The sequence below is a fragment of the Skermania sp. ID1734 genome, assembly GCF_007489285.1.
GTDB lineage: Bacteria > Actinomycetota > Actinomycetes > Mycobacteriales > Mycobacteriaceae > ID1734.
Window position 1 is genome coordinate 1 of record NZ_VLIY01000022.1, and the last position, 56,371, is coordinate 56,371.

The 56,371-nt window shown below is 65.2% G+C and carries 55 protein-coding genes, 1 tRNA gene, 1 rRNA gene and 1 pseudogene (1 of these 58 cut by a window edge); 17 read left to right on the forward strand and 41 right to left on the reverse strand.

Features of this window, described 5'->3' with window-relative positions:
• Both FOS14_RS21620 and murA read right to left on the reverse strand, forming a co-directional pair.
• A 16S ribosomal RNA gene (locus FOS14_RS21620) occupies positions 1-280 on the reverse strand; the annotation flags it as partial.
• A gap of 549 nt (positions 281-829) precedes the next feature.
• Positions 830-2,107: a UDP-N-acetylglucosamine 1-carboxyvinyltransferase gene (murA, locus tag FOS14_RS21625; protein WP_143772933.1), complete on the reverse strand. Its 1,278-nt coding sequence runs from the start codon at positions 2,105-2,107 to the stop codon at positions 830-832.
• A gap of 74 nt (positions 2,108-2,181) precedes the next feature.
• On the opposite strand from murA, the gene FOS14_RS21630 reads away from it, so the two are divergent.
• Positions 2,182-2,754 carry a cob(I)yrinic acid a,c-diamide adenosyltransferase gene (locus FOS14_RS21630; RefSeq protein WP_143772934.1) on the forward strand — a complete coding sequence of 191 codons (573 nt, stop codon included), beginning with the start codon at positions 2,182-2,184 and terminating at the stop codon, positions 2,752-2,754.
• Between the two features lie 15 nt (positions 2,755-2,769).
• Here the strand turns inward: FOS14_RS21630 and FOS14_RS21635 are convergent, their stop codons facing one another.
• The 23 genes and pseudogenes from FOS14_RS21635 to argS all read right to left on the reverse strand — a co-directional run bounded on the left by FOS14_RS21635 (position 2,770) and on the right by argS (position 26,276).
• On the reverse strand, positions 2,770-3,204 hold the full coding sequence (locus FOS14_RS21635; protein ID WP_143772935.1) for a DUF2550 domain-containing protein: 435 nt from the start codon (positions 3,202-3,204) through the stop codon (positions 2,770-2,772).
• Positions 3,205-3,290: 86 nt separating this feature from the next.
• On the reverse strand, positions 3,291-3,656 hold the full coding sequence (locus FOS14_RS21640) for a F0F1 ATP synthase subunit epsilon (protein ID WP_143772936.1): 366 nt from the start codon (positions 3,654-3,656) through the stop codon (positions 3,291-3,293).
• Between the two features lie 86 nt (positions 3,657-3,742).
• The gene (atpD, locus tag FOS14_RS21645; RefSeq protein WP_143772937.1) at positions 3,743-5,179 is read right to left on the reverse strand and encodes a F0F1 ATP synthase subunit beta; all 1,437 of its coding nucleotides are present in this window, start codon (positions 5,177-5,179) and stop codon (positions 3,743-3,745) included.
• A complete protein-coding gene (locus FOS14_RS21650; RefSeq protein ID WP_143772938.1) occupies positions 5,180-6,130 on the reverse strand; it encodes a F0F1 ATP synthase subunit gamma in 951 nt (316 codons plus the stop codon).
• Between the two features lie 13 nt (positions 6,131-6,143).
• Positions 6,144-7,793 carry a F0F1 ATP synthase subunit alpha gene (gene atpA / locus FOS14_RS21655; protein WP_143772939.1) on the reverse strand — a complete coding sequence of 550 codons (1,650 nt, stop codon included), beginning with the start codon at positions 7,791-7,793 and terminating at the stop codon, positions 6,144-6,146.
• Positions 7,794-7,862: 69 nt separating this feature from the next.
• Positions 7,863-9,196 (reverse strand): annotated as a pseudogene (locus FOS14_RS21660) (F0F1 ATP synthase subunit B/delta).
• Between the two features lie 4 nt (positions 9,197-9,200).
• Complete coding sequence (locus FOS14_RS21665; RefSeq protein ID WP_143772940.1) at positions 9,201-9,704, reverse strand: F0F1 ATP synthase subunit B; 504 nt, start codon at positions 9,702-9,704, stop codon at positions 9,201-9,203.
• Between the two features lie 13 nt (positions 9,705-9,717).
• The gene (locus tag FOS14_RS21670) at positions 9,718-9,963 is read right to left on the reverse strand and encodes a F0F1 ATP synthase subunit C (RefSeq protein ID WP_143772941.1); all 246 of its coding nucleotides are present in this window, start codon (positions 9,961-9,963) and stop codon (positions 9,718-9,720) included.
• A gap of 85 nt (positions 9,964-10,048) precedes the next feature.
• Entirely contained in the window at positions 10,049-10,819 is a 771-nt protein-coding gene (gene atpB, locus FOS14_RS21675; RefSeq protein WP_143772942.1) for a F0F1 ATP synthase subunit A, read from the reverse strand.
• Positions 10,816-11,259, reverse strand: a complete 444-nt coding sequence (locus FOS14_RS21680; RefSeq protein WP_255450512.1) for a hypothetical protein — start codon at positions 11,257-11,259, stop codon at positions 10,816-10,818. Before FOS14_RS21680 ends, atpB begins: the two co-directional genes overlap by 4 nt.
• 9 nt (positions 11,260-11,268) lie before the next feature.
• On the reverse strand, positions 11,269-11,505 hold the full coding sequence (locus FOS14_RS25575) for an AtpZ/AtpI family protein (protein WP_143772943.1): 237 nt from the start codon (positions 11,503-11,505) through the stop codon (positions 11,269-11,271).
• Positions 11,506-11,678: 173 nt separating this feature from the next.
• Positions 11,679-12,827 (reverse strand): glycosyltransferase family 4 protein, encoded by a 1,149-nt coding sequence (locus tag FOS14_RS21690; RefSeq protein ID WP_304944904.1) that lies wholly within the window; start codon positions 12,825-12,827, stop codon positions 11,679-11,681.
• A gap of 14 nt (positions 12,828-12,841) precedes the next feature.
• Entirely contained in the window at positions 12,842-14,137 is a 1,296-nt protein-coding gene (gene glyA, locus FOS14_RS21695) for a serine hydroxymethyltransferase (RefSeq protein WP_143772945.1), read from the reverse strand.
• Positions 14,134-14,799, reverse strand: a complete 666-nt coding sequence (locus FOS14_RS21700) for an L-threonylcarbamoyladenylate synthase (protein ID WP_143772946.1) — start codon at positions 14,797-14,799, stop codon at positions 14,134-14,136. The genes glyA and FOS14_RS21700 overlap by 4 nt, the downstream gene beginning before the upstream one ends.
• 67 nt (positions 14,800-14,866) lie before the next feature.
• The gene (gene prmC / locus FOS14_RS21705) at positions 14,867-15,727 is read right to left on the reverse strand and encodes a peptide chain release factor N(5)-glutamine methyltransferase (RefSeq protein ID WP_143772947.1); all 861 of its coding nucleotides are present in this window, start codon (positions 15,725-15,727) and stop codon (positions 14,867-14,869) included.
• A gap of 14 nt (positions 15,728-15,741) precedes the next feature.
• The gene (gene prfA / locus FOS14_RS21710; protein ID WP_143772948.1) at positions 15,742-16,812 is read right to left on the reverse strand and encodes a peptide chain release factor 1; all 1,071 of its coding nucleotides are present in this window, start codon (positions 16,810-16,812) and stop codon (positions 15,742-15,744) included.
• 72 nt (positions 16,813-16,884) lie between these two features.
• Positions 16,885-17,112 (reverse strand): 50S ribosomal protein L31, encoded by a 228-nt coding sequence (gene rpmE / locus FOS14_RS21715; protein WP_143772949.1) that lies wholly within the window; start codon positions 17,110-17,112, stop codon positions 16,885-16,887.
• A gap of 167 nt (positions 17,113-17,279) precedes the next feature.
• The gene (gene rho, locus FOS14_RS21720) at positions 17,280-19,433 is read right to left on the reverse strand and encodes a transcription termination factor Rho (RefSeq protein WP_370512277.1); all 2,154 of its coding nucleotides are present in this window, start codon (positions 19,431-19,433) and stop codon (positions 17,280-17,282) included.
• A gap of 303 nt (positions 19,434-19,736) precedes the next feature.
• A complete protein-coding gene (thrB, locus tag FOS14_RS21725) occupies positions 19,737-20,666 on the reverse strand; it encodes a homoserine kinase (RefSeq protein ID WP_143772950.1) in 930 nt (309 codons plus the stop codon).
• Positions 20,667-20,690: 24 nt separating this feature from the next.
• Positions 20,691-21,794 carry a threonine synthase gene (gene thrC, locus FOS14_RS21730; protein ID WP_143772951.1) on the reverse strand — a complete coding sequence of 368 codons (1,104 nt, stop codon included), beginning with the start codon at positions 21,792-21,794 and terminating at the stop codon, positions 20,691-20,693.
• Entirely contained in the window at positions 21,791-23,089 is a 1,299-nt protein-coding gene (locus tag FOS14_RS21735) for a homoserine dehydrogenase (protein WP_143773008.1), read from the reverse strand. Before FOS14_RS21735 ends, thrC begins: the two co-directional genes overlap by 4 nt.
• 95 nt (positions 23,090-23,184) lie before the next feature.
• The gene (gene lysA, locus FOS14_RS21740) at positions 23,185-24,627 is read right to left on the reverse strand and encodes a diaminopimelate decarboxylase (RefSeq protein ID WP_143772952.1); all 1,443 of its coding nucleotides are present in this window, start codon (positions 24,625-24,627) and stop codon (positions 23,185-23,187) included.
• The gene (argS, locus tag FOS14_RS21745) at positions 24,624-26,276 is read right to left on the reverse strand and encodes an arginine--tRNA ligase (RefSeq protein WP_143772953.1); all 1,653 of its coding nucleotides are present in this window, start codon (positions 26,274-26,276) and stop codon (positions 24,624-24,626) included. Before argS ends, lysA begins: the two co-directional genes overlap by 4 nt.
• 200 nt (positions 26,277-26,476) lie before the next feature.
• Between argS and FOS14_RS21750 the strand changes: the two genes are divergently transcribed.
• From FOS14_RS21750 to FOS14_RS21765, 4 genes are all read left to right on the forward strand, one after another.
• Positions 26,477-27,415, forward strand: coding sequence for a DUF3105 domain-containing protein (locus tag FOS14_RS21750; RefSeq protein WP_143772954.1), 939 nt, complete (start codon positions 26,477-26,479; stop codon positions 27,413-27,415).
• Complete coding sequence (locus FOS14_RS21755) at positions 27,415-28,119, forward strand: DUF305 domain-containing protein (RefSeq protein WP_143772955.1); 705 nt, start codon at positions 27,415-27,417, stop codon at positions 28,117-28,119. The genes FOS14_RS21750 and FOS14_RS21755 overlap by 1 nt, the downstream gene beginning before the upstream one ends.
• Before the next feature lie 141 nt (positions 28,120-28,260).
• Positions 28,261-28,333 (forward strand) — tRNA-Arg (locus FOS14_RS21760).
• A gap of 193 nt (positions 28,334-28,526) precedes the next feature.
• Positions 28,527-28,952: a hypothetical protein gene (locus FOS14_RS21765; protein ID WP_143772956.1), complete on the forward strand. Its 426-nt coding sequence runs from the start codon at positions 28,527-28,529 to the stop codon at positions 28,950-28,952.
• Between the two features lie 78 nt (positions 28,953-29,030).
• On the opposite strand, the gene FOS14_RS21770 is transcribed toward FOS14_RS21765, so the two are convergent.
• The 4 genes from FOS14_RS21770 to FOS14_RS21785 are packed head-to-tail and all read right to left on the reverse strand — an operon-like array spanning position 29,031 to position 33,449.
• Positions 29,031-29,780 carry a 3'(2'),5'-bisphosphate nucleotidase CysQ gene (locus FOS14_RS21770; protein WP_255450513.1) on the reverse strand — a complete coding sequence of 250 codons (750 nt, stop codon included), beginning with the start codon at positions 29,778-29,780 and terminating at the stop codon, positions 29,031-29,033.
• Positions 29,777-31,618, reverse strand: a complete 1,842-nt coding sequence (cysC, locus tag FOS14_RS21775) for an adenylyl-sulfate kinase (protein WP_143772957.1) — start codon at positions 31,616-31,618, stop codon at positions 29,777-29,779. The genes FOS14_RS21770 and cysC overlap by 4 nt, the downstream gene beginning before the upstream one ends.
• The gene (cysD, locus tag FOS14_RS21780) at positions 31,618-32,541 is read right to left on the reverse strand and encodes a sulfate adenylyltransferase subunit CysD (RefSeq protein WP_143772958.1); all 924 of its coding nucleotides are present in this window, start codon (positions 32,539-32,541) and stop codon (positions 31,618-31,620) included. Before cysD ends, cysC begins: the two co-directional genes overlap by 1 nt.
• Entirely contained in the window at positions 32,538-33,449 is a 912-nt protein-coding gene (locus FOS14_RS21785) for an IclR family transcriptional regulator (RefSeq protein ID WP_143772959.1), read from the reverse strand. Before FOS14_RS21785 ends, cysD begins: the two co-directional genes overlap by 4 nt.
• Before the next feature lie 114 nt (positions 33,450-33,563).
• On the opposite strand from FOS14_RS21785, the gene FOS14_RS21790 reads away from it, so the two are divergent.
• Positions 33,564-34,733 carry a hypothetical protein gene (locus FOS14_RS21790; protein ID WP_143772960.1) on the forward strand — a complete coding sequence of 390 codons (1,170 nt, stop codon included), beginning with the start codon at positions 33,564-33,566 and terminating at the stop codon, positions 34,731-34,733.
• On the forward strand, positions 34,730-35,887 hold the full coding sequence (locus FOS14_RS21795; protein ID WP_143772961.1) for a sulfotransferase: 1,158 nt from the start codon (positions 34,730-34,732) through the stop codon (positions 35,885-35,887). The genes FOS14_RS21790 and FOS14_RS21795 overlap by 4 nt, the downstream gene beginning before the upstream one ends.
• On the opposite strand, the gene FOS14_RS21800 is transcribed toward FOS14_RS21795, so the two are convergent.
• Positions 35,882-36,091: a hypothetical protein gene (locus FOS14_RS21800; RefSeq protein WP_143772962.1), complete on the reverse strand. Its 210-nt coding sequence runs from the start codon at positions 36,089-36,091 to the stop codon at positions 35,882-35,884. The two genes, FOS14_RS21795 and FOS14_RS21800, sit on opposite strands and share 6 nt — an antisense overlap.
• A 147-nt stretch (positions 36,092-36,238) precedes the next feature.
• The gene (locus FOS14_RS21805) at positions 36,239-37,051 is read right to left on the reverse strand and encodes a hypothetical protein (RefSeq protein WP_143772963.1); all 813 of its coding nucleotides are present in this window, start codon (positions 37,049-37,051) and stop codon (positions 36,239-36,241) included.
• A gap of 216 nt (positions 37,052-37,267) precedes the next feature.
• Here FOS14_RS21805 and FOS14_RS21810 point away from each other — a divergent pair, with 216 nt between their 5' ends.
• Entirely contained in the window at positions 37,268-38,059 is a 792-nt protein-coding gene (locus FOS14_RS21810; RefSeq protein WP_143772964.1) for an enoyl-CoA hydratase, read from the forward strand.
• Between the two features lie 33 nt (positions 38,060-38,092).
• Positions 38,093-38,647 carry a MarR family winged helix-turn-helix transcriptional regulator gene (locus tag FOS14_RS21815; protein ID WP_143772965.1) on the forward strand — a complete coding sequence of 185 codons (555 nt, stop codon included), beginning with the start codon at positions 38,093-38,095 and terminating at the stop codon, positions 38,645-38,647.
• On the opposite strand, the gene mmsB is transcribed toward FOS14_RS21815, so the two are convergent.
• From mmsB to FOS14_RS21845, 6 genes are all read right to left on the reverse strand, one after another.
• Positions 38,644-39,552, reverse strand: a complete 909-nt coding sequence (mmsB, locus tag FOS14_RS21820; protein ID WP_143772966.1) for a 3-hydroxyisobutyrate dehydrogenase — start codon at positions 39,550-39,552, stop codon at positions 38,644-38,646. The genes FOS14_RS21815 and mmsB overlap by 4 nt on opposite strands.
• Before the next feature lie 61 nt (positions 39,553-39,613).
• Positions 39,614-40,681, reverse strand: coding sequence for an enoyl-CoA hydratase/isomerase family protein (locus FOS14_RS21825; RefSeq protein WP_143772967.1), 1,068 nt, complete (start codon positions 40,679-40,681; stop codon positions 39,614-39,616).
• A 7-nt stretch (positions 40,682-40,688) separates the two neighbouring features.
• Positions 40,689-42,218 (reverse strand): CoA-acylating methylmalonate-semialdehyde dehydrogenase, encoded by a 1,530-nt coding sequence (locus tag FOS14_RS21830; protein WP_143772968.1) that lies wholly within the window; start codon positions 42,216-42,218, stop codon positions 40,689-40,691.
• A gap of 13 nt (positions 42,219-42,231) precedes the next feature.
• The gene (locus tag FOS14_RS21835) at positions 42,232-43,371 is read right to left on the reverse strand and encodes an isobutyryl-CoA dehydrogenase (RefSeq protein WP_143772969.1); all 1,140 of its coding nucleotides are present in this window, start codon (positions 43,369-43,371) and stop codon (positions 42,232-42,234) included.
• Between the two features lie 150 nt (positions 43,372-43,521).
• Positions 43,522-44,280, reverse strand: a complete 759-nt coding sequence (locus FOS14_RS21840) for an SWIM zinc finger family protein (protein WP_143772970.1) — start codon at positions 44,278-44,280, stop codon at positions 43,522-43,524.
• A gap of 70 nt (positions 44,281-44,350) precedes the next feature.
• Complete coding sequence (locus FOS14_RS21845; RefSeq protein ID WP_185981885.1) at positions 44,351-47,128, reverse strand: DEAD/DEAH box helicase; 2,778 nt, start codon at positions 47,126-47,128, stop codon at positions 44,351-44,353.
• A 181-nt stretch (positions 47,129-47,309) separates the two neighbouring features.
• Between FOS14_RS21845 and FOS14_RS21850 the strand changes: the two genes are divergently transcribed.
• Positions 47,310-47,624 carry a hypothetical protein gene (locus FOS14_RS21850; RefSeq protein WP_143772972.1) on the forward strand — a complete coding sequence of 105 codons (315 nt, stop codon included), beginning with the start codon at positions 47,310-47,312 and terminating at the stop codon, positions 47,622-47,624.
• Here the strand turns inward: FOS14_RS21850 and FOS14_RS21855 are convergent, their stop codons facing one another.
• The 3 genes from FOS14_RS21855 to FOS14_RS21865 form a co-directional block, all read right to left on the reverse strand.
• Positions 47,625-48,449, reverse strand: a complete 825-nt coding sequence (locus FOS14_RS21855; protein ID WP_143772973.1) for a shikimate 5-dehydrogenase — start codon at positions 48,447-48,449, stop codon at positions 47,625-47,627.
• A gap of 10 nt (positions 48,450-48,459) precedes the next feature.
• Positions 48,460-49,095: an HNH endonuclease family protein gene (locus tag FOS14_RS21860; protein WP_255450518.1), complete on the reverse strand. Its 636-nt coding sequence runs from the start codon at positions 49,093-49,095 to the stop codon at positions 48,460-48,462.
• Positions 49,096-49,213: 118 nt separating this feature from the next.
• Positions 49,214-49,726 carry an O-acetyl-ADP-ribose deacetylase gene (locus tag FOS14_RS21865; RefSeq protein ID WP_143772974.1) on the reverse strand — a complete coding sequence of 171 codons (513 nt, stop codon included), beginning with the start codon at positions 49,724-49,726 and terminating at the stop codon, positions 49,214-49,216.
• Between FOS14_RS21865 and FOS14_RS21870 the strand changes: the two genes are divergently transcribed.
• Positions 49,725-50,180: a thioesterase family protein gene (locus FOS14_RS21870; RefSeq protein ID WP_143772975.1), complete on the forward strand. Its 456-nt coding sequence runs from the start codon at positions 49,725-49,727 to the stop codon at positions 50,178-50,180. The two genes, FOS14_RS21865 and FOS14_RS21870, sit on opposite strands and share 2 nt — an antisense overlap.
• A 48-nt stretch (positions 50,181-50,228) precedes the next feature.
• Complete coding sequence (locus FOS14_RS21875) at positions 50,229-50,603, forward strand: DoxX family protein (RefSeq protein WP_143772976.1); 375 nt, start codon at positions 50,229-50,231, stop codon at positions 50,601-50,603.
• Here FOS14_RS21875 and FOS14_RS21880 read toward each other — a convergent pair.
• Positions 50,600-51,076 carry an Lrp/AsnC family transcriptional regulator gene (locus FOS14_RS21880; protein ID WP_143772977.1) on the reverse strand — a complete coding sequence of 159 codons (477 nt, stop codon included), beginning with the start codon at positions 51,074-51,076 and terminating at the stop codon, positions 50,600-50,602. The two genes, FOS14_RS21875 and FOS14_RS21880, sit on opposite strands and share 4 nt — an antisense overlap.
• 194 nt (positions 51,077-51,270) lie before the next feature.
• Here FOS14_RS21880 and pdhA point away from each other — a divergent pair, with 194 nt between their 5' ends.
• The 5 genes from pdhA to FOS14_RS21905 all read left to right on the forward strand — a co-directional run.
• Positions 51,271-52,395: a pyruvate dehydrogenase (acetyl-transferring) E1 component subunit alpha gene (gene pdhA / locus FOS14_RS21885; protein WP_143772978.1), complete on the forward strand. Its 1,125-nt coding sequence runs from the start codon at positions 51,271-51,273 to the stop codon at positions 52,393-52,395.
• 115 nt (positions 52,396-52,510) lie between these two features.
• Complete coding sequence (locus FOS14_RS21890; RefSeq protein WP_143772979.1) at positions 52,511-53,482, forward strand: alpha-ketoacid dehydrogenase subunit beta; 972 nt, start codon at positions 52,511-52,513, stop codon at positions 53,480-53,482.
• A complete protein-coding gene (locus FOS14_RS21895; protein ID WP_143773011.1) occupies positions 53,482-54,540 on the forward strand; it encodes a dihydrolipoamide acetyltransferase family protein in 1,059 nt (352 codons plus the stop codon). Before FOS14_RS21890 ends, FOS14_RS21895 begins: the two co-directional genes overlap by 1 nt.
• 119 nt (positions 54,541-54,659) lie before the next feature.
• Entirely contained in the window at positions 54,660-55,814 is a 1,155-nt protein-coding gene (locus FOS14_RS21900; RefSeq protein WP_143772980.1) for an MFS transporter, read from the forward strand.
• 109 nt (positions 55,815-55,923) lie between these two features.
• Positions 55,924-56,371, forward strand: partial view of a type IV toxin-antitoxin system AbiEi family antitoxin domain-containing protein gene (locus FOS14_RS21905; protein ID WP_143772981.1) — the 5' portion only. 434 nt of this gene lie beyond the right edge of the window; 448 of the gene's 882 nt are visible here — the first part of the coding sequence; its start codon is at positions 55,924-55,926; its stop codon lies off the right edge, out of view.

Consider the following 56,371-nt stretch of genomic DNA (forward strand, 5'->3'; position numbering starts at 1 on the left):
TACCCGTCGTCGCCTTGGTAGGCCATTACCCCACCAACAAGCTGATAGGCCGCGGGCCCATCCCACACCGATAAATCTTTCCACCACAGAACATGCATCCCATGGTCCTATCCGGTATTAGACCCAGTTTCCCAGGCTTATCCCGAAGTGCAGGGCAGATCACCCACGTGTTACTCACCCGTTCGCCACTCGTGTACCCCGAAAGGCCTTACCGTTCGACTTGCATGTGTTAAGCACGCCGCCAGCGTTCGTCCTGAGCCAGGATCAAACTCTCCGTTGAAAACTCACAACCACACCCCCACACCAAAGCAGGAGCGCAATCAGAACAAACGAGAGAAACAATCCACTCGAAAAAACGCTGACCAAAAAAAATTCAGCCAGCAAAAACCCGCCCCCCAAAGACAGGGAAAAAAAGGAGGGCAGGCACAAAAACAAATTTGGCACTGACATTCATCGACACACTATCGAGTTCTCAAACAACACACACCACCAACACCACCAGGCATCAACAGTGCAACCCCACCAGAGTAGCCGATCAGCCACACCCTGTAAAGGGTTGTGATCGAGGTCACTCCACAGTGGACCGCTCGAAGCGATCTACCTTCTGGGAAATTCCAGCGTACTACAGCGTCCTACCTCGTTTCCCAGCCACCTGGCTGGGTCGGTGTCCGCTCTCGCTGACCTGAAGAAAGTTACGCGATGATCGTTTGCGGAGTCAAATCGCCACTCCCGCCTCTGAAGTTTCACAATTCGCACTGGTAGAACGCTTGCCGCTGCCCCTCCGAGACCCGCCCAGCGCCACACTCGTGGATGTGACCTGGACCACACGTCAGGGTTGTGCAGGCTCCGAGGTAGCGCCGACCCTGACGATGTCGCCGCCGAGGTCGGTCAGGATCTCCACGAACCGTGGATAGCCGCGGTCGATGTGGAAAACGTCGTGCACCTCGGTGGTGCCGTCGGCGACCAGGCCGGCCAGCACCAGCCCTGCACCGGCCCGAATGTCCGATGACCACACCGGAGCACTCGACAACTGCGGAATACCGCGGATCACCGCGTGATGACCGTCGGTACGCGCGTCGGCGCCGAGCCGGATCATCTCCTCGACAAACCGGAACCGCGCTTCGAAGACGTTCTCGGTGATCATCGACGTGCCATCGGCAATGGAAGCCAGGCCGATAGCCAGCGGTTGCAGATCCGTCGGAAATCCGGGAAACGGAAGCGTCGAGAAGTTCACCGCGCGGGGACGGTCGGGCTGCACAATACGAAACCCGTTCGGGTCGTAGGTGACTCGCGCGCCGGCTGCGCGCAGCTTGTCCAGCACCAACGACAGATGCTTCGGATTGACGCCGGTCACCCGCACATCGCCAGTCGTCATGGCCGCGGCTATCCCCCACGTCGCAGCGACAATCCGGTCCCCGATCACCCGGTGCGTAATGGGGACCAACTTCTTCACACCCTCGATCGTCAACGTGCTCGTCCCGGCGCCCCGAATCTGCGCGCCCATCTGCACGAGCATGTTGCACAGGTCGACGATTTCCGGCTCGCGTGCCGCATTGTCGATAACGGTCTCGCCGTCGGCGAGCACCGCGGCCATCAGGATGTTCTCGGTGGCCCCAACCGACGGAAAGTCCAACCGGATGGTGGCACCCTCCAGCACGTCGGCCCGCGCGACCACGCACCCGTGCTCGATCTCGGTATGCGCTCCGAGCAGGCGCAGTCCGGATTGATGCATGTCCAGCGGCCGCGAGCCGATGGCATCACCGCCGGGCAACGCCACGACCGCCCGTCGGCACCGCGCCACCAGTGGTCCGAGCACGCACACCGACGCCCGAAACTGCCGGACCGCGCCGAAGTCAGCGTGATACTTGGGCTCGGCGGGTGTGGTGATCTGGGCAATGGAACCATCAAGTTCCACCTCGCAACCGAGACCGCGCAAGACATCGGCCATGAGCGGCACATCGAGAATGTCCGGGCAGTTGGTGATCGTTGTCGTGCCCTCGGCAAGCAAGGCCGCCGCCATCAACTTGAGCACGCTGTTCTTGGCACCACCTACCGCCACCTCACCCTCGAGGCGGTTGCCACCAGTGACCAGAAAGCGTTCGCTCACAGTGTGACAGCGTAGCCAGCATTCGAGGCAGGCAGGAATCGAAGGAGCACCGGACGTGACGGTACCGTTGCCGTATGGCTGTCCACCTCACCCGCATCTACACCCGCACCGGCGACGATGGGACGACGGGACTCAGCGATTTCAGCAGGGTATCGAAGAATGATCCGCGGTTGGCCGCCTACGCGGATTGCGATGAAGCCAACGCGGCAATTGGTGTGGCGATCGCTCTCGGACAGCCCTCGGCCGCCGTCGCGGCGGTGCTGCAGCACGTCCAGAACGACCTCTTCGACGCGGGAGCGGACCTCTCCACGCCGGTTGTGGACAATCCGAAAGTACCGCCGCTGCGTATCGATGCCGGCTATATCGAGCGGCTCGAGAGCTGGTGCGACGAGTTCAACGCGGACCTGCCACCGCTGAATTCGTTTGTTCTCCCCGGTGGTACGGCACTCGCCGCGCTGCTGCACACGGCGCGAACTGTCGCGCGACGCGCGGAACGCTCGGCCTGGGCCGCCGTTGCCGCGTATCCGGACACCACCAGCGCATTGCCGGCGAAATACCTCAACCGGTTGTCCGACCTGCTGTTCATCCTGAGCCGAGCGGCGAATCCAGACGGCGACGTGTTGTGGAAGCCGGGCGGGGAACCGTAGGTGTCTGGTACCGCGCTAGTCCATGCGGCCACGCATCGAACGATCCGACGGCCGTGATTCCACCCAGGACAGAAAAGCCGTGAGAGCGCCTCTGTCCAGCGCTATTTCGTAGCGTTGGCCGCGGTCGGTAACCGTAAGAACGACGATCTCGTCGGACATTATGTCGATCTCGCTGTCGCGGGGGGCGCGTCGCGACACCACCGCGATGCCCTGCCTGGCGATCCGTGAATCCGGGCCGAACCGCAGGCTGGACAGCTTGTAGAACACGAGCGTGTTCTCGCCGTAGCGAATGAGACCGTGCCGCCAACCATGTGCGCCAGCGGCGTCTCCCACCCGCATGATCGCGGCGGTGCCACCCCGACGCAGCACCACAAGGCGATACGCGAGCGCGGCGGTCACCGCCACGACAAGAACTGTCAATACCCCGACCAGAACGATGAGCAGCACCATTCCGGTTTCCAACGGCCGTCCAATCAGTTGCTAGACAGGTAGATTGTTCAAACGCGCTTTAACCCTCAGCCAGCTGCGTTATGGCGCTAAACATTCCGGCCGACGGCACGCAACCGGGCGCGACCGCGAGCACGCACGCGCTCATCGTCCGACTCGGCATCTTGCTCGGCTTGCTGTTCGTCGATTTCGTCGGACACCTGCGCGTCCTCGGCAAGAATCGTCACGCCCTCGTCGGTGACGGTGAGGAACCCGCCATCGACAGCGAAGGTGAGCGACTCGGAGTCCACCGGGTCGATGCGCACCGCGGCGTCGTCGACGAGCTGCGCCACCAATGGGATGTGGTGCGGCAAGATACCGATCTCACCGCTGGTGGTACGCGCAAACACGAATGTCGCCTTGCCCGACCAGATCCGGCGCTCCACGGCGACCAGCTCAACAGCCATGTCAGTCATTCGCCGGCGTCCTTTCGGCTAGCCGGCCGGCGCTGCAGCACGAAGCTGCAACGCCGGTCAGCATCGTCAGAGTCATCAACAACGACTTACACCTTGGCGCCGAGCGATTCCGCCTTCTTGGCGAGATCCTCGAGGCCACCGATCATGAAGAACGCCTGCTCGGGCAGGTGGTCGAACTCGCCCTTGGTGAGCTTGTCGAACGCCTCCACCGTCTCCTTGACCGGCACGTTCGAGCCCGGCTCACCAGTGAACTGCTCGGCCGCGAACATGTTCTGCGACAGGAAGCGCTCGATCCGGCGAGCCCGGCCGACGAGCTGCTTGTCCTCTTCGGAAAGCTCGTCAATACCGAGAATGGCGATGATGTCCTGCAGATCCTGGTAGCGCTGCAGGATACGGATCACTTCCTGCGAAACGCGGTAGTGATCCTCACCGACAACCGCGGGCTCGAGAATCGTCGACGACGAGGCCAACGGGTCCACGGCCGGGAAGATGCCCTTCGAGAACACCGTACGAGAAAGCTCGGTGGTGGCGTCGAGGTGCGCGAACGTGGTGGCCGGCGCCGGGTCGGTGTAGTCGTCGGCAGGCACGTAGATGGCCTGCATCGAGGTGATCGAGCGGCCCTTGGTCGAGGTGATCCGCTCCTGCAGCTCACCCATCTCGTCGGCCAGCGTCGGCTGGTAACCCACGGCCGATGGCATGCGGCCCAGCAGGGTCGACACCTCGGAACCGGCCTGGGTGAACCGGAAGATGTTGTCGATGAACAGCAGCACGTCCTGGTTCTGCTCGTCGCGGAAGAACTCCGCCATGGTGAGCGCGGACAGTGCGACGCGCATACGGGTGCCTGGCGGCTCGTCCATCTGACCGAACACCAGCGCGGTGTCCTTGAGCACGTTCGCCTCGGCGAGCTCGACCCACAGGTCGTTGCCCTCACGGGTGCGCTCGCCGACGCCGGCGAACACCGAAGTACCACCGAAGTTACGAGCAATACGGTTGATCATCTCCTGGATGAGCACCGTCTTGCCGACGCCGGCACCACCGAACAGGCCGATCTTGCCACCGCGCACGTACGGCGTGAGCAAGTCGACGACCTTGAGGCCGGTCTCGAGCATCTCGGTGCGACCTTCGAGCTGGTCGAACGCCGGCGGGTTGCGGTGGATCGACCACTTCTCGAAGTCGTCGCCGTAGCCCGGCTCATCGAGGCAGTGACCGAGCGCGTTGAACACGTGCCCCTTGACACCGTCGCCGACCGGCACCGAGATCGGCTTGCCGGTATCGATGACCTCCACCCCGCGGACCAGGCCGTCGGTCGGCTGCATGGAAATCGTGCGCACCAAGTTGTCGCCGAGGTGATGCGCCACCTCGAGCGTCAGGGTCTTGGCGAGCTGCTCGAAATCGATCTTGGCGTGCAGCGCGTTGAAGAGATCGGGGATTTCACCTCGCGGGAACTCCACGTCCACGACCGGGCCGGTCACGCGGACCACGCGGCCGGCCGTGCCAGCTTTGTTTTCGGTTGCGGCAGTCATCTAGTCGTCACTTCCTGTTGCGGCAAGCGCGTCAACGCCACCGACGATTTCACTGATTTCTTGAGTAATTTGCGCCTGGCGGGCCCGGTTGGCTTCCAGGGTGAGACCCTTGATGAGGTCATCGGCGTTGTCGGACGCCGACTTCATTGCGCGTCGGCGCGCCGCCGACTCCGATGCCGCAGCCTCGAGCAGCGCGGCGTAGACCCGGGTGGCCAAGTAGCGCGGCAGCAGCGCGCCGAAGAGCGTCTCGGCATCCGGCTCGAACTCGAACAGCGTCTTCTCTTCGTTGGTGTCCTCCGCGAATTCGACAGCCATCGGCGCAATGCGGTGCGCACCCGCTGTCTGCGACAGCATCGACTTGAACTCGGTGTAGACGATGTGCAGTTCGTCCACACCGGCAGGAGCCGAGTCCGCTGAGCGATCAGACGACGCAGTGTTGCCGTCGCCTTCGCCTTCGGTACCGGCCATGAACGCCTCGACCAACTCGTGCGCAATCTCCGAGGCCGCGGCGTACGTCGGCTGCTCCGAAATGCCCGTCCACGAGTTCGCCAGATCCCGGTCGCGGAAGGTGTAGTAGTTCAACGCCTTTCGGCCGACTGTGTAGACCACCGGCTCCTTGCCCTCGTCGCGCAGCAACGAGAAGAGCTCTTCGCCGACGCGGAACACATTGGCGTTGTATCCGCCGCACAGCCCGCGATCTGACGTGACGATCAGTACGCCGGCACGACGCGGATTCTCCCGCGGCACGAGCAGCGGGTGGTCGAGCGCAGATTCGTCGGCCAAGTTGGTCAGCATCGAAGTGATCTGCTCGGCATAGGGGCGAGCGGCCTCGACCCTCGCCTGTGCCTTGGAAATGCGCGACGTAGCGATCAGTTCCTGGGCCTTGGTGATCTTCTTGATCGACCCAGCCGAGCGGATCCGTCGCCGGAGTACGCGTAACTGTGCTGGCATGTGCGGTGGCTTCCTAGTTCTTCTTCGGAGCCGGCCGGCGAACCTTCACGGATTCGGTTTCGACCTCGTCCGGGTTGAGCGCCGCGGCACCAGCTTCCTCGACCATCACCGAGCTGCCGTCGGAGGCCGAGAAGCCCTTCTTGAACTCGGCAACGATCTCGTTGAGCTCCTCGATGGAGTCCTCCGAGAGCTTCTTGGTCTCGCGAATCTCGCTGAGGATCTTGTCGTACCGCGCGTGGACCGTCTCCAGGAACTCCTTTTCGAACCGGCTGACGTCGGCGACCGGCACCGTGTCGAGGTGGCCCTTGGTGCCCAGGAAGATCGCGACCACCTGGTCCTCGACCGGGTACGGGGTGTACTGCGGCTGCTTGAGCAGTTCGACGAGGCGGGCGCCGCGCTCGAGCTGCGCCTTCGACGACGCGTCGAGGTCCGAGGCGAAGGCCGCGAACGCCTCCAGTTCGCGGTACTGCGAAAGCTCCAGGCGGAGACTTCCAGCCACCTCCTTCATCGCCTTGATCTGGGCGGCACCACCGACACGGGAAACCGACACACCGACGTTGATGGCCGGACGAACACCCTGGTTGAACAGGTCGGTCTCCAGGAAGCACTGGCCGTCGGTGATCGAAATGACGTTGGTCGGGATGTAGGCGGAGATGTCGTTCGCCTTGGTCTCGATGATCGGCAGGCCCGTCATGGAGCCAGCGCCGAGCTCGTCGGACAGCTTCGCGCACCGCTCGAGCAGACGCGAGTGCAGATAAAAGACGTCACCCGGGTAAGCCTCGCGGCCCGGCGGGCGGCGCAGCAGCAGCGAAATGGCGCGGTAGGCCTCGGCCTGCTTGGTCAGGTCGTCGAAGACGATCAGCACGTGCTTACCGTCGTACATCCAGTGCTGGCCGATGGCCGAGCCGGTGTACGGCGCGAGCCACTTGAAGCCGGCCGAGTCCGAGGCCGGAGCCGCGACGATCGTGGTGTACTCGAGCGCACCGGCGTCATCGAGCGCCTGGCGCACGCTGGCGATGGTCGAACCCTTCTGGCCGATGGCGACGTAGACGCACCGGACCTGCTGATTCGGGTCGCCGGTCTCCCAGGCCTGCTTTTGATTCATGATCGTGTCGATGCAGACGGTGGTCTTGCCGGTCTTGCGGTCACCGATGATCAACTGACGCTGGCCGCGCCCGATTGGGGTCTGCGAGTCGATTGCCTTGATGCCGGTCTGCAGCGGCTCGCTCACGCCCTGACGCTGAACCACCGAGGGGGCCTGCAGTTCGAGGGCGCGACGGGTCTCCGCCTCGATCTCGCCCAGACCGTCGATCGGCTCACCGAGCGGGTTGATCACACGGCCGAGGAACTTGTCACCAACCGGCACCGAGAGCACCTCGCCAGTGCGCTTGACCTGCTGGCCCTCTTCGATCGTTTCGAAGTCACCGAGGATAACCGCACCGATGCTGGCCTCGTCCAGGTTCAGCGCGACGCCGAGCACGCCACCGGGGAACTCGAGCAGCTCCTGGGTCATCGCAGACGGCAGGCCCTCGACGTGCGCGATGCCGTCACCGGTGTCGGAGACGATGCCAACCTCCTCACGGGAGGTCTCTGGTGAGAACGTGGCGACGTACTTCTCAATCGCGCCCTGAATCTCGTCGGATGAGATTGTCAGTTCCGCCATGGCTTTCGGTTCCTTGCTTTCGAATCGGGTTAAGGGCTTTGGGGAGTCGGGTCACGCCCGGCGGTCGGCCTAGCGTTGAAGCTCGTGGGCGGCCTCGGCGAGCCGCGAAGCTACGGTGCCGTCAACGACTTCGTCGCCGATGGCGATGGACAGTCCGCCGATGACCGACGGGTCGACCTCTTGGTGGATTGAAATTTTGCGGCCGTAGATGCGGGACAGCACCTCGCGCAACCGGTCGAGTTGCTCGTTGGAGAGCTCGCTCGCTGCCGTCACCTGTGCGATGGACTCACCTCGGCGCGCGGCCGCCAAATCCGCCAACTCCGCGACCACCGTGTCCAGGTCCTCGCCCCTGGCCGAGCGGACCGACTGCTCGAGCAGCCGAGCCGTGTATTCGGTCGTCTTCCCACCGAGCACGTTGTTGAGCAACTCCACGCGGCCGTCGGCCGGCGCTGTTTCGTCGCTGAGCAGTGTCGACAGCCTCGGATTCGCTTCGAGGGTGCGACCGAACCGGAACAGCTCGTCCTCGACGTCGTCGATCTTTCCGTCGCGCTCAGCCGCGATTAGCGTCGCGAGCCGGGCCAGGCGCTGCAGCGCTTCGGCGAGATCGCGGGACACCGACCAGCGCTGCGCCACCGCGGCCTTGGCGATTTCCAGGCTTGGGTCGCCCACCTTGCCACGCAGCAGACTGGTGATAGCCGCTACCTTCGGCTCCGGATCGTCGCTACGGCCTGCGAGGTGCTTGCGCAGAACGACGTGGTTGAGCAGGAAGCGCTCGATCGCACCGAGGTCGTCGGCGATCTTGGCCAGTCCGGCGCCGTCCTGGTCCTTGACAATCTCGTCGAATCGTTCCTGGACTGCGTTCAACGAGACTCGACTTGCCGCATGCATCAGGCCGCTCCCTTTCCACCAGAGGTGCGGGTGTCCTTGTTGGCCATCGATTCGAGCTCTTCGAGGAATCGATCGACGCTGCTCGACTGAGCGGAAGAATTCGACAGCTCATCGCGGACAATCTTCTCGGCACGGGTGACCGCCGTGGCACCGAGATCGCTCTGCAGCGAGCGAATCAGCTGCGCGCGCTGGAGCGCGACCTGTTCTTGGCCGTGCTGCTTGATCCGGGCAACCTCGGCATCAGCCTGTTCCCGCAGCTGCTCGCTGATGCGCTGCGCGTCCGCCCGGGCGTCCTCGCGGATCTTCGCCGCCTCGAGACGCGCCTCCTTCACCGCTTCCTCGTGCGCGCGTTCGGCCCGCTCGAGCTTCTCCGCCGCCTTACGGCTTTCGCGAATCTCGTTGGCAACCCTGGCCTGCTGCTTGGCCATGAGCTCGCGAACAGGAGGTACGACCCAGCGGACCACCACGTAGACGATGACCGCGAAACCGACGAGCTGTCCGATGAATGTTCCCAACCGACTAACCCCTGCCTGAATCTGACGCCGATGTGGCCTGTTGCACGCCCAGGACGCGCCCGGCCAGCTGGTCCGCCAGCGGGCCGACGCTCTCGCGCAGCTCGCCACTGATCCGGTCGGCTTGCCTGGCGAGTTCCTCGCTCGCCTCGCGCTGGACGTTGTTCGACTCGTCGCGCGCCTGCGACCGCATCTCGTCGAGAATCCGCTGACCCTCGCCGCGAGCCTCGTCGCGAATCTTGGCGGCCTCGGTACGCGCCTCGGCCAGTTCGGCCCGATGCGTTTCCTCCGCATCAGAGAAGGCCCGAGCAGCCTTGTTGTTGTCGTCGATCGTCTTCGCCACCATGTCGGCCCGCTGCTGCAACGCGTCGCGGATCGGCGGCACGACGAACTTCCAGATCACGGCAAGCACGATGAGGAAGATGATCAGCACGGCAAAGAAGGTGCCGTTCGGGAGGAGGAAGTTATTGGTCTGTCCTCCACCCTCGGCGGCCAACACTGTGGTGTTCATTTCGTCGAGCTACTTACTTGACCGGCGTCGCGAAGACGAACAGCGCCATGAACGCGAGGTTGATGAAGTACGCCGCTTCGACCAGACCGACGGTGATGAAGAACGGCGTGAAAAGTCGTCCCTGCGCTTCCGGCTGGCGAGCAACGCCGGAGATCAGGGCGTTACCGGCCAGGCCATCACCGATTCCGGCGCCGATGGCACCGCCCGCCATGATCAATCCGCCGCCGATGAGTGCGCCAGCTGCAATCGTGGGATTCATACCTTGGTTTCCTTATCTCTCTGGGGAGCTATCTCTCTGAGGGAGTTCAGTGCTGGGGCCGCGGCCGGAGCCGAACCCCGTCCGGTCAGTGGTGTTCGTCCTCCAACTCCATCGACTGTCCGAAGTACAGGATGGTCAGCAGCGCGAAGATGAACGCCTGGATGAATCCGACGAAGAGGTCGAACAGCTTCCAGATGGCGTTCGGCGCCCACATGATGTAGGCCGGGAACATGGCGATGAGCGCCACCATGATGCCGCCGGCGAAGATGTTGCCGAAAAGCCGCAGCGACAGCGAGATTGGCTTGGCGATCTCTTCGATGAGGTTGATCGGCGCGAGGAGGGCGACGTGACCCTTCATCAACTGCTTCAGGTGCTTGAGCGGCCCACGACGGCGGGCGCCGGCAAAGTGGTAGAAGAAGAACACGAACAACGCCAAGGCAAGAACAAAGTTGATGTCCGAGGCCGGCGGTTTGATCAGCTCCGCCACACCGCTTCCGGTGGCGTACTGCACTGGCAACACCGACAGCCAGTTCGAGATCAGAATGAACACGAACAGTGTCACGGCGAGCGGCAGCACGAACGGCGCGATCTTCATACCGATCGCGGCCTCGATCTGATCGCGCATCTGCACGGTGATCGCTTCCCAGAACAACTGGACACCGTTCGGCACACCCTTACCCGTGACTCGAGACCGCAGGTAGAAGGCCAAGGCCAGGACAATCACGGCGGCGATCGCCGTGGCAATGATCGTATCGATGTTGAAGGTCATGCCGAGGGCGTGAACCTCGGTATGGTGACCGACTTCGATCTTCGCTTCCGCGAGAACGGCGTTGTTCGCGAGTACCTGCTGGATCATGACTGCTGACGAAGTCCCTTCAATACAGGCACAGTGGTGTTGAGCACCAAAATGACTTGAAATACGGCTAGACCGGCGAAAATGCCGATACCGTCTGGCCGCAGCAGGAAACCTATCACGAGGGCAATTGCGGTGATGATGAACAATCGGGAGGCCGACGAGACCGCCATCTTGCGCTTGCTCGGGTGAGTGTCGGCGGTAACCCTACCGACGGCCTGCTGCACCATTTTGATGTTCAGCAAGCCCAGGCCCATGCCGACGATGAAGAGCGCACCGCCGAGGATGTGGCCGAGCAATCCGCCGACGACGAGGCCGAGCACGCCGAAGATGGCAACCATGATGAGCGGCCGACGCAGGCTCAAGGGCACGTCCGGCATCAACGATTCGCCGCCGCCTCGCTCCCCTGGCCGCGATGCCGGGGTCGGCGCTGACGCTGCCATCGCCCTACCTCAATTCCTCATGAACTTTCGAAACTGTACGACCGACGAGCCCACCGCGCAGAGGATCCCTACCGCGAGACCGACCATTATGAACAATGGCGTGGTTCCCAGTACGGCGTCCAGCACCCACCCGACGATGAGTCCGAACACAACAGAACCCACCAGGGTGGCGCCCAACCCGATCAGTTGTCGGGGACTGGGTTGTCCCGGCCCTGGCGGGCGAGACGTTGGCGGAACGCTGGCCATGGTGGTAGACGACCCCTTCAGTGGAAGCCGCGAAAACCGTATCACAGCCTTTCGTAAGCCTTTACCCTGTCCACGACACAGTGTAGTAGACAACCCTCAGCAAAGTCCATTCAGCGTAAACCGAGCAAAGGGGACGGTGCGCCGAGATTGTGACCTGGGCACAAACAAGGACCTCACTGCTCGTGGCCGCGTAACGACGGCACGGCGGTGACAATCAGCGCAAAGACCAAACCACCAGCTACCAACAACACGACGACCCGGCGGTCGATGAGCGCCGTGCCCACCGCCCCGAACGCCAAGACGCCGACCCAGAGGTAGATCAGCAGGACAACACGCCGGTGCGAGTGTCCGATCTGCAGCAACCGGTGGTGCAGGTGCATCTTGTCGGGACTGAAGGGACTCACCCCCGCCCGGGTGCGCCGAACGATGGCCAACAACAGGTCGAGGATGGGAATGAACATCACTGCTCCGACAAGCAGCAGCGGTGACAGCAGGCCGAGGATGTCGCGGGTGCCGTAGGCATTGAGCGGAATGCGGCCCGAGGCACTGGTGGAAATAGTGGCCAACATCAACCCGATGAGCATCGAACCGGAATCACCCATGAAGATCCGGGCCGGCTGGAAATTGTGCGGCAGAAATCCCAAGCAGGCCCCGGCCAGCGCGGAGGCCAGCAGCGCGGGTGGATATGCGCTGACATCGCCGCCCTGTTCGTGCAGCAAACCCACCGAGAAGATGCATATGGCGATCGAAGCGATCAGGCCCAGCCCGGCCGCCAACCCGTCGAGGCCGTCGACGAAGTTCATGGCGTTGATCATCACGACCGTGACGGCCACAGTGACGAGCCCGGCCTGCAACTGGTCGAGCACCACGGTGTCCGCGTTGCCGATCGGCAGATAGATGACGTACCAACTGACGCCCATGACCACCAGCACGCCGGCGGACGTGACCTGACCGACGAACTTGGTGAGCGCGTCCAGGCCCCACCGGTCATCGACGATGCCGACCAGGACGATGATCACCCCAGAGACCAGCGCCGCCGGCACGTCGGTCGTGAACTCGAATCCTCGCGCGAGCGCAGGGAGCTGCTGGGCGAACAGCAGCGCGGCCAGAATGCCTAGGTACATGCCGACGCCGCCGAGGCGCGGGATGGGCGCGGTGTGCACATCGCGGTCGCGCGGGATCGCCACGGCGCCGAATCTGATAGCGGCCAGCCGCACAGCGCCAGTCGCCAGGAAGGTGACGACCGCGGCGGTGAACAAGATCAGCAACAACTCGCGAATCGGTACGCCCGCTCCCCGACTTGTCTGAGCAAGTGCCAACACCGACGCGGATCCAGTCACCTGGGATAGGCCCTACGGTGACCGAGGAGGGCGTGGACGTCTGCGGCGACCGCGGCGAGTTCGCGCGCCCCCGCGTCGGACGTCGGCTCCGCCCGCGCCGCGCGCGAAATCAGCGCACCGACCTGCGCCATGTCGTGCTCGTCGAAACCCTGCGTGGTGAGCGCCGCTGAGCCGACGCGGATTCCGGACGCCAACATGGGCGGTGCCGGGTCATAGGGAATCGCGTTCTTGTTCAGCGTGATCCGGGCGAGATCGCAGCGCCGCTCGGCGTCGGCACCCGTGATGCCGAGGCCGCGGATATCGATGAGCGCCAAATGGGTGTCGGTGCCGCCGGAAACCGCGCGCATCCCGGCCGACTCCAGTGCTTTCGCCAGGGCGGCGGCGTTCGCTGTCACCTGGGCGGCGTACGACTGGTACTCGGCCGTGCCCGCTTCTTTGAACGCGACCGCCTTCGCGGCGATCGAGTGCATGAGCGGACCGCCCTGGGTGAAGGGGAACACCGCCTTGTCGACAGCCTTCGCGTGTTCCGCCCGGCACAGCAACATTCCGCCTCGCGGTCCGCGCAGGACCTTGTGCGTGGTGGCGGACACAACGTCGGCGTACGGGATTGGCGACGGTATCGCCTTGCCCGCCACCAAACCGATGAAATGGGCGGCGTCGACCCACAAGATCGCGCCAACCTCGTCAGCGATCTGCCGGAACGCGGCGAAATCGATCAATCGCGGATAGGCAGTCGCACCGGCGACGATGATCCGCGGACGGTGCGCCAGCGCGAGATCGCGCACCTCGTCGTAGTCGATGAGTTCGGTGCGCTTGTCCACGTGATACGGGATCGGATTGAACCAGCGCCCAGAGAAGCTCACTTTCGAGCCGTGGGTGAGGTGGCCGCCGTGCGGCAGGCTCATCGCGAGAATGGGGTCGCCCGGCTCGGCGAAGGCAGCGTAAACCGCCAGGTTCGCACTCGCGCCCGAGTGTGGTTGGACATTGGCATGGTCGGCGCCGAAGAGTTCGCGGGCCCGCTCGATGGCCAAATTCTCCGCGCGATCGACCTCAGCACACCCGCCGTAGTAGCGGTGACCCGGATATCCCTCGGCGTACTTGTTGCTCAGGGTCGATCCCAGCGCGGCGAGTACCGCGGGACTGGTGAGGTTCTCGCTGGCGATCAGCTGCAGGCCGCCGCGCAACCGGTCGAGTTCGCCGAGCAAGACGTCGGCGATCTCCGGATCGGTGCGCTCGAGCTCGCCGAAGTCGGGGCCCCAGAACACCAGTACATCGCCGGTGGGGTCCGTCATTGCGCCGCTCCGATGGACAAACTCTCCACGCTCACGCCCAGCACCTCCGCAATGTCCTCGGTCGAGACCGCGCCGGAGCGAAGTATGCGCGGGCTCTCGGCGGTGAGGTCCACGATCGTCGACGCGATCGCGTGCTCGCTGGGACCGCCATCGAGGTAGACATTGACCGATTCGCCGAGCTGCTCGCGGGCCGCGGAGACGGTATCCGCTGGTGGCTGGCCCGATACATTCGCGCTCGACACCGCAAGCGGACCCACTTCGCGCAGTAGTTCCAGCGCCACTGGATGCAACGGCATGCGCAACATCACCGTCCCGCGGGTATTACCCAGATCCCACGCCAGCGACGGCGCCTGCTGCACGACGAGGCTCAGGCCGCCCGGCCAGAACGCCCGAATAAGTTCTCGCGCCTGTGGTTTCACCGAGAACACGAGGCCGTCGATGGTGTTCCAGGAACCGACCAGAACCGGCACCGGCATGTCCCGGCCGCGTCGTTTGGCTTGTAAGAGCGCGCTTACCGCGTCCCCGTCGAAGGCGTCGGCGGCAATTCCGTACAACGTGTCAGTAGGTATGACGACGAGCCGGCCAGCCTTCAGGGAGCCGGCCGCGGCGGACATACCGGCGGCGCGCGAGCTGAGGTCAGCGCAGTCGTAGACGGTACTCACACGATCTATCCTCGCACTGCGTCGAACCGAACCTTCGCCAGGTGTTCACCAGCGCGTCTGAGAGTTCTCACGGGCGACGTCCGACAACAAAGCGCGGCTTGCCGGCGAGGTCGATGTGTTCGCGGACATCGACAAAGCCGCAGCGGACGAACCCTTCGGCCACGAGCGCACCGTTGCTGTCGTCGTGCTCCACACCGGCCGCTCCCCCGGGCCGCAGCAACCGCGCGACGGTCGATGTCATTGGTGCGATTACATCGAGGCCGCGGGGTCCCGCAAAAACGGCCCAGTGCGGATCGTGATCTGCCACCTCCGGTTCCAGCGCCGCGTTCGTGGGAACGTACGGCGGATTCGACACCACGACATCGACGGACGAGTCAAGGTCCGTCAGCAACGCGGCATCGGTGACATCTCCCGCGTGCAGCACCGTCGGCGTGTCGCCCATGGCAGCGCGCATGCCGATGTTGCGCTGGGCCCATTCGCACGCCGCGGGGTCGATTTCGACCGCATGCACTGTCGCGTCCGGGCGGGCGTGCGCGATCGCCAGGGCCAGCGCACCCGAACCCGTACACAGATCCACCACCACGGGAGCATGGCGACCTTCCAGAAACGCCAGCGCCCAGGCCAGCAGCAACTCGGTTTCCGGGCGCGGCACAAAGACGCCGGGACCGACCTCTACGTCGATTGCTCCCATCGCAGCCACACCGGTGATGTGTTGCAGCGGAATTCTTTTGGCGCGCCGGGCCACCATGTCTCGGTAGCTCGCCAATACGTCCGGCTCGATGAGCGGAACGAGCGCAAGCCGCGTCCGCTCGATGCCGAGCAGGTGTGCGGCCAGCATCTCCGCATCATTTCGGGCATGCGTGATCCCGGCCGCAGCAAGCACGGCGGATGCTTCGTTTATCGCGGGACGCAGTGGAATCCGACTCATGTCAGCGGCGTTTCTCACTCCGCCGCGAGGCGTGCCTCTCGGTCCGCCTTGCCCAGGGCATCGAGCAGCGCATCGAGGTCGCCATCGAGCACTGCATCCAGATTGTGCGCTTTGAAGCCGATTCGGTGATCGGTGATCCGGTTCTCCGGAAAGTTGTAGGTGCGGATTCGTTCCGAACGATCCACCGTGCGCACCTGGCTGGCGCGACCGGCCGCCGCTTCGGCGTCGGCCTGTTCTTCGGCCAGCGCTTGCAGTCGCGCCGCGAGAACCTGCAGCGCGCGCGTCTTGTTCTGCAGTTGTGAACGCTCGTTTTGGCAGGTCACCACGATGCCCGAGGGCAGGTGCGTGATGCGCACTGCCGAGTCGGTGGTGTTGACGCCCTGTCCGCCCTTACCGGACGAGCGATACACATCGATACGCAGGTCCGACTCGTCGATCTGGACGGCCTCGACCTCGTCGGGTTCGGGGTAGATCAGCACTCCGGCCGCCGAGGTGTGCACTCGGCCCTGCGATTCGGTGACCGGTACGCGCTGCACCCGGTGTACACCGCCCTCGAATTTCAGACGCGACCACACGCCGTCACGGGCGGCGTCGCGACTCTTGATCGACAGCGTCGCTTCCTTGTAGCCGCCCAGGTCGGAGATCGTGGCATCGAGGATCTCGACTCGCCAGCCGTGCCGCTCGGCGTAGCGGACGTACATGCGCGCAAGGTCCGCCGCGAACAGCGCCGATTCTTCGCCGCCCTCGCCGGATTTCACTTCCAGAACGACGTCGTCGCCGTCGTGCGGGTCGCGCGGGGCCAGCAGATCGGTGAGCGTCTGGTCGAGTTCGGCGACCCGACTCTCTAATTCAGGCACCTCGTCGGCAAACGACGGGTCATCCGCAGCGAGTTCGCGCGCGGCCTCCAGGTCTTCGCGCGCTACCTGAAGTTTGGCGTAGGTCGCCATGACGGGCGCCAGCTCGGCAAACCGCTTTCCGACTCGCCGAGCGGCGGCGGGGTCGTTGTGCAGGGCGGGGTCGGAGAGCTGGATCTCCAGACCGGCATGTTCGGCGAGGACGTCATCAAGCGCCGAAGGCTGAGTCATGATCCATCTTTCTTGGGCACGAAAAAAGGCGACGCCCGGCCTGCGCAGGCAGGACGGGCGTCGGCGCGGAAGCTACTTTGCGTCGGACTTCTTGGCACGCTTGCCGTAGCGCGCCTCGAACCGCGCAACCCGGCCACCGGTGTCGAGAATCTTCTGCTTGCCCGTGTAGAACGGGTGGCACTGCGAGCAAACCTCGACGGTGATCCGTCCCGACTCCTTGGTGCTGCGGGTTTCGAACGTGTTGCCGCAACCGCATACCACGGTGGTGGGCACGTAGTTCGGGTGAATTCCTGCCTTCATGGTGTCCTCTCACGTTGGTCGCCGGGTCGCCTTCGCCTATCGAAGACGTGAACCGGAACCGGACTTCGGCCGTTCAGTATGCCAGAGCTGGCCCTGACGCTGCGAATCGCCGCCAATGCGGTGACGCATCAGCCAAAACGCGTCACCGCCTGCGGTTATTCCGGAGCTCAGTCGTCGAGGGTTCCCGGCGCGTTCTTGGAGACCTGCATCAAGAACTCGACGTTGTTGCGGCTCTTCTTCAACCGGTCGATCACCAGGTCGATCGCCTGGTGGGAATCCAGTCCGGAGAGCACCCTGCGCAGCTTGTGCAGCACCGCGGCCTCATCCGGACTCATCAAGAGCTCGTCCTTGCGGGTGCCCGACGGGTTGATGTCGACGGCCGGGAAGACCCGCCGCTCGGCAATCTTGCGGTCGAGCTTCAGCTCGGCGTTACCCGTACCCTTGAACTCCTCGAAGATGACGGTGTCACCGGTCGATCCGGTCTCGACCATCGCCGTGGCAATGATCGTCAGCGAACCGCCGTTTTCGATGTTGCGCGCGGCGCCGAGGAAGCGCTTGGGCGGGTACAGGGCCGTGGAATCGACACCACCGGACAGAATTCGGCCCGATGCCGGCGAGGAGTTGTTGTACGCGCGGCCCAGGCGGGTGATCGAGTCGAGCAGCACCACGACGTCCTTGCCCATCTCCACCAGCCGCTTGGCCCGCTCGATCGCAAGTTCGGCCACCGAGGTGTGGTCTGACGGTGGGCGGTCGAACGTCGAAGCGATGACCTCGCCGCGCACCGACCGCTGCATGTCGGTGACCTCTTCCGGACGCTCGTCCACCAGCACCACCATCAGGTAGCACTCCGGGTTGTTCGTCGCTATCGCGTTGGCGATGTCCTGCAGAATCGTCGTCTTACCTGCCTTGGGCGGCGACACGATCAACGCGCGCTGGCCCTTACCGATCGGCATGATCAGGTCGATGACGCGGGTGGTCAGCTTGTTCTGCGCGGTCTCGAGCCGCAGCCGCTGGTTCGGATACAGCGGTGTCAGCTTGTTGAACTCCGGCCGCCGCTTTGCCGCCTCGACGTCGCCGCCGTTGACGGTGTCCAGCCGCACCAATGGGTCGAACTTCTGCCGCTGGTTGCTCTGCTCGCCCTCGCGCGGTGCGCGGACCGCGCCGGTGATCGCGTCGCCGCGGCGCAGGCCGTTCTTGCGCACCATGTTCATCGACACGTAGACGTCGTTCGGGCCCGCGAGGTAGCCGGAGGTACGCACGAAGGCGTAGTTGTCGAGGACATCGAGGATGCCCGCGACCGGCTGGAGCACGTCGTCTTCGCGGATCTCGGGCTCGGCACCGCCGCCTTCGGCGCCGCGGTCGCGGCCACGGCGACGCTCCCGGAAGCGGCGACCACGCCGGCCCCGCCCGCTCTCGTCGTCGTCGCTACGGTTGTCGCCGCCCCGGTTGTCGCCGCCCCGGTTGTCGGGCCCGCGATTGTCCGAGCGCTGGCCCTGGCTGGTGCGCTCGCCATCAGCAGTGCGCGTGTCGCCGCCCCGGTTGTTGTTGTCACCGCGGTTGTTCTCACCGCCGCGGTTGTTCTCACCGCGGTTGTTGTCGCCACCCCGGTTGCTGTCGCCGCGGCCGTCGGCGTTGCGGCCGCCCTGCTGGCGCTCCCGCCGCGGCCGCTCGCTCTGTTGATCCTGGCGCGCCTGCTCGCCCTGGTCTGCCCCGCGCTCGGCTGCCGGTTGTTCACCGCGGTCTGCTTTGCGCTCAGTCGTCTTCGGTTCGGCGGTCTTGGCGTCAGCCGAACCGTCGCGCCCGTCGGTGCCAGCTTGCTCGGTCGCGCCCTGGGGCCGGGCGGAACGGCGACGGGTGCGCGCGCCGCCCTGATCCGGCGTGCGCTCATCACCAGAGTTGCCTACCGCGTCGCCGCGTCCGGCGGACTTGTCGTTCTGCTCGGCCGGCGGGGCGGACTGTGTCTGCGCTGCTGCGGCCGGAGCCGACGAGCCGCCGGTCTGCTTGTCCTTGATCGCGGCGATCAGATCACCCTTGCGCAGTCCCGAGGTTCCCTTGATTCCCAGTTCGGAGGCGAGGGCACGCAATTGTGGCAGCAGCATGGAAGACAGTCCCGATCCGCGCACATCTGCCGGCGCCGACGCGGCCCGCGCGTCTGGCGCTGTGGTCATTGAGTTCTGGCTCACTGAATTCTCTTCTGAACTCGAAAAGTTCTGTTGTGGGCTCGTCCGGTCGACCACGACGTTCGAGGTCACATGGTCGGGCTTGGCGAGCAGGTCCGTATCGATCACGGATTTCCTTTCCCTTCCCCCGTGCGCTGTCATTGCGATCGGAGGCTCGTCCCGAAGCCCAGCTCGTCTACTGGGCCCGGTGTATGCCGTACGTACCCGGCGTCAGCGGAATCAAGACTTTCCACCCCGCTTCATGTCTCAATCTTGCTCCGAGCACATCCAACGCGAAGGTTTGGTGCGAGTGAATCATTCCCGACGGCTGATGCTGCCTGTCACGCGTCCAAACTTCTGGATTGATTGCCCGGGTGAAGCACCGACGACTGACGCGCACGATGTACGGACAAGGCTCAGGATAGCGGGCGAGGACACCTGCGGCAAGGATTTGCGACACGCGCGTTATTCCGCGGTCACTCCGGCAGCAATTCCCAAGTCGAGCACCCGCAGTCCGTCCGCCTCGGCCTCCAGGCGCAATTCGCTCGGCAACGACTCGGTGGTCAGCGCCAGCACAGTTGGACCTGCTCCGGACACGGTCGCTGCGATACCGACCGCCCGCAGCTTGCCGATCCAGCGCGTGGTCAGCGGCAATGCGGGGGCGCGGTGCGGCTGATGCAGCAGGTCGGCGGTCGCCGGAAGCAGCAGGTCCGGGCGTTGGGTGAGCGCAACCACGGCCAGCGCGGCCCGGCTGACGTTGAACGACGCGTCGCGGTGCGAAACCAATTCGGGCAGCAGACCACGCGTGTGTGCCGTCGAGGATCGCTCGTCGGGCACCAGCACCACCGCACGAATATCGGGATGCACGTCTAGGCGCGCCGCACGATAGATCCGCTCGCCCGAGTGGGCGCCGTCCTCCGTCCAAGACACAACGGCACCGCCCAGCACACTTGCCGATGCGTTGTCGGGATGGCCCTCGAATTCTGAGGCAAGCTGCACCAACTGGTCATCGCGCAAGGCAAGGGTGGGGTCGAGCTTGGCCGCCAACGCATTGGCGGCGGCCAATCCCCCGACGGCGGCCGACGCCGACGAACCCAACCCCCGAGAGTGCGGAATGACGTTGCGGCACACAACCTTCAAGCCGTTCGCCCACACCCCGGCAGACTCGAGACCGCGCTCCACCGCACGCACCACCAGATGCGACGGCCCCCACGGCACATCGTCGGCACCTTCTCCTTCGACATGGATGTCGAGCCCAGAGTCGGTGGTGGTCACGGAAATCTCGTCGAACAGATCGAGCGCGATGCCCAGCGAATCGAAACCCGGACCCAGGTTCGCGCTGGAAGCGGGGACGCGGGCGGTGACCGTGAGACCGGTCGGCAGGGTCTGTGTCATAAGCGCTGGCCCGGAAGTGTGCACTTAGGCCAGCTCGAGCGCGGACGCGACCGCCACCGGGTCGACCGGAATCGGTTCGACGTGCGGCATACCCGACAGTGCCGTGTCGGGATCCTTCAGTCCGTTTCCGGTCACCGTGCACACGACCGTCAAGCCGGCATCGAGCCAGCCCTCGGCGCGTGCCGCGAGCAGGCCGGCAACACTGGCCGCCGACGCGGGCTCGACGAACACCCCTTCGTGCGCCGCGATCAGCCGGTACGCCTCTAGGATCTTCTCGTCGGTCGCTGCCCGGAAGGCGCCGCCGGATTCCTCCTTTGCGGCGACCGCGCCGTGCCAGGACGCTGGCGAGCCGATACGGATTGCCGTGGCGATGGTTTCCGGGTCCTTCACCGGCGCGCCATGAACCAACGGCGCAGCGCCCGCGGCCTGAACCCCGAGCATGCGCGGCTTGACCGAGGTGATGCCGTCATCGAAGTACTCGCGGTATCCGCGCCAATAGGCGGTGATGTTTCCGGCGTTGCCGACGGGCAGCGCGTGCACGTCGGGCGCCTTGCCGAGTGCGTCGCAGATCTCGAAGGCCGCGGTCTTCTGGCCCTCGATCCGGGCCGGGTTCACCGAATTCACCAATCCGATCGTGGGAAACTCGGCAGTTGTCTTGCGCGCCAGCTCCAAACAGTCATCGAAGTTGCCCTCGACCTGAATGATCTTGGCTCCGTGCATGACTGCCTGCGCCAGCTTGCCCATTGCGATCTTGCCCTGCGGAATCAGCACGGCACAGGTCATTTTCGCCTTTGCCGCATACGCCGCGGCCGACGCGGACGTGTTTCCGGTCGAGGCACACAACACCGCTTGCTGGCCGCGAGCGCGTGCATCGGTGATGGCCATGGTCATGCCGCGGTCCTTGAACGAACCGGTCGGGTTGAGTCCTTCAACCTTCAAATGCACGTCACAGCCGGTGATTTCGGACAGATATGCCGCCGGCAACAGCGGCGTGCCGCCTTCGCGCAGGGTGACGGGTTCCCAATCCGGTCCGATGGCCAACCGGTCCCGATAAGCCTCGATCAACCCCGGCCACGGTGTGTGCACCGGCTTTGCGGACCGCTGCGCCGGTACTGGCTGCGTACTCATTCCTTGGTGCCTTCCAATCTCAGAACACTCGTGACCGACACGCCGTACTCGGAATCCGCCAGTGCGGCAACAGTTTCAGCCAGCGCAGCTTCGGTGGCCAGGTGGGTCACCACCACCAGCCGCGCCCCCTCACCGGCGCCTTCCTGTCGAACGGTCGAAATACTGACATCCCGCTTGGCGAACTCGGCCGCCACGCCGGCCAGCACGCCCGGACGGTCCGGTACCTGCATGTTGACGTGGTAGCGGGTCGGGGTGTCCCCCATTGGCGCTATCGGCAGCGACGCGTAGGTGGATTCTCCCGGCCCGCGGCCACCGTAGTACTTGTTGCGCGCCGCCATGACCAGATCGCCCATCACGGCCGACGCCGTGGGCGCGCCGCCGGCGCCCTGACCGTAGAACATCAGCCGGCCCGCGTTGTCCGCTTCGACCACGACTGCGTTGAAAGCGCCGTTCACCGCCGCCAGCGGATGGTCGCGCGGGACGAGCGCGGGGTAGACGCGGATCGAGATCCGTTCCCGCGGGCTGCCGTCGTCGGCGACGTCTTCCACCCGCTCACAGATGGCCAGCAGCTTCACGGTGCAGTTGACGGCCGCAGCCGTGGCAAGATCCTCGGCCGTGACCTTGGAGATGCCTTCCCGGTAGACATCGGCCGCGGTGACCCGCGTGTGGAAGGCCAGCGACGCGAGAATGGCGGCCTTCGCCGCGGCGTCATAGCCCTCGACGTCCGCGGTGGGATCTGCCTCCGCGTAGCCGAGACGGGTTGCCTCCGCGAGCATCTCCGAATAATCGGCGCCGGTCTCATCCATCGCGGACAAGATGAAGTTGGTGGTGCCGTTGACGATTCCGGCGACCCGGTTGACCCGGTCCCCCGCCAGCGACTGCATCAGCGGGCGCACCACCGGGATCGCGCCGGCGACCGCGGCCTCGAAGTACAGATCGGCACGGTTGCGCTCGGCTGCCTCGGCGAGCTCACCGGTGTAGTCGGCCAGCAGCGCCTTGTTCGCGGTGACCACGGACTTTCCGGCGTTGAGCGCGGCCAGGATCAACGACCTCGGCGGCTCGATGCCGCCGATCACCTCGACGACGATGTCCACGTCGTCGCGCGCGACCAGAGCATGCGCGTCGGTGGTCAGCAGGTCCTCGGGCACACCACGGTCGACGTCGGTTCGGCGCACGGCAATTCCGCGCAGCACCACCGGAGCACCGACCCGCGCCCGCAGGTCCGCCGCGTGCTCGCGCAGGACCCGCACCACCTCCGTGCCGACATTGCCCAGTCCTAGAACGGCAACGCCGATCGGCGCATCACCATACGGTTCAAAGGTCCTGCGCGGCCGTGTCCTTCCAGCTCTTTCGGAGCTTTCGACAGCTGCTGCCGCTGCGGGTGTCTCGCTCACTCCGTCACCTCCAAGCCGAGCAGATCCTCGACAGTCTCTCTGCGAAGTATCAACCTGGCGTTTCCATCCCGGACTGCAACCACCGCCGGCCGTGGCAGCAGGTTGTACCGGCTCGACATCGAATAGCAGTACGCCCCCGTCGCCGCGACCGCGAGCAGGTCTCCGGGGCCGACATCGGCCGGAATCCACAGATCCCGGACGACCACATCGCCACTCTCACAATGCTTGCCGACCACCCGCGCTACGACCGGTTCGGCGGTGCTGTCCCGGGAGACCAAGCGGGAATCGTAATCGGCCTGGTACAGCGAGGTGCGAATATTGTCGCTCATGCCGCCGTCGATGCTCACGTAGCGCCGGTGGGCACCCGACCCGAGGTCGACATCCTTGATCGTGCCGACCTCATACAGCGTCACAGTGCCGGGCCCGGCAATGGCACGGCCCGGCTCCACCGCCAGGATCGGCACCGGTAGACCGGCCAACGCCGACTCGGTCGCGACAATATCGCGCAGTTTGTGCGCCAGCTCCGCCATCGGCGGCGGGTCGTCGCTCGGCACATACGAAATGCCGAGCCCGCCACCGAGGTCCACGATTCGAACCTGCGAAGCCTTCGCCACGCCGAATTCTCCGACGATGTCGCGCAGCAGCCCGATCACCCGGCGCGCGGCCAGCTCGAAGCCGTCGACTTCGAAGATCTGTGAGCCGATGTGGCTGTGCAGGCCCACCAAGCGCAGGTTCGGCGACGCAAACACGCGGCGGACAGCTTGCATCGCAACGCTTTCACCAGCGCCGCCGGCCGAGGCCGTCAGGGAGAATCCGAACTTCTGATCCTCGTGCGCTGTGGAAATGAACTCGTGCGTGTGGGCCTCGACGCCGACGGTGACCCGCACCAGGACCTTTTGGACAACGCCGGCGCGGGCGGCGATCTCGTCGAGCCGGTCGATTTCGGTCATCGAATCCAGCACGACGTGACCGACCCCGGCGGCGACCGCGGCCTCCAGCTCGGGGACCGACTTGTTGTTGCCGTGCACCGCGATACGTTCGGGCGGAAAACCCGCATGCAGCGCGATCGCCAACTCACCGCCGGAACAGACGTCGAGGTGCAGCCCCTCGTCTGCCACCCAGCGCGCGATCTCCGTGCACAGGAAGGCCTTGGACGCGTAGTGAATTCGCGCCCCGGGACCGAATGCCTTCACGATCTCCCGGCAGCGAAACCGGAAATCGTCCTCGTCGACGACGAACAGCGGAGTCCCGTACGTGCGGGCAAGCTCGGTGACCGAGACGCCAGCCAGCCGAACCACGCCGTCACTGCCGCGAACAGCGTTGCGCGGGTAAACATGTGGCGGCAGCGCCGTCATCTCCCCGGGTTCGCGAGGCCGCTCGGGCAGGTTCGGTGCGTGCGGGACCTCCGCGTGCCGCGGTCCGGCAGGGTGGGCGCTCACATCTGCTCCGGAGCCGAAACGCCGAGCAGGCCAAGGCCGTTGGCAAGAACCTGACGCGTCGCGTCACACAGCGCCAAGCGCGCAGTGTGCAAGTCGGTGGGTTCTTCGTCCCCTTGGGGCAGCACCCGATTGGCGCCGTAGAACCGGTGATACGCGCCCGCCAGCTCCTCCAGATACCGCGCAATACGGTGTGGCTCACGCAGACTCGCCGCGCTCGCGACCACCCGCGGGTACTCACCGATGGTCCGGATCAACTCGCCCTCGTGCTCGGTGACGAGCAGCGACAGGTCCGGGTTCTGCGACGTCACCCCGAGATCGGCCGCGTTGCGGGCCAACGAGGACAGCCGAGCGTGCGCGTATTGCACGTAGTAGACCGGGTTTTCGTTGCTCTGACTGGCCCACAACTGCAGGTCGATGTCGATGCTCGAGTTCACCGAACTGCGCACCAGAACGTAGCGCGCCGCGTCTACGCCGATCGCCTCGACCAGGTCCTCCAACGTGATGACCGTGCCGGCGCGCTTGCTCATCCGGACCGGGGCGCCGTCGCGAACCAGGTTCACCATCTGCCCGATCAGGACCTCGACGGTGTCCGGATTGTCGCCGAACGCGGCTGCGGCAGCCTTCAACCGTCCGATATAACCGTGATGGTCCGCGCCCAGCATGTAGATGCACAGATCGAAGCCGCGCGCACGCTTGTCCTGGAAGTAGGCGATATCGCCCGCGATATAGGCGGAATTGCCGTCGCTCTTGATGACGACGCGGTCCTGATCGTCACCGTAAGCGGTGCTCTTGATCCACCAGGCGCCGTCGGATTGGTACAGGTTGCCCGACGCCTTGAGTTGCTCCACGGCGCGGTCCACCGCGCCGGAGGTGAAAAGCGAGCTTTCGTTGAAGTAGACGTCGAAATCGGTGCCGAAGTTGTGCAGCGACTCCTTGATGTGGGCGAACATCAACTCGACGCCGGCCGCGCGGAACGTCTCGAGACGCTCCTGCTCGGGTGCGTCGAGAACCGCCGGGTGCGCCGCGATCACGTCGGCGGCAATTTCGTGGATGTATGCCCCGGCGTAGCCGTCCTCCGGCGTGGGTTCGTCGAGCGCGGCGGCCACCAACGACCGCGCGAACCGATCGATCTGCGCGCCATGGTCATTGAAGTAGTACTCGCGCGTCACGTCGGCACCCTGGGTCGACAGGATCCGTCCGAGCGCATCACCGACCGCGGCCCAGCGGGTGCCGCCGAGGTGGATTGGGCCCGTCGGGTTGGCCGAAACGAACTCGAGATTGATCTTGGTCTTGGCGAGCGTGTTGTTGGTTCCGTACCGCTCGCCCTCGGTCAGTACCTTGTCCAGGATCGCGCCCTGCGCCGAGGCAGCCAGCCTGATGTTGATGAATCCCGGCCCGGCGACCTCTGCAGATTCGATTCCTTCCGTGGCCGCAAGCGCGGCGGCCAGCCACGCCGCCAGCTCGCGCGGATTGACGCCGGCCGGCTTGGCGATCTGCATGGCGACGTTCGACGCGTAATCCCCGTGCCCGGGGTTGCGCGGACGCTCGACCTTGAGTTCCGCAGGCAGCACGGCGGCGTCGAGGCCGTGCTCGGCGAGCACCTTCGCGGCGCTGGCGCGCAACACTTCGGCAAGGTCAGCTGGAGTCACGGGTGTTTATCCTATGGGCTGCGCTTTACGGCCCGCACCGCGCATTATGTCCGCGACGCCCGCCGAGCTGCCCATGGTCAATAAAGCGTTCTCTCAGGAAGTGCGCAGTACAGTGGGGGTCGCTCTCGGGCGGGCAGGCATCGAGCGCTGCGCACGCCCAAGCGCGACAAACGTCCACGAAGCGAAAGAGCAGACCTGTAATGCCCAGCGGTTCTCTAGGCAAACGCGACAAATCCGCCACGGGGGCCAAGTCGGCCAAGGCGATTCGCGCCGCCAGCAAGAAGCGGCGTCCAACCGGCAAGGGCCTCAAGGGCCGGCAGATCCCGTGGCTCACCATCGCGGCCGCTGTGGTGATCGTCGCGCTCATCGCCGTCCTGGCCTACAACATGGTTCCGAAGTTCCAGACCAAGGCCGAGCAGCAGAAATACACCCCTAGTGAGACGGACAAGGATCCGTCCAGCCAGATTTCCGGCATTGTCACCAAGACCTATCCCGCCGGCCTGCACGTCAGCCCAGCCCAGCGGGTTGCCTATGACCAGTCGCCACCGTTCGGCGGTCCGCACGACGCCAACTGGGCGACCTGTATGGGCAACGTCTACCCGAAGGCGATCCGTACCGAGAACGCCGTGCACTCCCTCGAGCACGGAGCGATCTGGATCACCTACAACCCCGACAAGCTCGATGCCGCCGGCGTCAGCGAACTGGCGTCGAAGGTCAAGGGGCAGCAGTACATGCTGATGTCGCCGTATCCGGGACTCAGCACACCGATCTCCCTGCAAGCGTGGGGCCATCAACTCAAGCTCAGCGATCCCAACGACAAGCGCATCGACGAATTCATCACAGCGCTGCGGCTGAACAAGTACACCTATCCCGAGGTGGGCGCGAGCTGCACGACTATTCCGGGGCAGGGATCCTTCGACCCCGACAACCCGCCGCCCTTCGACCCAACCCCGCCCGGTCCCAACGCCGTTCAGATGGACGGCAAGGGCCTGCAGGTCGACCCCAACGAGGTCAGCGGCGCGGGCATGCCGCCAGGACTGCCGGGCGCACCTGCTCCCGCGCCAGCCCCGGCACCGGCGCCCGCACCCGCGCCAGCTCCGGCCCCGGCGCCCGCTCCCGCTCCGGCCCCTGCGCAGTGATGACCGACGAAACGGCGACGCAGCAGTCCCAGACGGCAGATTCAGCGCCGGCGGCCAGGCGGAGTCAGCGCGGCGCACTGCTCGTGCTCGGCGTTATCGCCGTCGCGCTGGTCGGCTTTGCGGTCGGGTTTTTTGTGCGACCGGCCACTCAGGACAGCACCCCCCAGCCTGGCGCAGTGGACATCGGCTTTTCCCAAGACATGACCGTGCACCACAACCAAGCCATCGAAATGGCGTCGTTGGCCCTGACCAACACCACCGACGGCGCGGTGCGCAACCTTGCCTACGACATCCTGACCAGTCAGCAGAACCAGGTCGGCCAGATGCAGGGCTGGCTGGCCATGTGGGGCGAACCGAGCCTGCCGACCGGCGGGTACATGGGCTGGATGACGGGCGATTCCGGCCACGGTGGCATGACGATGGCGCACTCCGGTCCGGTCTCGACCATGCCTGGCATGGCCAGCCAAGCCGAGATCGCGCAGCTACGCCAGGCTCGCGGTCAGCAGCTCGACGTGCTCTTCTTGCAGCTGATGCTTCGGCATCACGAGGGCGGCCTGCCGATGATGCAGTACGCCGCGCAGCATGCCGATGTGGAAGTGGTTCGCCAGCTGGCGCAGACGATGGTGAACACCCAGCAGAACGAGGCGAAGACCATGACAGAAATGCTCGCCGCGCGCGGCGCGCAGCCACTGCCGATGAACTGACCGCAAACGCCGCGAAGGCCCCTGTGCGTGAGTTTTCACCGCCCGCGGTGAAAACTCACGCACAGCCACAGCCCGACTTTGGTCAGCCACCACGGATGAGTTAGGGTTACACCGCCCAATTGGCGAGCTGATCTCCAGCCCGCCCCCGTAGCTCAGGGGATAGAGCGTTCGCCTCCGGAGCGAAAGGCCGCAGGTTCGAATCCTGCCGGGGGCACAGAGTTTTCGCAGGTAAGCGCATCCTTCATCGATACCCCGCAGATGTCCGTAACACTGCGCACGCATCGTCGCTAGGTCGGACTTGCCACCTAAGCGGACACAGCGTGATCTAGGCAACACCGCGTTCAACAGTTTGCCGCTCGGGTATCCGTCTGGAACAGGACAAACACACCCAGCATCAGAGGGACGCGATGCTCTACACCTTGAAATGGCCCGACGGCCAGTCCGTTGCGGATTCGATCGTGGAAAGCATGTCCGACGGCGACGAACAACTGCGGACGCTCGCCGCGCTCGGCCTCGAGGCCACCGAAGCTTGGCAGGTCGAGTGCGCTCGCAAGGAAAGCCTGCACCGACTCAGTAGAGCGTCGCTGCACAACTGCGAGGAACTGAGCGCCGCGTTCTTCAGCTTCGCCAATTCGGTACGCACCACCATCGACGGGCTCGACGCCATTGTGGAGAGCGGACGCTTGGACTCGGTGGCGGTCGCTCATCTCAGAGACGACCTGCTGCGCGCCCTCGGCCACTCGCTGTCTCAGGCGAAGGCGTCCACGCTCGAGTTCGAGCGCGAGGCGTCCGCGATCGAACAAGAGGTGCGCAGCCGCTGCGAGTTCGACTGACATCAGCGCCGCTCGCTCAGTTGTGGCGCCGCGCGCCAAACGCCTGCAGCAACTCAGCAATTCCGCGCGCGGCGGCGCTCAGGCGACCACGCGCAGAATGGTCTCGGCAACGCGCGGATCGCAGATGATCAAATCTGGCAGATACGGATGATCGGCGTTGTAGCGCAGTGGTGAACCGTCGATCCGCGAGCAATGCAACCCGGCACTGAGCGCCACCCCGACCGGCGCCGCCGAGTCCCACTCCCACTGGCCGCCCGCGTGCACATAGGCATCGGCGTCCCCGCGCAGCACCGCCATGGCCTTCGCCCCGGCGGATCCCATCGGAATGATCTGCGCTCCCAATCTTTTTCGCAGCTTCTTGACGAATGCGGGCGGCCGACTGTCACTGACAACGACCCGCAGCGGCGCGGCGGGAACGCTACGCGCAGGTCGGGAATCCGCGCTCGAATACACCTCCCCGCGCGCCGGTTGCGCGACCGCGGCCGCGCCGATCCCCACGCCCGACGTCCACAACGCCACGTGCACCGCCCAGTCGGTCCGGCCGGACATCCCGTACTCCCGGGTGCCGTCGAGCGGGTCGATGATCCACACGCGTTCGCTGCGCAGCCGCGACTTGTCGTCGACAGCCTCCTCGGACAGCACCGCATCGCCGGGACGTTCGGCACCCAGCCGGTCGAGCAGCAGATCGTTGGATCGGCGGTCACCTTCGCGGCCGAGTTCCTTACCGGTCGGACCGTTCGGCGCATCGCGGAGTCCGAGCAGCAACTGACCGGCGTCCCGGGCCAAGCTGGCGGCCAATTCGACGTCGGACAGCTGCGACCCGTTCACAGGCCGAGCCGATCGATGATCTTCGCGGCCTGTCGCGCCGGATCTCCATCGGCGGGATGCAGGACCACCTCGGCATGCAAGGGCTCCTCGTAGGGGTCGTCGATGCCCGTGAAGCCAGTGATCTCACCCGCTCGCGCCTTGGCGTACATGCCTTTCGGATCCCGGCGCTCGCATTCGGCCAGTGGCGTCGCGACGAACACCTCGACGAATGGCAGGCCGGCGGCCTCGTGCAGATCCCGCACCCGCGACCGATCGGTCCGGAAGGGACTGATCAGCGACGCGATAGCGATGACCCCCGCATCGGCGAGCAGCTTCGCCACTTCCCCAGTCCGCCTGACATTTTCGGCACGATCAGCCTCGCTGAAGCCGAGATCGGCGTTCAGGCCGTGTCGCAGATTGTCGCCGTCGAGCCGGTACGCGGGATGCCCGGCCGCAACCAGTCGCCGCTCCAATTCTACCGCGACACTGGACTTTCCGCTTGCCGACAGCCCGGTCAGCCACACGGTCATGCCGCGTGTTCCGCGTTGCTCTCGACTGATCGCGGATTGATGCCATACCACCCGCGACGCGGTCAGCGCCGGACCGGTGATGACGCCGGCAGCGACCGTGTTGTTGGTCGACTCGTCGACGAGAATGAAGCTGCCGGTGGTGCGATTGCGGCGGTAGGCGTCGAACAGCAACGGTTGCTGACAGCTCAGCTGCACCCGGCCGATCTCGTTGAGCTGCAACGACTGTGCTGATTGGTCGCGGTGCAGTGTGTTGACGTCCAGGCGGTAGTCGAGCTCGGTCACAGTAGCGCGCGTCGACGACGCCTGCTGCTGCAGCAGATACCGGTTTCCCGCTCGCAAGGTGGCAGTCTCGGAAAACCAGCACACCATGGCATCAACAGCGGCCGCCACGAGCGGTCGGTTGTTCGGTCGACACAGCATGTCGCCACGGCTGATGTCCAATTCGTCGCTGAGTTCGATCGTCACCGCGGCGCCGTTCGGCGCGGCGTCGAGTGGGACGCCGCCCGGCCCCCAGATCGCTCGAATGCTCGTGGTGAATCCGGACGGTAGGGCGACTACCTCGTCACCCGATGCGAACACCCCGCCCGCGACGGTGCCGGCGTAACCGCGGAAGTCGTGTAGTTCAGGGCTGCGGAGTTGCGGGCGGATGACGAACTGAACCGGGAAACGGGCGTCGATCAAGTTGCGGTCGGACGCCACATGGACGTTTTCGAGGTGGTGCAGCAGCGACTGTCCCTCATACCAAGCCATATTCGTGGTGCGGTCGACGATGTTGTCGCCGAGCAGGGCGGAAATGGGAATGAAGGTCAGGTCGGCGACTTCGAGTTTGGCCGCGAATCGCCGAAAGTCCTCGTGGATTTCGTTGAACCGTTCCTGCGACCAGCCGACCAGATCCATCTTGTTGACGCAGACGACGATGTGCCGGATGCCGAGCAGGCTGGCGATGAACGCGTGCCTGCGCGTCTGCTCGACGATGCCTTTGCGGGCGTCGACGAGGATGAGCGCCAGGTCGGCCGTGGACGCACCTGTCACCATGTTGCGGGTGTACTGCTCGTGACCGGGCGTGTCCGCGAAAATGAACTTGCGGTGCGGCGTAGCGAAATAGCGGTGTGCGACGTCGATGGTGATGCCCTGCTCGCGTTCGGCGCGTAAGCCGTCGGTCAGCAGGGCCAGATTCGCGTAGTCGTCGCCGCGCTCACGACTGGTCCGCTCGACCGCAGCCAGTTGATCCTCGAAGATCGCCTTGCTGTCATAGAGCAATCGGCCGATCAGCGTCGACTTGCCGTCATCGACGCTGCCCGCGGTGGCTACCCGAAGCAACTGCGTCATCAGAAGTAGCCTTCCTTCTTGCGGTCCTCCATGCCGGATTCGGAGATTCGATCATCCGCGCGCGTCGCACCCCGTTCCGTCAAGCGGGTGGCCGCCACCTCCGCTGCCACTGCCGCCGCGGTAGTCGCGGTGCTCTCGACGCACCCGGTGCAAGTGGCGTCCCCGACGGTTCGGAACCGGACAGTCGCCTCGAACGGCACCTCGCCGGGCAACAATTGCAGAAACCGGGTGCGCGCCAACAGCATCGAATCGCGGGCGACGACCTGGCGTGGGTGCGCGTAATAGAGATGGGGTAGTTCGACGTCTTCGGCATCGATGTACTGCCAGATGTCCAGTTCGGTCCAGTTGGACAACGGGAACACCCGAATGTGTTCGCCCTGTCGATGCCGGCCGTTGTAGAGATTCCATAGCTCTGGGCGTTGCGCGCGCGGATTCCACTGACCGAACGAGTCGCGGAAACTGAAGATGCGCTCCTTGGCGCGCGCCTTCTCCTCGTCGCGGCGGGCGCCGCCGAACACCGCATCGAAGCGGTTCTCGTCGATCGCGCGCAGCAACGCGGTCGTCTGCAATCGGTTTCGCGTACCACGCGGACCGGTGTCCTCGACGACGCGGCCGGCGTCGATGTCGTCTTGCACGCTCGCCACCACCAAGCGCAGGTTGAGCCGCTGCACGGTGCGGTCGCGGAAATCGATGACCTCGTCGAAGTTGTGGCCGGTATCGACGTGCATGACCGCGAAGGGCACCATGGCCGGCCAAAAGGCCTTTGCGGCGATGTGCAGCATCACCGCAGAGTCTTTTCCGCCGGAGAACAGCAGCACCGGTCGCTCGAACTGAGCGGCGACTTCACGGAAGATATGCACGGCCTCGGCTTCGAGGAGGTCGAGATGGGACAACTCATAAGCGGGTGCAGTTGGGGAATTCACCGGCGGAGCCTCCTTGGTTCGCGTCCACCCATCTCGGCGGTAACAGCATCGGCCACCATCCGTAGCGCCTTGCCGCGAAGTTCGATCTCTGCCAATGTCTTCGCGCCTCCCACGTGCAAGGTCAGCACCATCGCCTGCCGACCGTCCGGAGAAAATACCGGCGCGGCAATCAAATTCACGTCCCCCGGCTCCTCCCCTGAGATGCGCACGCGCTCGCCGACGTTCGAGACCATCTCCCCCAACAACTCCCGCAGTTCGCGCGGCAGGTTGTGCGCGACAACCCCGGCCATCGCGGCGTGCAGGCGCCGGCCCACCGCGGTCAGCGACTCGACCAGATAGCCGGTCTCGCGACAGTACTCGACGACCCGGCGCAACCGCTGGTCGTCGAAGCGCACCGGCAACGTCGGCTCGCGGCGCAGCCAGGCGTCGAAGTCGTCATCCGTCGACCAGAGCACGTACATCAGGCCGATCGGCGGCGCAAAGGGATAGACCTGCCCCACCATCGCGTTGGCTGCGTCCTGACCCTCGGGACAGGTGACGTCGAGAACGGTGATCCGCTCTCCCACCACCGCCGATGCCGCGCAGACCGCGTCGAAGCGGTCGGACAATTCGGCTAGATGACGGCGCGCGATGGCCCCGACGGCATGACCCTCCTGGGCCGCGCGCCCGGCCGCGATCAGCGCCGGGCCCAGGCCGTAGGTCTTGTCGACCGGATGGCGACCGAGGTATCCCCCGTCGACGAGCGCATTGAGGATCCCAAGACAGGTCGGCTTGCTCAGGTCGAGTTCGCGGGCGAGTTCCGACAGCCCGAAGCGCTGGTCCTTGCGTAACACCAGATAGTCCAGCACCTGCACCACGCGCTCCGTGGGCGGCGAACGGCGCGCCTGCACCGAAGAAGGTTCAGTCATTGACCACCGCCTAGAACACGTTCTATTCTGCGAAGAAGGTTACCGCATAGGTTCATATTTGTACCAGCGCAAACCTCCGGCCGGGCCAGATCGAGCGAAAGCGGTGCGTAACACGTGGACACCCGAACCGAAGTCACCGATTCTCTGCAGTCTGCGATCGCGGAGGCAGAGCGACTCATCGCTGCCGCGCCGCACGTGCGCACGGCGCAGGACCTCGCCGAGGGCTACCGCTACCTGGCCGGCGGAATCATGGCCACCGTCCATGCCGCATGGGCCGGTGAGCGCGACCATCCGACGTTCATCCAGGGCACCGGGCCGTACATGAAGATGGGCCTGGACAATCCCGACACTCTCTACTTCGGCACGCGTATCGACGACAAACACGAATACGTCGTGTACGGCAAACGCGGCGGCACCATTGATCTCAGCTTCCAGGTGCTCAGCGGCAATTACACCGACACGGGCGTGCCGGAGAGTGTCGTGGCGTTCGACGACCGGGGGATCGACGTGGCCGCCGACGGCAGCTTCCGGATCACCTTCGGGCCCAACAGTTCTACGGATTTCCAGCTGGCGCCTGGTTCGAGCCAACTAGTGGTGCGCGAAGTCTACGGCGACTGGTCAGCGCCGCGCGGCACGATTCGCATCGAACGTACCGACACGCTGGGCACCGCGCCGCCACCGGACACCGTGGAGTCGGCGCAGCGTCGATTCGACCGTGCCGCACGAGGTTTGGTCTCGCGGGTGCACACCTGGTTGAAGTTTCCGGAGTGGTTCTACCTCAATCTGCCGGCCAACACGATGACGGGGCCGCGGCACACTCCCGGTGGGCTGGCAACGCAATATTCGTCGGCCGGGCATTACGAGCTGAACGATGATCAGGCGATGATTCTGACCGTCCCGCGGATCGACGTGCCGTACTTGGGTTTTCAGCTCGGCAGCATGTGGTACACGTCGCTGGACTACGTCAACCACCAGACCTCGCTCAATGCACACCAGGCGCAGGTGGATCCCGACGGAAAGATCCGCCTGATCATCAGCGAGCGCAATCCCGGCGTCACCAATTGGCTCGAAACCACCGGGCACCGCCGCGGGTTCTTGCAGTTCCGCTGGCAACGGACCAGCCGCCCGCTCACGCCCGAAGACGGACCGGAAGTGGCCGTCGTCGGCATCGACGAGGTACCTCAGCACTTGCCTTTCTACGAGTCGAACGTGATCAGCCCAGCAGACTTTCGCGCCCGCATCGCCGCCCGCCAAGCGGCCTTCGCAGATCGGCTGCTCGGATGAACGAGACTCCCACGGTCGGTAGCGTCGAGAGCCTGCACGCCTCCGCCACCAAAATCACCGGTCTGCGCGACTTCGGCGGCGACGACTACCTGGCCGGACTCCGCCTGCTCGTCGAATCCATGAACTCCGAGGCCGAGCTGACTCCCCTGGGCGCGAAGGTGTTTCGAGCGTTCTTGCGTGGCGCGCTAGTCGCTCGACTGCTCAGCGAAGCGGGATTCGCGGCGCATCCGGGCCACGCCGAGGTCGCGATCGAGCGGCCCATCTTTGTGACCGGCTTGCCCCGCACTGGGACCACGGCGCTACACCGCCTGCTCACTGCCGACCCGAACAATCAGGGTCTCGAGATGTGGCTCACCGAGTTTCCCCAACCTCGACCGCCGCGGGATACCTGGGTGCAGAACCCGGCCTATACGCGGATAGACGAGGGAATTCGTCAGCACCAGATCGACAATCCGGAATTCATGGGCGTGCACTTCATGTCGGCGTCCGAGGTCGAGGAGTGCTGGCAGTTGCTGCGCCAGTCGGCGATGTCGGTCTCGTACGAGACACTCGCCTATATTCCGACGTACTCGAAGTGGCTTGCGGCCCAAGACTGGACCGGCGCCTACGCCCGGCACCGGCGCAACCTGCAGTTGATCGGCATGCCCGATCAAGAGCGTCGGTGGGTGCTGAAAAACCCGAGCCATCTCTTCGCGCTCGACGCCTTGATGCACGTGTATCCCGATGCACTGGTGATTCAGACGCACCGTAATGCGCGCACGGCGATGGCCTCGGCGTGCAGCCTCGCGGAGCACGCCACCCGCGGCTGGTCATCGAAGTTCTGCGGAGACGTCATCGGCCAGACGCAGGCCGATCTGTGGCAGCGCGGCCTGTCCGCGTTTACCGACGCCCGGAAGCGCTATCCGGCAGCGCAGTTCCTCGATGTCGACTACGGCGACTTCGTGGCGGATCCAATGGGTACCGTCGAAGGCATCTACCTGTACTTCGACATTCCGATGACTACGTCGGCACACGACGCGATGGCGAGCATGCACTCCGAAAGCACCTCCGGACAACGTAAGCCGGTGCACCGGTACACACTCGCGGACTTCGGCTTGACCGAGGCCGACATCGATGCCCGGTTCGGCTCTCTGGTTTCAACCCGGCCATCATGAACCCATGACGGCCAGCGCCTCGTCGGGGTCGACACCGTTGAGCCGGTAGCAGTGCTCGAAGGCGTCTCGGCGCTGGCTGCGCGGCCATTCGTTGAGCACCTGCGGCCCGTAGTGGCGGGTGTTGCGTAGCTGCCATACGTCACCGATATGGCGGACGGTGAATCCGCGCCGCGGCACGAAAGCCAATACAGGTGGTTGCGACATCCTGAGCCTCCTCGATTCGCTCGTTGATCGCGACTCTGGCACAGGGCACCGACAAGTTTTCCGCGGCGGCTTTGGGTCGGCGGGCGTGCTGCCGGGCGTCACCTAGTCGAATTCGACGTCCGAAGCGCCGAATTGGGTCGAATTCGACTAGGTCGTCGTGCCGACCCAACCGCCGCGTCGCAATCCGACGTCAACGCGTGCGATCAACTCGTGCGGATGGCGAGTGACCAGTTCTTTCGTCGCTGTGATGACGTCCCAACCCGACCGCGCGAGACGGTTCTCGCGCCGCACATCTCGGGCATACTGCGCTCGCTCGCGGTGATGGTCACCCTGATACTCGACGGCGACTCGATATGCAGGCCAAGCCATGTCGACCTTCGCCAAAATTTCACCGTTGGGACCATGGAACATGTACTGCGTAGCGGGCCGCGGAAAACCTGCGCGAACGAGCAGCAGCCGGGTTTTCGTCTCCCACGGCGAATCGGCTCCGGCGTCAGCGAACTCGACCACTGTGTGGACTTGCGCGCTTCCACGCGCCCGAGGTCGCAAACACTCGAGAATGCGTTTCGGGTCGCAGAGAGCTAGGTTGCACAGGCCGTCAACTGCAGCAATCGCGTCATCGAGTTCTAGCGTGCGGGCCAAGTCGTATGCGGTCCGGGCGTGCGTGGTCAATTCGTAGCCAAAAACATCGACATACTCGTCCGGACGCAGAAAGTCGTAGCGAAATCGCACGCCCGCTCGCCGGCGAGCGACGGCAGGCAAGATGACCTCTGGAATAGCGTTGTCGGGTATGTAGCGGTACCCATGCAACGCAGCGGCCGACCAACCGCTGAGGACGCCCGTCGGATGTGCGACGCCGAGCGCTTTGCTTTGCATGGCGAAATCAATCTGCTGATCGGCACGGACATATATCCCCGGCAGCACTCTGCGGTAGTCGCGTGCAATTGCTCGCTCACTCATCAGAGTGAGTAGTTTTGCGCGCCGGATCGGCCCAACCGGAAGCTTCACGAAAGTCCCCCACTTTCGAGCTAGTCGAATTCGACGCCCCCGCATCGAACTGTGTCGAAAAAGACTAGGCCATGAACTGGCACTTCCGATATTCGGTCTACAAATAATCTACGGCGACGGATTAAGGTAGGGAGACGAAGATTTCACGCTGACCAGGAGCACGATGCCATGACCGCCACCAATGAGCAGACCTACCAAACCATCGCCGTCGAGCGCCGCGATCGCGTGGCGGTCCTGCGCCTGAACCGCCCGGAGGCCTTGAACGCACTCAACAGCCAACTCATGGCGGAGGTTATCGAGGCGACGAAGGCATTCGACCGCGACCCCGAGGTCGGCGCGATCGTCGTGACCGGGTCCGAAAAGGCCTTTGCCGCGGGCGCGGACATCAAGGAAATGTCCTCGAAGGCCTACATGGACGCCTACCTCGATGACTGGTTCGCCGCCTGGGATTCCTTTGCCCAACTTCGCAAACCGACGATTGCCGCGGTGTCCGGGTATGCGCTGGGTGGCGGCTGCGAGCTGGCCATGATGTGCGACATCCTCATCGCCGCCGATAACGCCAAGTTCGGCCAGCCGGAGATCAAGCTCGGGGTCATCCCGGGCATCGGCGGATCGCAGCGCCTGACGCGCGCCGTCGGCAAGGCCAAGGCGATGGATCTCTGCCTCACCGGCCGGATGATGGACGCCGAGGAAGCCGAACGCGCCGGCCTGGTGGCGCGCATTGTGCCGGCTGCCGAATTGATGGACGTCGCACTTGATGTCGCGACCCAAATCGCCGGCATGTCGCTGCCGATCGTCATGATGGCCAAGGAAGCGGTGAGCCGCTCTTTCGAGACGACATTGACCGAGGGAGTTCGCTTCGAGCGCAGGCTCTTTCATTCCACATTCGCCACCGAGGACCAGAAGGAAGGCATGGCCGCGTTCATCGAGAAGCGCAAGCCGACCTTCAGCAACCGGTGATTGGCGAGCTACTTCTCGTGGGATGATCAGACCATGACGACGCCGTCGGAGAAGCGCAAACCCGCTGCGCTACCACTGGATCCGATCGCCGAGGCGCATCGGCAGTGGGTAACGCACGGGTGGGGCGATGTCGCCGACGGCATGGCGGCGGTCACCTCGATCATGCGTGCGCAACAGATCATGCTCGCGCGGGTCGACGAGGTGCTCAAACCGACGGGACTGACCTTCGCCCGCTACGAGTTGCTGGCGCTGTTGAACTTCACTCGCACCGGTGCGCTGCCGATGGCGAAAGCGAGTGCGCGCCTACAGGTTCACCCGACAAGCGTGACCAATGCGGTGGACCGCTTGGAGACGGCCGGTCTGGTCAAGCGGGTTCCGCATCCGAGCGACCGCCGCGCCACGCTCATCGAAATCACCGACGACGGCAGGCAACTGGTGCAGTCGGCCACCGAGAAGCTGAATGAGCACGTGTTCGCGAGCCCCGGTATCGATGCGGGCCAAATCCGCAGCCTCATCCAGGTGCTCGCCGAACTGCGTCATGCCGCAGGAGACTTCGAGCATCCCGCCGCCGAAGCCCCCTGGCGCTAACTCTTGGAACGCTCGCGGATGTCGTTGATGATCGCCGAAAAGTCCAGCCCGCCACCGCTGTCCTCGCGGAAGCGGTGATAAATCTCCTTGGCGAGCAGGCCTAGCTGGCCGTCGACCCCGTTGGCCTGCAATGCATTCGCGGCCAGTCCCAGGTCCTTGTCCATCAACGCCGTGGCGAAACCAGGCTGGTAATCGTTGTTGGCCGGACTGGTCGGCACCGGCCCCGGCACCGGGCAGTACGACGTGAGCGACCAGCACTGCGCCGACGCAGTGGATGCGACATCGTAAAAGGCCTGGTGCGTCAGCCCGAGCTTCTCCCCCAGCACGAATGCCTCGCTGATCCCGATCATGGAGATGGCAAGCACCATGTTGTTGCAGATCTTCGCGGCCTGGCCGACACCGGCACCGCCACAGTGAACCACCTTCTTGCCCATCACTTCCAGCAGTGGCAGCGCCGCCGTAAAGTCCTCCTCGGCACCGCCGACCATGAACGTCAGTGTTCCAGCAGCAGCCCCGGCGACCCCACCGGAAACCGGGGCGTCCAACGCGCGATGGCCGGCCGCAACGGCAAGTTCGGCCGCGGCGCGCGCGTCGGCCACGTCGATGGTGGAGCAATCGACGAACAGCGTTCCCGGTGCGGCCGCCGACAGCAGGCCGCCGTTGTAGAGATCGAGCACGTGTTTGCCGCTGGGCAGCATGGTGATCACGACGCTGGCCGCCGCTGCCTCGGTCGCCGAGCCGACCACCTCAACGCCGTCGCGCTGCGCCTGCTCGAGCGCGGCCGGCACGAGGTCGAACCCGAGAACCTGGTATCCGGCGCGAGCAAGGTTCGCCGCCATCGGCCCACCCATGTGACCGAGGCCGAGGAAACCCACTTGCTTGAGCTTGTCGCCTGACCTAATCATTCGGCTCCTCCTCGCTCCGCTCCTCGCGCGTCCCGCGCTGCGATGCTCACTCGTCGTCGCCTCATCGCTGCCCCTCCCGAACTGTTGGTACCAAACCTAATTCGTTGTCGTCACGCTCGGCGAAGTAGTGCGCGACCATGTCGTCGCCGACTTCCTCCAATGTCGGCGGCGACCACCGCGGGTTGCGGTCCTTGTCGATCACCTGCGCCCGGATGCCCTCGAAGAAATCCGAAGAGGCCAAGCAGGCCAACGAGACCCGGTACTCGTCGTTGAGCACGGTCTCCAGATCGGCGGCTTCCCGCGCCCGCCGCAGCGACCGCAGCGCCACCTTCACCGCAGTCGGTGATTTGGACAGGATTGCGTCGGCGGTGTCGGGCTGACCGTTGCGGCGCAGTCGCGCGACGATTATCTCGACGGTATCGGCGCTGTAGCACTCGTCGATCCAGTCGCGGTCATCGGACAACGCCGACTCCGGCGGATCCTGCGCGAAGCGGCCGATCGCGTCGTCCGCCGGCTGGTCTTCCAACGCCCGCAACAACTCCGGTATGTCGGCGACGGGTACGAAGTGATCGGCGAAGCCGGCGACGATCGCGTCGCCCGGGCCGAGGCGGGTCGTGGTCAGCGCCATGTGAGTACCGAGTTCGCCGGGTCCATGCGCCATCAGGTAGGTGCCGCCCACATCGGGCACGAACCCGATACCGACCTCTGGCATCGCCAAGGCCGACCGTTCGGTGACGATCCGGTGGCTGCCATGGGCGGATACTCCGATTCCACCGCCCATGACCAGGCCGTCCATGACCGCAACGTACGGCTTCGGATAGCTCGCGATCATGGCGTTGAGGATGTACTCGTCACGCCAGAACTCCCGCGACGCCGCGCCGCCGGATTTGGCGTCGTGATAGATCGACACGATGTCACCACCGGCGCACAGGCCGCGCTCGCCCGCACCAGTGATGACGATCGTCTCAACGTCGGAGTCTTGTCCCCACTCCGTTAACGCCTCGGTAATGCGGTGCACCATCGAGTGATTGAGTGCGTTGATCGCCTTGGGCCGGTTCAGCGTAAGGTGGCCGACGCGTCCTCGACGCTCGATGAGTACCTCGGCCGCACCATTGTCCGTAGCAGTCATTACCGCCCTAGTCCATCGTCGGGATGACGAAGTGATCGGTCCCGCTCTGCTCCACGGCGCTCTCGCGGATGCCGACCGGCCAGCGCTGCGTCACGGTCTTGGTCTTGGTGTAGAACCGGATCGAGTCGGGTCCGTGCTGATTCAGATCGCCGAAGCCGGAGGCCTTCCAGCCGCCGAAGGTGTGGTAGGCGATCGGCACCGGGATGGGCACATTGATACCGACCATGCCCACCTGGACCCGGCTGGCAAAGTCACGCGCCGCGTCACCGTCGCGGGTGAAAATCGCTACCCCGTTGCCGAATTCGTGATCGCTCGGCAGGGCGAGCGCTTCCTCGTAACTGTGTGCGCGCACCACCGACAGCACCGGCCCGAAGATTTCTTCCTGGTAGATCCGCATGTCCGGCGTCACGCGGTCGAAAAGGGTAGCGCCAGTGAAGAAGCCGCCCTCCGCGCCATCGACCTTGAAGCCCCTGCCGTCGACGACGAGTTCCGCGCCCTCGTCCACGCCGATCTGCACGTACTTGTTGACCCGTTCGACCGCGTCGGCGCTGACCAACGGCCCGAAGTCCACGCCCTTTTCATCTGAGCGTCCGACGTTGAGCTTGTGCACCCGCTCGGTCAGCTTGGCCACCAGCTTGTTTGCGGTGTCCTCGCCGACCGGGACGGCGACCGAGATGGCCATGCAGCGCTCGCCGGCGGAACCGTACCCCGCGCCGACCAACTGATCCGCAACGTCATCCAAATCGGCGTCGGGCATGACTACCGCGTGATTCTTTGCCCCGCCGAAGCATTGGGCCCGCTTGCCGTGCGCATTGGCAGTCTCGTAGATGTACTTGGCGATCGGTGTCGAACCGACGAATCCGACGGCCTTGACACGCTCGTCGGTGAGCAGCGCGTCGACGGCTTCCTTGTCGCCGTTGACCACATTGAACACGCCGGCGGGCAGGCCGGCCTCGAGGAAGAGCTCGGCGAGCCGCAGCGGCACCGAGGGGTCGCGTTCCGACGGCTTAAGAACGAATGCGTTTCCGCATGCCAGCGCGGGGCCCGCCTTCCACAGCGGGATCATGGCGGGGAAGTTGAACGGGGTGATACCGGCGACCACGCCGAGCGGTTGCCGCATCGAGTAGACATCGATACCGCTGCCGGCGCTCTCGGTGTATTCGCCCTTGATCAAATGCGGGATGCCGGTGGCGAACTCGATGACGTCGAGCCCGCGGACGATGTCACCGCGCGCATCGGGCAGCGTCTTGCCGTGCTCGGAGGAGAGCAATGCGGCCAGCGAGTCCATCTCGTCCTGGACAAGCGTGATGAACTTCATCAGCACCCGGGCACGCCGCTGCGGGTTGTACGACGCCCATTCGCGCTGCGCCTCAGCGGCGTTCGCGACCACCGCAGCGACTTCGTCGGTGCTGGCGAGCGCCACCCGGGCCTGCACCTGACCGGCGTTCGGGTCATACACGTCGCCGAAGCGGCCGGATGTGCCAGCGACCCGTTGCCCGCCGATGAAGTGCGGAATCTCGCGAATATTGTCAGTCATTGGTCGAACCCCTTTATGCCGATTTCACTATTGAGCGAGCGATGACCACCCGCATGATTTCGTTTGTGCCTTCCAAGATTTGGTGTACCCGCAAATCCCGGACGATCTTTTCCACGCCGTACTCCGACAGATAGCCGTAGCCGCCGTGCATCTGTAGCGCCTTGTTGGCCACCTCGAATCCGGTGTCGGTGGCAAACCGCTTGGCCATGGCGCACAACTGGACCTTGTCTGCGGCGCCACCATCCAGCGCCGACGCTGCGCGCCACAAGAGTGTGCGCGCGGCCTCGAGGTCGGTTCGCATATCGGCGAGCTGGAACTGCAGCGCCTGCGAATCGAGCAGCCGGTTGCCGAACGCCTTGCGCTCGGCGAGATAGGCCACAGCCTTGTCGAAGGCTGCCTCGGCGCCGCCGATCGAGCATGCCGCGATGTTGAGCCGGCCGCCGTTGAGCCCGGCCATGGCAATCCGGAACCCGTCACCCTCGGCGCCGACCCTGTTGGCGGCCGGCACCCGGACTCCGTCCATGATCACCTGTCGCGTGGGCTGGGCATTCCAGCCCATCTTCTTCTCGTTGGCGCCGAAGCTCAGGCCCGCGGAGTCCTTTGGCACGACGAACGTCGAGATCCCCGAAGGTCCCGGATCGCCGGTGCGGGCCATCACGACGTAGACATCGGAAACCCCCGCGCCGGAAATGAATTGCTTGACCCCGGTCAGCACGTAGTCATCACCATTGCGAACAGCCTTGGTGCTCAATGCCGCCGCGTCGGAGCCGACCCCTGGCTCGGTGAGGCAGTAGCTGGAAAGCAGCTCCATGGACGCCAGCCGCGGCACCCACTCAGTGCGCAGCGCGTCGGACCCGAAGGCGTCGATCATCCAGGTGGCCATGTTGTGGATCGAGATGTACGCGGCCACGGCCGGGCACCCCGTCGACAGCTGCTCGAAAATGCGCACGGCATCCAGGCGCGTGAGGCCCGAGCCGCCCACATCCTCGGAGATGTAGATGCCGCCCATGCCCAGGCCCGCGGCCTTACGCAGCACATCGACCGGAAAGTGCTTGTTCGCGTCCCATTCGAGCGCATGCGGCGCCAGATACTCGTCGGCAAAGTCGCGCGCCGTTTCGACGATCGCCTTCTCGTCATCGGTCAGGGCGAACACTGCTACCCGCCTTCCCTTCGAAGCTCGGCGATAAATACATGGACATCCTACAATTGGTGGTCCACGCGTGTCTAGTGCAGACTTCGCTCCCGATGTATGCAGTTCGCTCCCCGTGCCCCGAACGCGAACTATCCGGACGAGGAGCGAAACCTAGCGGCCCTGGGTCAGCCGGCCGTAGATCTCGGACAGCTCGCGGAACGCGTCCGAAGGGTCCGCAGTGAGGTCGCGCAACGCCCGCCGCAGCGGCTGCGGATCGAGGTCGTCCATCGCCGGGCGGACCGGCACGCTCGGCAAGGACGGCAGCACAATGCCCGCGCCGTAGGGGTCGTCGCTTTCCTCGCCGTCGTCGGCCTCCACGCCGTTGATCAGCGTGTCCAGGTCGACGCCGCGCAGGGTGAGAATGTCGAGCGGACGTTCGTCGAGTTGCTCCGCGGTCAGGTACACCACGGCCGCAACGTGCTTGCACGGCCAGCCGATGTCCGGGCAGCTGCACGCGAAATCCAGGTCGCTGGCACTGGTCGGCAGCAGCAACGGGCCGAGGCTGGTCGGCAGCGAACCAGAAACGATCTCGGCGAGCATGCCCGGGGTGGCCCGCACGGTCGAGATCAAATCGTCTACCGCATCCTGCGTCAGTGGCCGCACAATGAACTCTGAACTGAACGGATCCGGTTGGCTTCCTTGTACTTCCGCGCTGACGACGCCGGCGCCCACGGTCATCGACACCACTTGCCCGGACCGCGCATAGCTGCGACCGCGAGTGAGACGGCCCGAGTCGGCCAATGCCTCAACGGATTCCACGAGCGATCGGGCCCACCAGCTCTGGCCGAACGAACCGCGGCGGCTGCGCGCCGCCACTCCGCCGCGCACCGGGCGGCGGGTGCCGTACTGGCTGTAGTCGATAAAAGGCACTACTCACCTGCTTCCATCGGGCGAGCCGACACAGTCACTCGCCCGTGCCCAATCGGGCGAGCCGACACAGTCACTCGCCCACCGCCTCATCGCCAAGGCGCAACAGATCACGCAACTCCTCGGTGCTCAGTTCGGTGATCCAGTTCTCCCCCGTACCCACTGCCAACTCGGCCAACTGCTTCTTACTGGTGATCATGGCGTCGATGCGCTCCTCCAGCGTGCCGACGCAGACCAGCTTGCGCACCTGCACATCGCGGCGCTGCCCAATCCGGAACGCGCGATCGGTGGCCTGGTTCTCCACCGCCGGATTCCACCACCTATCCAGATGCACAACATGATTGGCGGCGGTGAGGTTGAGCCCAGTGCCACCAGCCTTGAGCGAGAGCAACATCAGCGGGGCGGAGTCGTTCTCCTGGAAACCCTCCACCATCTTGTCGCGGCGCACCTTGGGCACGCCACCGTGCAAGAACGGTATCGCCACCCCGAACCGGTCGGCTAGATACGGGGCGATCAGCTCGCCGAACTCGCGGAACTGAGTGAACAACAACGCCTTTTCCCCATCGCTGAGGATCGACTCGACGATGTCCTCGACCAATCCCAGCTTGCCGGAGCGATGTTGACCCCGACGCATGACCGCCGAGCCATCACTGAGGAAGTGCGCCGGGTGGTTGCACACCTGCTTGAGCCGAGTCAGAGCGCCGAGCACCGCCCCCTTGCGGCTCATACCTTCTGCGCCGTCGATCCTCGCGAGCATGTCGTCGACCACCGCCTGGTAGAGCGACGCCTGTTCGGCGGTGAGGTTGGCGCGCACGGTGATCTCGAACTTCTCCGGCAGATCGCTGATCACCGCCGGATCGGTCTTGACCCGCCGCAACACGAACGGCGCTGTCGCCGTGCGCAACCGAGCCGCAGCCGCGTCGTCATGGTCGCGCTCGATCGGCACGGCAAACCGCGCCCGGAACTGCTGCGCGGATCCGAGCATCTTCGGGTTGACGAAGTCGAGAATCGAGCGCAACTCCTCGAGCCGGTTCTCCACGGGCGTGCCCGTCAACGCGATGCGGTGCCGCGCCGGCACGGCGCGAGCCGCCCGCGCCTGCGCCGTCGACGCGTTCTTGATGTGCTGAGCCTCGTCGAGAACCACGCGCTCCCAAGAGATCTCTTGCAGCTGGCCGACGTCGCGGGCCAACAACGCGTAGGTGGTCAGCACCAGATCCGCTGCGGCCACCGCGTCCACCAACGCCTGACCCGAGAGCCGTTGCGCACCATGGTGAACCAGCACCCGCAAGGACGGCACGAATCGCTGCGTTTCCCGCTGCCAGTTGCCGACCACCGACATTGGACAGACCAGCAACGTGGGATGGTCGGCCTTCTCGTGGGCGAGCAAGGTCAGTAGCTGCAGCGTCTTACCCAACCCCATGTCGTCGGCCAAGATGGCACCGAGACCGACGCGGCTCATGAACGCCAGCCAGTCCAAACCGCGCTGCTGATAGGGCCGCAGCTGAGCCTGCACAGTATCCGGGACAGCAATCTGGTCCGGCGCTCGATTCGCATCGAGCAGCGTCGCGGCCCAGCCCGTTGCGGTGATCTCGGTGACCTCGACCGGCGGATGATGGGTTCCGACGAACTGACCGAATAGATCGGCAATCGGCGAGCTGTCCGGCTGCCCTGAAACATATTTCAGCGCCTTGGCCAGAGTTGCGCGATCCGCCTGCACCCACTGCCCGCGCAGCCGAACCAGATCGGATTTCGCGTGCGCCAGTCGAGTCATCTCGGCCGGCGTGAGCACCATGTCGCCGAGCGCGAGTTGCCAGTTGTAGGAAACCAGTTCGTTCATTCCGACGGTGCTGCCATCGGTCGCCACCACGGCCGGCGAGGCAACCTTGAGGCGCAGCGTCGGGGCGGCCACGCTCCAGGCCCGCGGCAACAACACCCCGATGCCTTTCGCTTGCAACGCAAGTGCGCCATGGGTGACCAGATCTTGCACCACCGCGACTGGCAGGAGTAGATCGAGGCTGTCCTTGTCGGACGGGACGTCCCGCAGCCGCGGGTAGGCCGCCATGGCATCGCCGAGCTTGCGGATCGCCGTGCGCATCCGCGCTGGGTCCGAGCCCAGGATCGGAACCGGTTGCGGTGCCTCGCCTTCCGGTCGCAGGCAGACCTGCAGTCGCCACCATTCGGCGTCCTCGCCGTCTGGATCGTCGGGCTCGAGCAGGCGCAGCACCAGCTCGGGCTCATCGACGGTCAGGCTCTCCCGCCATTGGATAAGTGATGTTGCGGCGGCATGCGAAGCGTCGGAGACCGGGTCCTCGGTCAGCAGCGCCTGCCACAGTGGTGTTCGCGCGTCCGTGTCCGGCAGTTCCGCCCTGGTGATCGGGTCCGTGAGTTCGGTGACGAAGTCCGCGAGCACCTTCGCCGCGGGCCCGTATCGACGTTGCACCGGTGGCATGGCGTGGGCGAGTTCGGCCTGCCACGCGCGTTGCCGCTCGCCGCCGACGAGTTCCCAGCGCAGCCACCACTGTCCCTCCGCTCGGTACAGCTGCGGCACGACCCGGCCGCCGGTTATCCAACGTTGGATGCCGCGGCTGACGTGCCGCCAGTAGCGCAACTCCGGCGCGATCGTTTCGTCGTCGGGCAGGCCGAGCAGGATCTGCGCTGCGGTGTCGGGCGCAAAAGCGGCAGCGGCGACGGCACGCTGGGCCGTTGGTTGCTGCGGGTCGGGCAGTTCCAGTTTTGTGCGGGCACGTGCCGCGCGCAGCCGATCACCAGCCGGACCGGTGGGCAATGGGTCATTGGCGCTGTCGCGCCACACCAGCAGTCCGGCATCCGGAGACCAGAGGCCGTGGAGCACCCGACCATCCAACCACCTGACTCCGGCTGGGCGCTTTCGCGGTCGGCTTACGCGTTTCGCGTTCCGGGCACCGGGAGCGGTGTGTGCACACAAGCCGCGAAGCTGGCCGCAGGTTCTAGATTTTCGGCTACCTACCTGCGCATACTTAGAATGCACGCGTCCGTGAGGGGTGGATGGTCGAATGACGATCCTGCTGCAGGTTCTCGAGCAGAGCTATACCCCCAACACGCCGTGGGAGCGTCGCAAGTTCACGTTCGTCAACACCGACAAGATCGTGGGAATGCGCCTCGACGGCCAGTCCGGCATCTGGCTCGACCTCTCCCGCCCTGGCGAATCGCAGCGCCTCGCACACACCTCGAAACCGCAAGAAGCTATCTACTTTCTGCTCGCCACCTTCAGCAAGATCGCGGAGTGTGAGCACACCGGCGGGTCGTGGGTGATCGGCCACGACGGGCGCACCGCCTCCTCTCTCGTGGCCACCAGATTTCCGCGGTAGTTACCCGGCACCCGCGCGCGCATACTCCGACGCCGCCCTGACCTGCTCGGCGCTCGGCCGCACCCCGGTGTACAGCTCGAACTGCTCGGCGGCCTGACCGGCGATCACCTGACCACCGTCGATCACGGTCAACCCGAGTGTGCGCGCCGACCGGACAAACGGCGTGTCGATGGGGCGGGCCACCACATCGAAGGCCACCGACGCCGCCTCGAGCGCTGATTCGGGAAACGGGAGCGCCGACGCGGAGTCACCACCGGCCATGCCGATCGGTGTTGCGTTCACCAGCACCGACGGCCGCAGCTCACCGAGTTCGGCCTGCCATCGGAAGCCGTACCTGTCGGCCAACGCCTGGCCGGCCTCGCCGTTGCGCGCCACGATCGTGACGTCGGCAAATCCCGCGTCACGGAGCGCGGCGACCACGGCCTTGGCCATGCCGCCGCTGCCGGCGACCGCCGCCTCCGACACGGGCGTGTCACCCAACAAGTCGTACACCGCTTGATAGTCGGTGTTGTAGGCCCGCAGTATGCCCGAGTCGTTGACGATCGTGTTGACCGAGTCGATGGCCGCCGCCGACGGGCGCATCTCGTCCACCAGTTCGATCACGGCTTCCTTGAACGGCATGGAAATCGCACAGCCACGAATGCCGAGCCCGCGCAACCCGGCAATCGCCGCCCGCAAATCGGTTGTGCTGAAAGCCTTATAGACGAAGTTCAGGCCCAGCTCGTTGTACAGATAGTTGTGAAACCGCGTGCCGTGATTGCTCGGCCGCGCCGCCAACGAAATGCACAGCGTGGTGTCCTTGTCGATCGCCCGCGCATGATTCATGGGTTGCACGCTAACCGCAGCCCCTCGCCACCCGCTGCAATGCCGTCTGATCGGCTACCGTCACCGGCAGCCCGTAGCGCAGCGCGACCGTCAGATACTTTCCGGCGTAGAAGCAGTGGTACTCGGACGCTGGTGGCAACCACTTGGCCGGTGTGGCATCCCCCTTGGCCTGGTTCGCGGGTCCGCTGACGGCGAGCAGGTTGCCGTCCACATCGTTGGCGAAACGGACGCGGGTAGTGATGTCCCACGCCGACGCGCCCATGTCCCAGGCTGCCGCCAGCGGATACACGTGGTCGATCTGCACAGCACCGGCGTCGCGCTTGCGGAACTCGATCTGCTTGCCGGAGTACGGGTCCGCGAGAACACCCGCGACCACGACGCAGTTATGGGTGCCCGGCCGAAAGCTGACCTCGGAAAGCTGCAGCGCCAGCACGTTATTGCGGGTATCGCACCCGTCATGGCCGTAGGGTCCCTCGTAATCGTCGCTCCAGGCGGGACCGAAAACGCAGCCCTGGCCGGACCCGCAGCCACGCATGTAGTTGGGTGCGCGCTCGCGCTTCGCGACCACGGATACCCGCGACAACAACCCCTCGATCTGCGCGCGTGACGGACTGCCGGGCGCTGGCTTGTGCCGACTGGCGAGCATGCAACCGCCAACCAGCAGGATGACCACGCATACCGTCGCCAGCAGCATTTGCCGTTTACTCACCGATCCCCCCTCAGCACCGATGTCGACAGTCTGCCTGGGGGGACCGACAGAATTCTCAGCGGCCGAGTTCCGCCTCGAGCAGTCGCTGCATCGCCGTACTGAACGCAACGAAGGTGACCACCCGGACCGCGGTCTTCGATTCCCGTACCGAACGAACAGCCTGACGAACGGCATCATCGGCCGGCCACCCGTAGATACCCGACGAGATCAGCGGAAACGTGACGTTCTCGGCGCCGAGCGAATCGGCGACGGCCAGGCTGCTGGTGTAGGCCGAACGCAGCAACGATGCCCTGTTCTCGTGGCGGGAGTACACGGGGCCGACGGTGTGGATGACCCAGCGCGCCGGCAAGTTGCCCGCGGTGGTGGCCACCGCCTCACCGGTGGGCAGCCCGTCGGGGAACTCAGTTTCGCGAAGCCGCTTGCAGTCCGCGAGGATCGCCGGGCCGCCGACCCGGTGGATGGCGCCGTCCACTCCCCCGCCGCCGAGCAGGCTGCTGTTGGCCGCGTTGACGATTGCGTCCGCCGGCACCGTCGTGATGTCGCCTTGAATCACGCGAATCTCGGTCATGGTTCCATCTTGGCCCGTAAACGCTAGGGTGTGCGGCGTGACTACCGACTATCCGGTGCTATGGCCCGTCGCCACCCGCTGGGCGGACAACGATCACTACGGTCACGTCAACAACGTCGCCTACTACTCGTACTTCGACACGGCGGTCAACGCGTGGCTGATCGATGCGACGGGGGTCGACATTCGCCAACTCCCGGCGATCGGCATCGTTGCCGAAACATCGTGCAGTTACACAAAGGAACTCAGCTTCCCGGACATGTTGCGGGTCGGCATCGCGATCGACAGACTCGGCAGCCGCAGCATCGTCTACCGCCTCGCCATCTTTCGGGAGGGCACCGAGCTCGAGCTTGCGGCGACGGGCAGGTTCGTCCACGTCTATGTCGACCGGCAGACTCGACGGCCGGTACCCATTCCAGCCGACATCCGCACCGCGGCAGAGCGGATTTCGGGCTAGGCCAGCGCGGTTCGGCAAGTAGCCCTTCGGACATGATAGGAACGGCAGATGGAGGTCGTGGTCGTCGCGCTCTCGGTGCTGCTGTCGGTGGCGACCATTGCTTCGGCGCTGAACAAGCTGCAGCTCGACGGCGTGTCCTGGACGCTACTGCGCGACCGCGGATACAGCGCCGGATTCACTCGCGGCTTCGGGGTGTTGGAAGTGATCGGCGTGATCGGCCTGATGGCTGGATTGTTCTGGCGGCCCTTCGGAGTCGGTGCGGCGGTGCTACTGCTGGCGTTGTTCGCCTGGGCGGTCCGGTATCACGTCGACCATGGCGACATGCAGTTGCCGGAGCTGCGCCAGCACGCGATGAAGCCCATCGGCTTGTTGGTCCTCGCGTCGGTCACCTTTCTTGCGTTACTTGCCGATTCAGTGTTTTAGCGGCCCTCGGCGGCCAGCCGTCGCAGTAGTGGAGTCATCCTGGCCGGCACCAGCTGCCGCATCACCAACGCCATGTTGGTGCGCTCGACCCCGGGGATGCGGAGAATCTTGCCGACGATGCGGTACAGATCGTCGGCGTCCTTGGCCACGACCCGAACTTGCAGGTCGGTCAGGCCTGTCATGCCGTCGACCTCGACCACTTCCTCGATATCAGCCAGCGCCGTCACCACCCCGTCGAGTTGGTGCTGGTCGATGACGGTGGCCACGTAGGCGGTGAGCGGCAGGCCCAGCGCGCTCGGATCGACCCGACGATCGAACGGGCCGAGCGCCTCACCGGCCTCCCAACGGGCCAGCCGGGCCTGCACCGTATTGCGCGACAATCCCAGCCGCGCGGCCAATTCGACGCCGGTGGCGCGGGGGTTGCGAACCAGCTCGAGCAGCAGCTTGGCGTCGGTGGCGTCCAAAGTGGTCATATCTCACATTGTGACACCATTTCGAGACCTGATTCTGGGCAATCTGCTCAGTCTCTAGCGCATCGCTTGCGCACACCGCGCGATCGTGGATGCTGTGAGGTAGGCCACAGCGTCACACAACGACGGCTGGGCCGACCAAGCATCACCGCGTAGTTCCGGGCTCACAAGGCACCGGGTGAAAGTGGGGATCGGCCATGTCGATAGTTACTGGACCCAGCGCTCCTGCGGGCGTGCACACCGAGCCGAAACCCGCCTATCCCGTGCAACTTTTGCAGCCGGATGGCCGCCGCGTATTCAACCGCGAATACGCACCACTGATCGCCGACGTCGGGCCGAGCCAGCTGCGCGATCTCTACGCGGACCTCGTCATCGTCCGTCGCATCGACCGCGAAGCTATCTCGCTGCAGCGTCAAGGGCAGGTCGCACTGTGGGCACCGCTGCTGGGGCAGGAAGCGGCACAAGTGGGGTCGGCTCGGGCCATGCACGCCGACGACTACGCGTTCATCAGCTACCGGGAAACCGGCGTGGCTTACTGCCGCGGCGTCGACCCGGCCGGTGCGGTGCCGATGTGGCGCGGCGCGGCGCTGTCCGGCTGGGATCCGAACGCCTACAACGTCACCAACCCGTCGATTGTCGTTGGCGCGCACGGCTTGCACGCCACCGGATACGCATTGGCCGCGCACATGGAGGGCGCCGAAATAGCGACGGTTGCCTACTTCGGCGACGGCGCGTCGAGCCAGGGGGATATCGCCGAGGCCTTGGGCTTCGCAAGCACCTGGAGCGCCCCGGTGGTGTTCTTCTGCCAGAACAACCACTGGGCCATCAGCGAGCCGGTCCGGCTGCAAAGCGCCACCCCGATTGTGCGGCGCGCCTATGGGTATGGGATGCCCGGCGTTCAGGTGGACGGCAACGATGTCCTTGCGGTGCTGGCGGTCACCCGACAGGCCATCAAGCGGGCGCGCGAGGGTGGCGGACCGTCGTTCATCGAGGCGCTGACCTACCGGATGGGTCCGCACACCACCTCCGACGACCCGACCCGTTACCGCACCGACGCCGAACTCGAGTACTGGCACGCCCGGGACCCAATCGAGCGGATGCGCCGGTTGCTCGAGCGAGAAGGCTTGCTGGACACCGAGTTTGCCGCCGATGTTCAGCGCCGGGCAGACGAGGTGGCGCACCGGTTCCGGGCCGCAACCATCGCGATGCCGGAACCCGTGGTCGAGACCATGTTCGAAAACGTCTATGCGACTGAGCATCCAAACCTCGAGCGGGAGAAGGCGGAATACCTCGCTTACCTGAAGTCCTTCGAGGAGGAGTGATGAACGACCGGGTGCGGGTGTCCCGCAAGACAACTGGAGGAGTGATGAACGACAATCCCGCGTTCATCAACGACGACCGGGTGCGGGTGTCCCGCAAGACACTGGAGGAGGAGTCATGATCACCCTTGCCGCCGCGCTCAATGCGGGCCTGCGCCGCGCGCTGGAGGAAGACCCCAAGGTCGTCATCATGGGCGAGGACGTCGGCAAGCTCGGCGGCGTCTTCCGGGTGACCGATGCCCTGCAGAAGGACTTCGGCGACAACCGCGTCATCGACACGCCACTGGCCGAATCCGGCATTGTGGGGACGGCTTTCGGCATGGCGCTGCGCGGCCTGCGGCCGGTGTGCGAGATCCAGTTCGACGGATTTGTCTATCCGGCGTTCGACCAGATCGTCTCCCAGGTGGCCAAGATCCATTACCGCACCCGGGGAATGGTCAAGGCACCCATCACCATTCGGCTTCCATACGGCGGCGGGATCGGGGCCGTCGAGCACCACTCGGAGTCGCCAGAAGCGTATTTCGCACACACCGCCGGACTACGCGTGGTGGCGCCAAGCAACCCCGCCGACGCCTACCACATGATCCAGCAGGCCATCGAGCTCGATGACCCGGTGGTTTTCCTCGAGCCCAAGCGTCGCTACTGGGACAAGGCAGAGGTGGACCTGGACGCTCCGGCGACGCTGCCGCTGTTCCAGGCGCGGGTCGCACGGACCGGGAGCGACGCCACGATCGTCGCGTACGGGTCGATGGTGCCCACCGCGTTGCGGGCCGCGGATATCGCTGCGGAGGAAGGTCATTCGCTCGAGGTCATCGATATGCGCTCGGTGTCCCCCATCGACTTCGACACCATCGAGGAGTCGGTGCGCAAGACGGGCCGACTCGTCATTGTGCATGAGGCCGCGGGAAACTTGGGAGTGGGAGCTGAGATCGCCGCACAGATCAGCGAGCGCTGCTTCTACGAATTGTCCGCACCCGTGTTGCGTGTCACCGGCTTCAATATTCCTTTCCCGCCATCGAAGTTGGAGAATCACCACCTGCCCGATCCCGACCGCATCCTGTACGCGGTCGACCGGACGCTGGCGGCGTGATGGCCGAGTCGCAGGTTCGCGAGTTCCGCCTTCCCGATCTCGGCGAGGGACTGACCGAGGCCGAGATGGTTACCTGGGCGGTCCAGGTCGGCGACCACGTCGAGCTGAACCAGACCATCGCCGAGGTGGAAACCGCAAAGGCCTTGGTGGAGTTACCGTCTCCGTACGTCGGCGAGGTAGTCGAGCTGCTGGTGGCGCCCGGCGCCACCGTGCCGGTGGGAGCGCCGATCATCCGGATCGCGCAGCAGGAAGGCGCGGGCGACGAGCATCCGGATCGGCAGCCGGTGTTGGTCGGCTACGGCCCGGGGGAACCACCGCCGAGCCGCCGACGCCGCCCGGCCATGCGTCCGGAGACACCGCACCAAACAGACGGCCACACACCGGTTCACGGCGTCCGCCGACGCACGGCCGAGGCCATGTCGACGAGCTGGCGCGAAATCCCGCACGTTACCGAGTTCGTGACCATCGATGCGACGGCGACGGTGGAACTCGTCGACCACCTCCGCGCCACGCCGGCGTTCGCGAACGTCAAGCTCACTCCGCTGGCGGTCGTGGCGAAGGCGGTCGTTCTGGCGCTAGCTGCCCACCCGCTGCTGAACTCGCGCTGGACCGAGCAGGAGATCGTGGCGCGCGACCACGTGAACCTCGGCATCGCGGTGGCCGCCCCACGCGGATTGCTTGTGCCGACCGTGAAGAACGCGCACACCATGACGCTGCACCAACTGTGTGCGGAAATCGGCCAGATGGTCGAGCGGGCCCGCGGCGGACACGCCAGCCCCGCGGACATGAGCGGTGGCACGTTTACCATCACCAACGTGGGCGTATTCGGCATCGACAGCGGGACGCCGATCATCAACCCCGGCGAGGCGGGCATTTTGTGCCTCGGCGCGATTGCGCAACGGCCATGGGTGGTTGACGGTCAACTGGCCGTGCGCTGGGTGACCACACTCGGTGTGTCGTTCGATCACCGGATGATCGACGGCGCGGAGGGGTCGGCATTTCTCGCCGACATCGCGGCGATGGTGCACGATCCGGCGACCATGCTCGCGCGGAGCTGATTCAGGTATGCGCCGAGCCCGGATCAGCGTCTTTGCGATCTTCGGGCTCAACGGCTTTCTGCTGGCGATGTGGGTGGTGCACATCCCGGCGACCATGCTCGCGCGGAGCTGATTCAGGTATGCGCCGAGCCCGGATCAGCGTCTTTGCGATCTTCGGGCTCAACGGCTTTCTGCTGGCGATGTGGGTGGTGCACATCCCGGCAATCACCTCGCGAACGGGCGTCAGCAGCGCCACGCTCGGCGCGCTGATCCTGGTACTGGCTCTCGGCTCGATTGCCGGCATGCAGCTGGCCGGGCCGCTGGCCGACCGGTTCGGGAGCCAGCTCCTGGTCACCGTCGCCGCGGCCCTGGTGTCGCTGAGTGTTGTCGGTCCCGGGCTGGCGATCAATGCATGGCAGCTGGCAATCGCGTTGGCACTGTTCGGCTTCGCCAACGGCGCACTCGATGTGTCGATGAACTCCCAAGCGGTGCAGGTGGAACGGGGATACCGGCGACCGATCATGGCGGCATTCCACGCATTGTTCTCGTGCGGCGGGATAGTCGGTTCGCTCGCCGGTGCGGCCACGATGCGCGCGGGATGGGATGTGCGGGTGACGTTGTCGATGGCGACCGCAATCGGGCTTGCGGTCACTGCGGCGTGCGCTTTCGGTCTGCTACCGCACGTCGCGGTGGCGCGGTCCGCGAGCGCGCCGGTCGGCTCGAAGGTACTGGCGCTCGGTGCCATCGCATTTGCACTGTTGCTCGCCGAGGGCGTGGCCAACGACTGGAGCGCTCTGCAGGTCAAAGACGATCTCGGCGTTGCCGATTCCACCGCGGCGCTGGCGTTCGGCGCATTCTCGCTGACCATGACGGTCGGCCGGTTTACCGCCGATCGGGTCAGCGGCGCGATCGGTCCGGTTGCGGTGGTCCGCATCGGCGCGTTGATCGCCGGGTTCGGCATGGTGACCGTGATCGGTTCGAACTGGATCGGCGTCACGCTGCTCGGCTGGGCGCTGTTCGGCCTCGGGTTGTCGGGGTGCATTCCCCAGCTGTTCACCGCTGCAGGCAATGTGGACGCGGCAGCGGCAGGTGCGGTGATGTCGCGGGTGTTCGGGCTGGGTTACATCGGATTCCTGGCCGGGCCCGCAATTATCGGTGGACTGAGCGCTGTCATCCCGCTCACCGCGGCGATGTGCGTGCCGCTAGGTGCTGTGCTGCTGGCGAGCGCGTGTGCGCGGGTGGTTACTCCGGTTGAGCGCGCAGTTGTTCAGGCTCCCGCGGCCGAATCAGCGTGAAAAACAACGCACTCAACGGTTATCCACAGTGGTCGCGCAATCCACAGGGAAAGTTGTTTCCGCAGGTCACGCCGGACTTCCGCGTCGGGCGCGCTGACACAGTGGGTAAATGCTGAGACCGAATCTGGCTGAACTGGCAACCAAGCAGAACGGCGCGTTCACCTGGCAACAGGCGTTATTGGAATACACCAGGTCCGAGATCGAGACACTTGTGCGGAATGGACGCTGGCTGCGGATATTCCGCGGCGTCTACCGCGAACTGGACCACCCCGAGACGCTCCCGCTGCGAATAGAGGCGGCTCGACTGTCGCTCAACGCGCCGTACGTCGTCGCCTGCCGGGAGACCGCCGCGCAACTGTATGGCTTCGGAGTGGTCGACAGCCCGAAACTGCATTTGTTGACGCCCAGTGTCCGCGTCTCCCGGACCGGCTTAGTAGTGCATCGAGACGCGTTTGCCGACGCCACCAACGTCCGCGGGGTTATGGCCACGTCACCTCCCCGCACCGCCGTCGACCTCGCCCGAACCCTGCACAGACTCGACGCGCTGGCCACGCTGG

Bases quoted from the DNA above. Each gene is read 5' to 3' on its own strand.
- FOS14_RS21630 (WP_143772934.1), top strand. From the start codon at position 2,182: ATGGCTGTCCACCTCACCCGCATCTACACCCGCACCGGCGACGATGGG.
- FOS14_RS21635 (WP_143772935.1), bottom strand. From the start codon at position 3,204: ATGGTGCTGCTCATCGTTCTGGTCGGGGTATTGACAGTTCTTGTCGTG.
- FOS14_RS21640 (WP_143772936.1), bottom strand. From the start codon at position 3,656: ATGACTGACATGGCTGTTGAGCTGGTCGCCGTGGAGCGCCGGATCTGG.
- atpD (WP_143772937.1), bottom strand. From the start codon at position 5,179: ATGACTGCCGCAACCGAAAACAAAGCTGGCACGGCCGGCCGCGTGGTC.
- FOS14_RS21650 (WP_143772938.1), bottom strand. From the start codon at position 6,130: ATGCCAGCACAGTTACGCGTACTCCGGCGACGGATCCGCTCGGCTGGG.
- atpA (WP_143772939.1), bottom strand. From the start codon at position 7,793: ATGGCGGAACTGACAATCTCATCCGACGAGATTCAGGGCGCGATTGAG.
- FOS14_RS21665 (WP_143772940.1), bottom strand. From the start codon at position 9,704: ATGAACACCACAGTGTTGGCCGCCGAGGGTGGAGGACAGACCAATAAC.
- FOS14_RS21670 (WP_143772941.1), bottom strand. From the start codon at position 9,963: ATGAATCCCACGATTGCAGCTGGCGCACTCATCGGCGGCGGATTGATC.
- atpB (WP_143772942.1), bottom strand. From the start codon at position 10,819: ATGATCCAGCAGGTACTCGCGAACAACGCCGTTCTCGCGGAAGCGAAG.
- FOS14_RS21680 (WP_255450512.1), bottom strand. From the start codon at position 11,259: ATGGCAGCGTCAGCGCCGACCCCGGCATCGCGGCCAGGGGAGCGAGGC.
- FOS14_RS25575 (WP_143772943.1), bottom strand. From the start codon at position 11,505: ATGGCCAGCGTTCCGCCAACGTCTCGCCCGCCAGGGCCGGGACAACCC.
- glyA (WP_143772945.1), bottom strand. From the start codon at position 14,137: ATGACGGACCCCACCGGCGATGTACTGGTGTTCTGGGGCCCCGACTTC.
- prmC (WP_143772947.1), bottom strand. From the start codon at position 15,727: ATGAGTCGGATTCCACTGCGTCCCGCGATAAACGAAGCATCCGCCGTG.
- prfA (WP_143772948.1), bottom strand. From the start codon at position 16,812: ATGACTCAGCCTTCGGCGCTTGATGACGTCCTCGCCGAACATGCCGGT.
- rpmE (WP_143772949.1), bottom strand. From the start codon at position 17,112: ATGAAGGCAGGAATTCACCCGAACTACGTGCCCACCACCGTGGTATGC.
- rho (WP_370512277.1), bottom strand. From the start codon at position 19,433: ATGACAGCGCACGGGGGAAGGGAAAGGAAATCCGTGATCGATACGGAC.
- thrB (WP_143772950.1), bottom strand. From the start codon at position 20,666: ATGACACAGACCCTGCCGACCGGTCTCACGGTCACCGCCCGCGTCCCC.
- thrC (WP_143772951.1), bottom strand. From the start codon at position 21,794: ATGAGTACGCAGCCAGTACCGGCGCAGCGGTCCGCAAAGCCGGTGCAC.
- FOS14_RS21750 (WP_143772954.1), top strand. From the start codon at position 26,477: ATGCCCAGCGGTTCTCTAGGCAAACGCGACAAATCCGCCACGGGGGCC.
- FOS14_RS21755 (WP_143772955.1), top strand. From the start codon at position 27,415: ATGACCGACGAAACGGCGACGCAGCAGTCCCAGACGGCAGATTCAGCG.
- FOS14_RS21765 (WP_143772956.1), top strand. From the start codon at position 28,527: ATGCTCTACACCTTGAAATGGCCCGACGGCCAGTCCGTTGCGGATTCG.
- cysC (WP_143772957.1), bottom strand. From the start codon at position 31,618: ATGACGCAGTTGCTTCGGGTAGCCACCGCGGGCAGCGTCGATGACGGC.
- FOS14_RS21785 (WP_143772959.1), bottom strand. From the start codon at position 33,449: ATGACTGAACCTTCTTCGGTGCAGGCGCGCCGTTCGCCGCCCACGGAG.
- FOS14_RS21795 (WP_143772961.1), top strand. From the start codon at position 34,730: ATGAACGAGACTCCCACGGTCGGTAGCGTCGAGAGCCTGCACGCCTCC.
- FOS14_RS21800 (WP_143772962.1), bottom strand. From the start codon at position 36,091: ATGTCGCAACCACCTGTATTGGCTTTCGTGCCGCGGCGCGGATTCACC.
- FOS14_RS21805 (WP_143772963.1), bottom strand. From the start codon at position 37,051: ATGAGTGAGCGAGCAATTGCACGCGACTACCGCAGAGTGCTGCCGGGG.
- FOS14_RS21810 (WP_143772964.1), top strand. From the start codon at position 37,268: ATGACCGCCACCAATGAGCAGACCTACCAAACCATCGCCGTCGAGCGC.
- FOS14_RS21815 (WP_143772965.1), top strand. From the start codon at position 38,093: ATGACGACGCCGTCGGAGAAGCGCAAACCCGCTGCGCTACCACTGGAT.
- mmsB (WP_143772966.1), bottom strand. From the start codon at position 39,552: ATGATTAGGTCAGGCGACAAGCTCAAGCAAGTGGGTTTCCTCGGCCTC.
- FOS14_RS21825 (WP_143772967.1), bottom strand. From the start codon at position 40,681: ATGACTGCTACGGACAATGGTGCGGCCGAGGTACTCATCGAGCGTCGA.
- FOS14_RS21830 (WP_143772968.1), bottom strand. From the start codon at position 42,218: ATGACTGACAATATTCGCGAGATTCCGCACTTCATCGGCGGGCAACGG.
- FOS14_RS21850 (WP_143772972.1), top strand. From the start codon at position 47,310: ATGACGATCCTGCTGCAGGTTCTCGAGCAGAGCTATACCCCCAACACG.
- FOS14_RS21855 (WP_143772973.1), bottom strand. From the start codon at position 48,449: ATGAATCATGCGCGGGCGATCGACAAGGACACCACGCTGTGCATTTCG.
- FOS14_RS21860 (WP_255450518.1), bottom strand. From the start codon at position 49,095: ATGCTCGCCAGTCGGCACAAGCCAGCGCCCGGCAGTCCGTCACGCGCG.
- FOS14_RS21870 (WP_143772975.1), top strand. From the start codon at position 49,725: ATGGTTCCATCTTGGCCCGTAAACGCTAGGGTGTGCGGCGTGACTACC.
- FOS14_RS21865 (WP_143772974.1), bottom strand. From the start codon at position 49,726: ATGACCGAGATTCGCGTGATTCAAGGCGACATCACGACGGTGCCGGCG.
- FOS14_RS21875 (WP_143772976.1), top strand. From the start codon at position 50,229: ATGGAGGTCGTGGTCGTCGCGCTCTCGGTGCTGCTGTCGGTGGCGACC.
- FOS14_RS21880 (WP_143772977.1), bottom strand. From the start codon at position 51,076: ATGACCACTTTGGACGCCACCGACGCCAAGCTGCTGCTCGAGCTGGTT.
- pdhA (WP_143772978.1), top strand. From the start codon at position 51,271: ATGTCGATAGTTACTGGACCCAGCGCTCCTGCGGGCGTGCACACCGAG.
- FOS14_RS21890 (WP_143772979.1), top strand. From the start codon at position 52,511: ATGATCACCCTTGCCGCCGCGCTCAATGCGGGCCTGCGCCGCGCGCTG.
- FOS14_RS21895 (WP_143773011.1), top strand. From the start codon at position 53,482: ATGGCCGAGTCGCAGGTTCGCGAGTTCCGCCTTCCCGATCTCGGCGAG.
- FOS14_RS21900 (WP_143772980.1), top strand. From the start codon at position 54,660: ATGCGCCGAGCCCGGATCAGCGTCTTTGCGATCTTCGGGCTCAACGGC.